Here is a 56,471-nt window from a genome sequence, read left to right on the forward strand (position 1 = left end):
ACCGGCCCCCGCCGAGGAGGCGCTCGCCGAGGTCGTACGGCACTACCTGCACGCGTACGGTCCCGCGACCTCACAGCAGTTCGCGCAGTGGCTGAGCGCGCCCCGCCGGTGGGCGGCAGAGCTGTTCACCTCGCTGGGGGACGAGCTGCGGCCGGTCGACGTCGAGGGCAGCCCGGCCTGGCAGCTCGCCGCGGACGCGGGGGTCGAGCAGCCCTACGTGGAGCACGAGTTGCGTCTGATGCCGTACTTCGATGCCTATGTCGTCGGCAGTCATCCCAGGGAACAGGTCTTCCCCGGCCCGGCCGGGGAACGAGCCCTCTCCAGCGGGCAGGCGGGGACGGTGCAGGTGATGACGATCGGCGGGACCGCCGCGGGGATCTGGCACCAGAAGCGTTCGGGGCGCAAGGTCGAGCTGCGGGTCGAGGCGTTCACCTCACTCGACAAGCGCCGACTGGACGAGCTGGAGGCCCAGGCGCAGCGGGTCGGCGAGATCCTGGAGGCGAAGCCGGTGCTGACGCTCGGGGCGGTGGAGGCGGGCAAGCACCTCTGAGGCGGGCGGGCCACCCGGTGTGACTGCGGTCAGGGAGCCCGTTGGTGGCCCGACCGGACCCGGAGCCCGGGACGCCAACGGGCTCCGGGTCCGGTCGGGCCCTCGTGCGAGTCGTGCCGACGGCCCGTCCGGGGCAGTTCGGGGACGTCGGGGCGCAGGTCGGGGACCGGTCGCGTACGGGCAGGGGGCAGGTGGTGGACGGGTCAGGGGGCAGGTGGCGGACGGGTCAGGGGCGAGTGGAGGCCCGCTCGGGAATCAGGCCGGGCTCCACCCCCGCTCCTGGCCACCGGACCATCGTGGGGCCATGACCTGTGAGACAGAGATTGTGGATTCTCCGGTGGCCGTCCCGCAGCCGCCGGCACCGGACCTCCTGGCACAGCGGCCCGCGTGGACCGTCGTGGAGAGCGCGGACGTCCCCGGCGGACGTCTGGAGCACGCCACCATCGAGGCCCCCCTCGACTACGCGCGCCCCGACGGCCCGCGCGTCACCCTCGCCCTGAGCCGGATCCGGGCCACGGCTCCCGCGCGCCGCCGGGGCATTCTGCTCTCCCTGAACGGCGGGCCGGGCGGGGACAACGGCACCGGCCGCGGGCTCCCTGCCCGGCTCGCCGCGGCGACCCCACTCGGCGAGGTGTACGACCTGATCGGGTTCGACCCGCGCGGCACGGGTGAGTCCACCCGGCTGGAGGGCGAGGACAGCCCGATGACGGTGCCCTTCGACTCCCGGCCGCCGGATTCCGTCTTCGAGGCGCTGGCCCACGACATGCGTGAGCGCGAGCAGGGCTGCCTGCGGGCCGGTGGCGAGCTCCGACCGCACGTCTCCACCCGGAACAACGCCCGCGACATGGACCTCGTCCGCGCCGTGCTCGGCGAGGAGAGACTGGCCTTCGTCGGCTGGGCGTACGGGACCCTGCTGGGTGCGGTGTACGGCACGATGTTCGGTGACCGGCTGGACCGCAGCGTCCTGGACTCCTCGGTGCACCCCGACTGGGACTGGCGCGCCCAGTTCAGGTCCCAGGCCGAGGCGAGCCGCGAGAACGTGGACGCCTGGGCCCGGTGGGCCGGCGAACGGCCGTCCGCCTTCCGTCTGGGCACGGGTGCGGACGCGGTGATCGGATCCGTGGAACGGGCCGCCGCCGCGCTGGCCGCACTGCCCGACGGCATCGCGCTGCGCACCTCCTTCGACACCCTCGTGGGAACGCTCGGCGCCGACCGCGCACGCTGGGACCGGCTCGGTCACCTGGTGGCGGAGCTGACGGACGCGGCCGGATCCGGTGACACCGCCAAGGCCGGCGAGCTGCTGTCCGGGCAGTCCGTGTGGCGTCCGGGCCGCCCCGCGGGGACCCGCCGCGAGGCCGTGCTGGAGGCGGTCACCTGTGAGACCGACTGGCCTGCGGACCCGGAGGAGTACCACGCCGGCATGCGGGACTTCCGGGACCGCTGCCCGTACGGCCTGGGCGTGATGCGGGCGCAGCCGTGGGTGGGCACCTTCCGTACGTTCACCCCGCCGGAGCCCGCCACCCGCATCCGGCACACCGGATATCCGGCAGGTCTCGTCGTGCAGGCGGACGGCGACCCGCTGGACCACCACGAGGGCGGCCGGGTGATGGCCCAGCGGCTCGGACACCGGCTGATCCGGGTTACCGACTCCGGCGCCCACGAGGTCTACGCCCTCGGGGGCAACAGCGCGGTGGACGAGCACGTCAACCGCTATCTCCTCGACGGAACCCTGCCCGCCGACAGCGAGACCCTGGTGCCCGGCGCGGCCCGCCCGGCCGTTCCCGCCGGCTGATCCGGGGCGGCCGGACCCCGGTACACCTGCCACGCGGCGCGTGTCGGACCACTGACGGGGCGCCCGGGACGGATTCCGTCCCGGGCGCCCCGTCAGTGGTCCGACCCGTGCGCCCGATCGCGGCCGAGGCCGGGCGGTCCGCCCGCGGTCGTACGGGCACGGCTGCGGTCTGTCGCGCGTACGTCCCCGGCGGCGGGTGGGAACAGCACTCCGCCCCCGGCGGGCCCGATGGCCGGGCCTGCCGGGGGCGCGGTTGCCGCGGCCCTGCCCGTATCGCGGAGGTGCACGACGGGCCGGGTACGGGTTGCCGTGGTCGCGGACCGGTTCAGCAGGATCCGGGGGCGGTGGCGACCCGCTTGACGGTGACGGTCGCGTTGGCGGACAGGAGGTAGGTGCCCTGCGCGTCGTAGATCTTGGAGACGCCCGAACTGCTGACGTTCGCCACGTTCTGCGTCGCCTTCTGGTTGACGTCGACGAATCCGGTCACCGGGCCTTCCGCTTCGCGCAGGACCTCCAGCACGCGGTAGGAGAACGTGTTGGTGCCGGTCGGCCACCACACGCCCATGCCCTGGCCGCCCCCGGTCGCGCTGTCACCCGAGCCCAGGCAGACCAGACCGCTGCTGTGGAAGGACAGGGTGATGTTGCCCGATCCGTTGGCGTGCTCGACCGTTCCCTGCCAGCGGCCCACGGGCGTGGAGGACGAGACGGCGGCCTTGGCGACGGGTGCGGCGTCGACGGTCCTCGCACCGGCGACGGCGGGCACGGCCAGGGCTACGGACGCGGCCAGGGCGGTGGCACAGAAGGCACGGCCCACCCGGTGTGCGATGCGCTTGTCCGCTCGCCTGTCTATTCGCGTGATCATGGAAGGTTCCTCTCAGAGATGGAGATGCCATGGGGACCGGCGTGCGGTGCGGTGCGGTCCGGTGCGCGGGTTCGGCCCGGCGCAGGATTGATCGGGGCGGTGCGCGGGACGGTCAGCGCAGTGCGCGGTTGAACAGCCTGAGTTCGCGGGCCAGTACCTCGGGCCGTTCCAGCGCCGGGAAGTGGCCGCCGTCCGGGAGGTCCTGCCAGTAGCGCAGGTCGGTGAACCGCTCGCGGGCCCAGGCCCGCGGCATCCAGGCGTCCTTGGGGAAGACTGAGCAGCCCGTCGGGACGTCCGTCGCCCGCATCGGCTCGTCCGCGAAGCTCTCCCAGAACAGTCGGCCCGACGAGGCACCGGTGTTGGTGAACCAGTACATGGAGACGATGTCCAGCAGCCGGTCACGGCCGATGGCCTTGTCGAGGTCGCCCTCGTGGTCGACCCACTCCCAGAACCGGTCGAGGATCCACGCCAGTTGACCGGCGGGCGAGTCCGCGAGCCCGTAGCCGAGGGCCTGCGGACGGGTGGACTGGATGGCGGCGTATCCCGAGCGGTTCTTGCCGAAGCTCTGCATCCGCGCCATGGCGGCCCGGTCGCGCTCGTCCAGTTCGACGGAGTGCTCCGGCGGCCGGGCCAGCGGCATCGTCAGGTGGATGCCCCGCAGATGCGCGGCATCGGTGCTGCCGAGCGCCGCGGAGACCCAGGAACCCCAGTCGCCACCGTGGGCCAGGTAGTCGTCGTAGCCGAGCCGTGCCATCAGCGCGGCCCACGCCTCGGCGGTCCGCTGTACGGTCCAGCCGGTTCCGGTCGGGCGCTCCCCGAAGCCGTGGCCCGGCAGGGACGGGCAGATCACATGGAAGGCATCGGCCGGATCCGGCGGGTCGGTGAGCAGCTGGATCAGGTCGAGGTACTCCACGATCGAGCTGGGCCAGCCGTGGGTCAGGAGCAGCGGCACGGCGTCCGGGTGGGGCGAGCGCACGTGCACGAAGTGGATCCGCAGCCCGTCGATCTCCGTGGTGAACTGCGGGAAGGCGTTCAGCCGGGCCTCGGTCGCCCGCCAGTCGTACCCGTCGGCCCAGTACCGGCACAGTTCCTGCACGGTCTCCAGCCGCGCCCCCTGGGACCAGTCGTCCACGGTCTCCCGGTCCGGCCAGCGTGTGCTGTTCAGCCGGGCGCGTAGGTCGTCGAGATCCGCCTGCGCGATTTCCGCCCGATAGGGCTCAATGACTGAACTCACCCCGTGTCCTCCCTACTGGCTCGATTCATTCGCTCCGACGCTAGGGACGGCCGCTACAGAACCGGTCGAGCGCGGGACAGCTCCCGAAGCGGCGTCCGCACGCCACCGGGACGGGCCGCCGGCGGGAGGACGTCCCCCGGCGCCGCGGCTGTTCGACCGTTACTCCAGTACGGGCTGCGACCGTGCACGGGCTTCACCCCGGCACATCCGCCCTTCCGGAAGGAATCGCTGTGATCACGTTCATCAACCGATTCGAAGTCACCGGGCCGATCGACGAGTTCGAGGCCGCGTTCGAGGAGACCTCGGCGTTCTTCGCCGCCCAGCCCGGCTTCGTCGCGCACCGCATGCTGAAGCACCTGAACGCCCCGGGCCGGTATGTGAACGTGGCCGACTGGGCGGACGAGGAGTCCTTCCGCCGCGCGCTCGGCCGGCCGGAATTCGCCGTCCACCGCACGGCCCTGCAGAAGCTCGGCAGCAGTGAGCCGAACCTCTACGCGCCGCTGCTCGAACGCGTCGCGCACTGAGCCCACCGCTGCACCCTCGGCGGCCAGGACCCGCGTGGACGGAAGTCCCCGCGGCCGAGGCCGCCGACAGTGCGTCCGGCGCCGGCCGGAGGCAACCGGGTCACCCGGTGCCGGGTCCGCGCGGCCGCGCCCGGGCCGCGATCGAGACCTCGACGGCGCGCAGAAGGCGTCCGTCGCTTCCGGTCACGACGGACAGCCCTTCGCTGGTGAACTCGTCGCCGTGCTGCACGGCTTGCTGGTCGACGGCCACCCAGGCGACACAGTCGCCGTGCTCGTCGAGGACGGGCTCGGAGATCCGGAAGGCGAAGGTGCCGGGGCCGGTGGCCGTCCAGGTACCGGCACCACCGGTGGCCATGAACGCCTGGCCGTCCGCCGTGAAGTGGAAGGTCTGCGCGAGGGTCCCCCGCGGCCGGGTGATCTGCGCCGACCATGCGCCCGCGGGTCCGCTCCGGTGCGTTGTCACTGACATGGCCGGACCATGCACGGTCCACCTCGCGTCCGGGTCGAGCAGGGAGCGTGGGCGCGTACGGCCGGCCGACCCGGCAACCCGGTGCGGGCCGGGCCCGGCCGGGGCCGTCCGGCGAAATCCGCTGGGCCGCACGCCCCCGCTGCGGGAGGATCGGTGGGCGTCAGCGGCAGGAGGCCTTCAGCTGGGCAGCCGCGTGGTGTGCGCCCACCAGCGCCGTGTCGCCCCAGTCCCTCCCCCGGTCGATCAGCTGCACGGCGAAGGTGTCGCCCTTGACCGGGTAGCTCTTCACATCGACCGGGGTGCCCCGGTGCTCGGGCTGGCGCACCGCGAAGCCCGTATAGGCGGAGTCCGCGTCGTTCGGGTCGGACAGCACGCGGTACACGGTGGGGCTGCCCGCGACGTCGCTGTCCCGGACACTGCTCGGCACGAAGACCGTCAGCGCGCACTCGCTGAAGCCGTCGCCGAGGTGCCACGTCCAGACGGCGCTGCTGCCCCGGTCCTCGTCCGGACTCCCGGACATCGGGACCGCGCTGAACCGTCCGTCGCACGAACGGTCCGTGAAACCACCGGTATCGACGGTGTACCAGCCCGCGTCGCCGTTCTCGAAGCGACCGCGCTCGACGTAGTCGCCCGTCGTGCAGCCGGGCCCCGCCCACACGGCGTAGCGGTAACGGGCGGTCTCCTCGGGGGGCTTCGTCGTCTCGCGCACCGGATCGTCCGGGCCCTGCGAGTCCGCGCCGCCGATCCGGGTCGGGGCCCCGCCGCCGATCGGCGCCGGCACGGCACCCGCCCGGCCGACGGCCTGCGGGCTCCCGCCTCCTCCGTCGCCCGTGGCGAGCAGCGACACGCCGGTCGCCAGACTCCCCACGGCGACGACGACTCCTGCCGCCAGCAGCGCCTTCCGTCGCCGGGGCAGGGTGGAGATCCGTCCCATCAGCGTCTCCTGGGCGACCCAGGAACCGCTCCCGCCGGCCGAGCGCGCCACGGAGCCGCACCGGGGGCAGACCATGCCCGGAAGCTGACCCACGTGTTCGCCGCCGCAATGTTGGCACCTCATGGCAGCACACCTTGCCAGTGCTGAGCGCCCGTCGGGAGAGTTCCCGCACTATTTGCTCAACGGGCAGCCGGCCTCGAGGGGCTCAGCGCAGCTCCTCCGGGCACGGTGTGCCCGGCTGCAGCTGGTACGGCGCGGCCAGCTGGTAGACCCCCGGCCGCGGTGCGAGCAGCTCGGTCCACTCGTCGCCGTCCGGGTCCTCGGCCACCTTGATCAGACAGCCGTGCGCGTTGATGAAGTCCTTGGGTGCGTCCTCGTCCTCCGCCGACCGCTTCTTGGAGGCCTCCGTCTCCTGCGGCCGCTCCACGCTCTCGCCCTCGTCGTCCACGACGGCGAGCCAGCGCGAGTACGGGATCCGGATCAGCACCCGGCCCGCCGACTGCACCCGGATCGTCAGCTTCTGTTCGCCGGCCCGCTCCACCGTCGCAGGCGGGTCGGCGAGCGGAACCGGGTCCAGGACCCGGAACAGCTGCCAGTTGTCGTCGCTCCAGACCGGCTTCAGATACGGCTGGCCGTCCTCGACGAGGGCCGCCTCCTGGACCGCCCCGCTGGAGTCGGGCTTGCCCTCGGGGAGCACCACGTAGTGCACCGCCCAGCGGTCGAGCCACTCGCGGTAGTTCACGGCGTTCAGGGTGTCGTCGTAGAAGAGCGGGTTGCGCTTCATGTCGGCCTGCCGGTTCCAGCCGCGGGCCAGATTCACGTATCCGGCGAGCGCCGAGGCCTCCCGGTGGCTGCTGGCGGGGACCACCTCGACCCGGCCCCGCTCCGCTCCGGCCTTCTGGAGCTGGTTGACGAGGGGGGCCAGTTCGCGGTTCCAGGAGGCGGTGGGAGCGGTACGGACGATGTCGTCGACGCCCTTGAAACCGATCCAGAAGTTCAGCCCGGCGAAGGCGATGACCAGCGCGTACCAGCGGCGGGTGCTCGGCTTCGTGTACGGGAGCGCGGCGAGCAGGACGACCCCGGCGAACAGCATCGCCATGCGCGACACGTTCGAGCCGATCTGCGAGTCGACCACGTACGTCAGCAGCGTCCCGACCCCGTACACCGCGGCGGCCGTGCGCACGGTGTACCAGTCCCGGGGCACGAGGAGGAACACGAGGACGGCGAACACGAACGGCAGGGACAGGGTGCCGAGCGACATCGGCTGCGTGCCCGAGAAGGGGAACATCCACGCGGACAGCACCACCACCACGACCGGGGGCAGGCCGATCGCGTACGCCCCGGGGCGTCGTTTGTTCAGGAAGAGCGCCGCGGCGACCACTCCGAGGAAGAGCCCGGCGACCGGGCTGCCCGCCGTCGCGAGCGCGGCGAACGGCGCGGCGACGACGGCCTTGGCCCACCGCCGGTACCGCCACCGGTGCGGCCAGCAGAAGACCGCGGCGACCGCCCCCAGCGCGAACATCATGCCGAGACCGAACGTCACCCGCCCGGACAGCGCGTTGCACAGGTACGCGAAGGCCCCGGCGAGCGCGCACGCGAGGGGGTTACGGACGGCGGGGACCCTGACCAGGATCAGCGCGGTGAGCGCCGACGACACCGTCCCGACGATCATCATCGTCGTACGGACGCCGAGCAGGGACATCAGATACGGCGACACCACGCTGTACGAGACGGGGTGCATGCCCCCGTACCAGGCCAGGTTGTACGCGGTGCCGGGGTGCCGGCCGACGAACTCGGCCCACGCGTCCTGGGCGGCGATGTCGCCGCCGCTGTTCGCGAGGAAGAAGAACCAGAGCAGGTGCGCGGCCGCGGCGACCGCGGTCGTCAGCACCACGGGATGGCGCCAGAGACTCCGCCCCGGGGGCGGGGCGGAACCGTCCCGGCCGCCGTCGGCCTGGGCCGGGATCCGGATGGGCACACTCGTGGACGACACACTGTCGTCCGCCCGTGTCGGCTCAGCGGTGGTCACTGCGACTCTCCCCGTCCTCGCCGAACCGTCGATGTACTGCACGGGCCTCATCCGTATGCGGGAGGACGCGTCCCGGCGGCCTTCCGTTGCTTTCGGACGCTAGCACGCACGTTTTTCTCGGCGCTGCCCCCCGGCGGCCGGTTCCGCGCCCCCGGTGCGGGGGCGCGGAACCGTACCGACCGGTGGGACGCGGCCGGGGCCCGGTCAGGTGATCCGGGTCAGCTTGTCGCCGAAGGCGGGTTCCGTCATCTCGCTCCGGAGGGCGACGGGGGCGGACACCTTTCCGGTGCCGGTGCCGACCGTCACCTCGCCGACGACCGTGCCGGCCTCGGCCGCCTGGGCGGGCGTCGTGCCGCCGTCGGTCATCTTGAGGTCGACCTCGAGACCGCCCCAGCCGACCGCCTTCAGGTCCTTGGTGGAGACCACCGGGGTCCGGCCGCCGAGCCCGTTGTCGACGTACCCGACGACCTGGCCCTTCTTGACGACGGTGGCGGATTCGACACCCTTCTGGGCGGCCTTGATCAACTTCAGGCTGTTCTGTATGGCGCGCTGCAGCTTGGCGTCCAGGGTGCCGTCCAGGTCGGCACCCATCACCGCGCCGATGATCCGGCGGTTCTTGCCGTCGATGACGGTGTCGGCCGTCCACACCAGGTTGCCGCCGGCCGGGGTGGAGGAGCCGGTCTTGATCCCGTTCACCCCGTCCTCCAGGAGGATCACGTTGTTGTTGTAGATCGTCTTGCCGATGCCGGGGATGTCCGCCTGGGGCATGTTCACGATCTCGCGGAAGACATCGTTCCGCGTGACGGCCTTGGCTAGTTTCAGCTGGTCGGCGGGCGTGGACCGGGTGGTGGCCTCGAGACCGCTCGGGTCCGTGTACACGGACTTCGTCATCCCGAGGTCCTTGGCCGCCGCGTTCATCTTCCCGACGAACGCGTCCACGGTCTTGGCGTCCCAACGGGCCAGCAGCCGGGCCACGTTGTTCCCCGAAGGGATCATCAGGAGCTGGAGCATCTGCCGCTGCGTGTACTTCTGGCCCTCCTTGATGGGGGCCGTCGACTCGTCCGGACGGTTGGCCTCCTCGCCCGCCGTCTCGTCGACGACGATCTCCTCACCGTCCTGCTTGCCGGTGATCGGGTGGCCCTGGAGGATCACGTACGCGGTCATGATCTTCGCGACGCTCGCGATCGGCGCGGACTTCTCCGTGCCGTACGAGCCGATGGTGCCGACGCCCTCGACCTCGACGGCGCCCTGCCCCTCGGCGGGCCACGGCATGTCGAGCTTCTCGCCGCCGAAGGTGTACGTCGGGTCGGCGGACAGCACCAGCGCGGGCTCGGGAAGCGGGCGCACCGCCTGTGCGATCGCGAAGACGACCACGAGGAGGAGGACCAGCGGCGTCCAGATCTTGACCCGCCGGAACACCGTGCGGACCGGGGTCTGCCGGGGCGGCGGAGTGTTCGTCAGCTCGGCGAGCAGGTCGAGCGGCGGCTTGGGCGGCATGGGCTGCTGCCTGGTCCGCTCGGCCTCGACCAGTCCGGCCGCGGGGGTCGCGGACGTCTTGGGCGCCCCCGGCTTCGCCGTGATGTCCGGGGTGACCGTCGGGCCGACCGGGGACGCGGACGCGCCGGCGGCCTCACCGGCCTTGGGGGCGGGCCGTATGTCGTCCGACCGCAGCGGTACGAACGTGCTGGTCCGCTCGGCGGGGGTCTCGGGGTCGGACTTCCGCTCGGGCTCCCGCGGGGGGAGCTTCAGCGCGGTGGTCGGCTGGTCGACCCTCTTCGGCGCGAGGGCCTTGAAGGCGGTGGTCGGCTGATCGACACCCCGCTTGTCGCCGGTGGGCTCCGAGTCCTCGGCGGCGGCCTCGGGCGCGGTTTCGGCCGTGGGTGTGGCGGCGACCTCGGCAGCCGGCTCGCCGGCAGAGGTCTCCGTGCGGGTCTTCGGGACCCGGGGCGCGTCGGAGGAGCCAACGGGCTTCCCGCCGGCGGGCCCGCCCGGCTTCGTGTCGGCGGCCTTCGTGTCGGCCGCCTTCGTGTCGGCCGCCTTCGTGTCGGCCGCCTTCGTGTCGGCCGCCTTCGCGCCGACCGGCTTCGCGACGGCCGGTTCGTCCGCCTTCGTTTCGGCCGCCTTGTCGTCTGCGGGCTCGGCGGTGGCCTTCGGACCGGTGGACTCCTCGACGTCGGAGGCCTTGGCGGCCTTCCCGTCGCCGGCCTTCCCGTCGTCGGTCTTCCCGCCGTCGGCCGTCTCGTCGTCCCCGGTCGCACCCCGGTCCACGTCGGTGGCACGCGCCAGGGCATCCCCGGAGCCTGCCGCGTCGGCGGTCTCGGCGCCCGGCTCGTCCTGGTCGTCGCGGTCGTCGTCGGACTCGGCCCGCGCACCGCCCTCGGCGTCGCCGTCCGTCTCCGGGGCGTCCGGCGCTTCGTCGGACTCGCCCTTCACGTTCGGGCCCGAGGCTGTCGCAGGACCGGATCCACCCTCGACTGCCGCGTCTGCATCCGAACCGGATGCGCCGCTCGGCCCCGCGGCAGCCACAGCGTCCGTCCCGGTGTCCGCATCGGCATCCGCATCAACCTCCGGATCGGCACCGGCACCGGCAGCCGGCGCGGCGTCCGCCGCGGGCTTCACCCCGGCCTCGCCCCTCGCCGCCTCGTCAGCCCCGGCAGTCCCCGCGGGACCTCCGGGCGCCCCACGGCCCGTAGAGCCCCCCTCAGGGGCCTCTGAGCCCTCCGTGGGGGCCTCGGGTCCCTCCGGGCCGCTGCCCGATGCGGTAGCCGTGTCGGCCCGGTCTGCGCCCGTTTCGCTCTCGGCGTCCACGGACCCTTCCCGGGAAACGTCCGCCGAGACGTCCTCGGACTCCTCGTCCGGGTCGCCGGCCGGGTCCGCGGAGAGCGGCGAGCGGAAGACCGCCGTCGCGGTGTCCGTCACGGTGCCCGTCGTCCTGCCCGTCGTACTCCCGGTGCCCGCCGCGGCGACCGGTTCGCGGAACACGGCGAAACGCGGATCGCGTTCCTCAGCCGTCCCCGACGACTTCCGCTGCTCCGACTTGTCGGGGGACTCGCCCGCCACCGATGCCTCCTTGTTGCGCCGCGGGGACATGCCCGCGCTGTCCGAACCATCTACCAGTGTCCTGTGTGAACCCTTGGCCAAGCCGCTAGACGAGAACGACATACCTAACGGTTCCCTCACAAAGCACCCAGGCACCCTCGACAGACCATTGTGAGAGGGGTCACCCTGTCACTCATCCACGCGGGGAGGCATGGATGGGCAGGAGCCGCAGAACAATTCCGGAGGAGCTTCTGCTGCTCGCTCTGGACCCGACCACGGGTACCACAGCGCAGCCGCAGTCGCTCGACCTCGGCCTGGCCGGGGCACAGCTAGTAGAGCTGGCTCTGGCAGGACGGATAGCCCCTGACGGGGATCGTATCGCCGTGGTGATGCCACGGCCGACAGGAGATCCGACTCTGGACTCCGCACTGGAACTGCTGCGCCGTCGCGGCAGCCCGGTTCGGGCCGTCCACTGGATCGGCGGACCCCGACTGGGACTTCGCCAGATCTACCTCGCTCATCTGGAGCGGTGCGGCATGGTGCATGCCGTGGCGGGCCAGATGTGCGGAGTGCTGCCGACGACTCGCTACCAGGCGACGGACACGGCAATCAGCCGGGACATCAAAGCCCGGCTGGACAGTGCGATCCGCACCGGCGTACCGCCGGACCCGCGGACCGCGGCGCTCGCCGCCCTGGCCCACGCGGTCGGACTCGGCAAGCACCTGTACCCCGGGAACGAGGGGCGCTCATCGCGCTCCCGGCTCCGGGACCTGATCAGACACGACCCGATGGGCGGTCTCGTGGCGCATGCCGTGATGGACGTCCAGAACGGTGCGGCGGTCCAGCCGCGCCGTAATCAGCAGACGGTGGGCGTGCCGTTGCAGCCGCAAGCCCAAGCGCGGAGCGGCAGCATGGCGCACACCTCCGTCCACTGACCGCACGACCGCGCGGACAGTTGCGCGGAGCACCGAATACCGCCGTACCGACGTCCCCATGACCCGGTCCGGGAGCCGCAACAGGCGCGGGGCAGCCGGATCCACCGGCTGCCCCGCGCTCCTGCGTGCGGTCATTGCGTGTGGCCGTTTCCCAGCGCGGCCGGGTCCCCGGGTGGCAATCTGCTGAGCAAGCAGACACGCACAGCTACAACAGCTGCATAGCCGGAGGTGCCTTTCCCTTGCCGACCAACGTCAATCCCACTGTCAGGCGACGCCGGCTGGGCCAGGAACTGCGCCGCCTCCGCGAGATCAAGGGCATGACGGCCGAAGAGGTCGCGGAGCGGCTGCTGGTCTCGCAGTCGAAGATCAGCCGCCTGGAGAACGGCCGCCGTTCCATCAGCCAGCGCGACGTACGCGATCTCTGCGGGGTCTACGAGGTCGAGGACCACCGGATCGTCGACTCGCTCATGCAAATGGCCAAGGACTCCCGCCAGCAGGGCTGGTGGCACGCCTTCGGCGACATCCCGTACAGCGTCTACATCGGGCTGGAGACGGACGCCGAATCGCTCCGGGTGTACGAACCCCAGATCGTCCCGGGCCTGCTGCAGACCCGCGGTTACGCGGAGGCCCTGATCAACGGGGCGCTTCCGGAGGCACCGTCCTCCGACATCGAGAAGCGGGTGAACGTGCGGGCCCGCCGCCAGGACCGGGTCAACGCCCCCGAACACCCGCTGCGCCTCTGGGCCGTGATCGACGAGTCCGCACTGCGCCGACTGGTCGGCGGCAAGCAGGTGATGCTCGAGCAGCTGGAGCACCTCGTCGAGCAGTCCCGGCTGCCCCATGTGACCGTCCAGGTACTGCCGTTCGAGATGGGCGCGCACCCGGGCATCAACGGGCAGTACGCCATTCTGGAATTCCCCGACGCCGCGGACTCCAGCGTCGTGTACATCGAAGGCGTCACCAGCGATCTCTATCTGGAGAAGGCGAATGACGTGCAGCGCTACAGCGTCATGTACGAGCACTTGCGGGCACAGGCGCTGAACGTGGAGCAGACCCGGCATTTCATCGGCGAGATCGCCAAGAGTTACACCCGCTGAACACCGGGAACACCTGGCGGAACCGGACACCGGACGAGACCGACGTACGAGACATACCGGGCGCAGGTGAGGTGGGGACGGGACGGTACACCGTCACCACCTCACGGCGGAAGACCCCTATGAAATATGCCATCCGGACGAGTGAACGGCTGCTCCACTCAGCCATGTTGGCCGGTAGCGTCGATCACGCCAACGGGAACGAGGTTGGCGCCACTCACACAACTCTCTGAACCGGAGTGAACATGGCTATTCTTCAGGGTGCAACGGAAAACTGGACGAAGTCGTCGTACTCCGGCGGCAATGGGGCGTGCGTCGAAGTGAAGTCGCCCGTCACGCAGGCCATCGCCGTGCGTGACTCGAAGGCCCCCGAAGGCCCCTCACTCACCTTCGTGCCCGGCGCGTGGAACGCCTTCGTGCTCGATGTCGCAGCGGGTACGGCCCACGCCTGATCCGCCGTGCGCGGTTCGCCCCGCGCGGTCACTCCGTAGCGCCACCAGGAGCCCTCTCGACCGGTCCGCCGTCCTGGCCGAGGGGGCTCGGCCCACCAACGGATTCAGCACCGCCGGTCAGCGAACCGCCCCTCAGCGCGTCAGCGCTCCAGACCTCGCTCGTCCAGTTCCCCTCCTGCTTCCGACCGCACGGGACCCGCATCCCGTGCGGTCGCTCTGCGTTCTCGGGCGTTCCTGACCTCTGTGTCGCTTCCGTCTCCGCACAGCCTGACGAAGTGCCCGCTCATCGTGTGGCAGTAGTCGCGTTCACGACAACGCTCCGCCGGGTCAAGAACCAGTAAAATGGTTCGCCTTGCTGATCTGTGTTCATATCCTTGACCGCGAACGTCTTGACCGAGGAGTCGAACAGACGGTTCAATCCCCGAAGTCCCCGTTCCCGCACGGGGGCACCGCTGAACGGCCGTACTGACGAAGAGCGTTCCCGTTCACATGGCGGACCCCTGGAGGGGGCACATGAACAGTCTCGACTGGGCCGTGCTCATCGGCTACTTCGGTGTGATGATCGCGATCGGACTCTGGTCGCACAAGCGCGTGGACAACGTCAGCGACTTCTTCACGGCCGGCGGCAAGATGCCGTGGTGGCTGTCGGGCATCTCGCACCACATGTCCGGTTACAGCGCGGTGATGTTCACCGGCTACGCCGGTATCGCGTATCAGTACGGCGTCACGTCCTTCGTGACCTGGTCGCTGCCGATCGCCATCGGCATCGGGATCGGCGCGAAGCTCTTCGCACCCCGGCTCAACCGGCTGCGCTCGCGCCTGCACGTCGCCTCGCCGCTCGAGTACCTGAAGGACCGCTACAACGTCCCGACCCAGCAGGCCCTGGCCTGGTCCGGACTGCTGTTGAAGATCGTGGACGTCGGCGCGAAGTGGGCGGCCATCGCCACGCTGCTGTCCGTCTTCACCGGCATCACCCTGACCCAGGGCATCTTCATCACCGGTGCCATCACGGCCGTCTACTGCACCGTCGGCGGGCTGTGGGCCGACGCGCTCACCGAGCTCGGGCAGTTCATCATCCAGCTGTTCGCCGGTCTCGCCATGCTGGTGATCGTCATGAGCAAGCTGGGCGGCTTCAGTTCGCTGTGGACGGTCTGGGACAAGCTGCCGGAGGGCCACACGGATCCGACGGCCGGCCCGTACACGGTGACCTTCCTGCTGGCGTATCTCTTCATCAAGACCTTCGAGTACAACGGCGGCATGTGGAACCAGGCCCAGCGCTACATGGCCACGGACTCCGCACGCTCCGCGACCCGTTCGGCCCGGCTGTCCGCCGCGCTGTGGCTGGTCTGGCCGGTCGTGCTCTTCTTCCCGATGTGGGTGGCCCCGCTGCTCGTCGAGGCCAAGAAGCCGGACGCCTCGGACAGCTACGCCCTGATGACCGAACAGCTGCTGCCGCACGGGCTGCTCGGCCTGGTGGTCGTCGGCTTCTTCTCGCACACGATGGCCATGTGCTCCTCCGACGCCAACGCCATCTCGGCGGTCTTCACCCGGGACATCGCGCCGGTCTTCTCCAAGGCCGCCCGCACCTGGAGCAACCGCAGCGGGCTCATGGCCGCGCGGTTGTCCACGCTCGCCTTCCTCGGCCTGTCCATGGCACTGGCGACCCAGATCAACTCGCCGACGTTCAAGGACATCATCTCGGTCGTCATCAAGTGGGTGGCCGGTCTGATGGGCCCGATCGCGATCCCGTTCATGCTGGGCCTGCTGCGCAGGTTCCGCAGGTCGGGGCCGACGGCGGCGCTCACCAGCTGGGCGGCGGGGCTGCTGGCGTTCTACCTCACCAACTACAACTTCGACGGTTCGGTGAAGACGGACGTCGCCCTGCAGTACCAGGTGGCGCTGCCGCTGGCGATCTCGCTGGTGCTGTACATCGTCATCGGGTTCATCAAGCCGGAGGACACACCGGAGCGCGACGCGCTCATCGCCCGGATCAACACGGACGACGAAGGCCCGGCGGGCGGAGCCACCGCGGCGGCCGTCCCCGCGCAGCAGACCGGCCCGGACGGCACGGTGGTGCCCGAGGGGGTGAAGGACTGACCCTCGCGTGCGGAGGGTCGGGCGGAGGGGGCGGGCGCGGCGGCGTCCGCCCCCTCCTGCCGTCCGGCTCCGTGCCGTCGCCCGGCTCATCCCCGCGGGTAGCGGGCCAGCCAGCCGGGAGCGACGGCGGTGGGACTGTGCAGGGCCGGTCCCTGGGTCATCTCCATGGCGAAGTCGTCGGAGAGCTGCAGGACCGTCGAGCGGCCCTCCAGTTCGGCCAGCCAGGCCGGGGGCAGCGCCGTCTCGCCGTGCAGCGCCCCGAGAAGGGCACCGCAGACCGCCCCGGTGGCCGCGGACGGCCCCGAGTGGTTCACGGCGAGGCGCAGCCCGTGCCGCACGTCCTCGCCGACCAGGGCGCAGTACAGGGCCACGGCGAGGACCTCCTCCGCTGAGTCGGTGTCGCCGAGCGCCTCGATGAGGGCGGGGCCGGGGATGCCCTGGCGGACCGAGCCGAGGGCCTGTCGCAGTGCCTCGGTGACCTGCTCGTTGCCCGGGCGTTCCGCGAGCAGGGAGAGAGTGTGCTGGACGGAGCCGTCCAGGGTCTCGCCGCGGGCCAGCCCGTGCACGATCACCGCGAGGGCCCCGGCGGCGAGCTGGGCGGTGGCATGGCCATGGGTGTGGGCGGCGCACTCGACGGCCAGTTGGAGGACGAGCTGCGGTTCCCAGCCGACGAGCAGCCCGAACGGCGCCGAGCGGGTGAGCGCGGCGGAGTCACGCGCCGCGGGGTTCTTGGGCACGGCGAGGGTGCCCATCGTGGCGTCACCGAAGCCGATGAGGCACTCCCTCGTGGGCGCGCGCCGGGCGTACAGCCACTCCTCCGCGGCCAGCCAGCCGTTGTCCTTACGGCGCTCGTCGGGTCCCCAGGCGCTCTGGGTGGCCGCCCAGCGCAGGTGGGCACGGTGCACGTCGGTGGGCGGGTGCCAGGCGCCGGTGTCGCGGCGGACCTGCGCCCGTATCAGCCCGTCGACGGTGAAGAGGGTGAGCTGGGTGACGGCGGTGACGGCGCCGCGCCTGCCGCGCACGGGGACGAAGTCGACCACGCCGTCCGTGCCGTGGGCGGCACGGATCGCCTCCAGGGTGAATCCGGCGACCCCCGCCCCGAGCGCGTCACCGATGGCACCTCCGAGCAGGGACCCACGCACCCGGCTGCGGAAGTCCTGCTGCTCGGCACGGCCCCAGACAGCCGTGGTCCCTGTGCTCACCGTGCCCCTTCCGTCCGTTCCGGCTTGCGACTGCGCAAGCACTGTAATCGAACAGGAAGAGCCGATTCAGGGGTGGAACGTTATGTACGGAGTCGCACTTCGGAGCACTTTTGAACGGCATTCCTCACGGTTTTCCCGGGCGGGTTTTCCCGGGCGGGTTTTCCCGGGCGGGTTTCCGGGACGGGTTTCTCGGGTGGATTACCGGTGGGGGATTCCGGAGGAGGTTTCGGGAAGGATTCGGGGAGGTGTTTCCGCGAGGGGATTCCCGTGGGCCCGTGGGGGTTTCCGGGACGGTCCTCTCCGCCCGGCCCGGCGAGAGGGCCTCACCGGAGTACAGCAGGCGGTACGGGCGGGGGTGCGGCCCGGACGGGCCGCACCCCCGCGCGGCCTCAGCTCGGCAGCACCGGCAGCAGTTCCGGCAGGTGGCCGTCCGACGCCGCGGCTGCCGCGACGCGCTCGGCCGGCACCTCGCCGTAGAGCGTCGTACGCGGCTTCGCCGGCCGTCCCGCGAGGTCGGCGATGGCGACGAGGTCCTGGACAGATCGGTAGGAGCCGTAACTCGAGCCCGCCATCCGGGAGATGGTCTCCTCCATCAGCGTCCCGCCGAGGTCGTTGGCCCCCGAGCGCAGCATCTCGGCCGCGCCCTCGGTGCCGAGCTTCACCCAGCTGGTCTGGATGTTGGTGATGTGCGGGTGGAGGAGCAGCCGGGCCATGGCCGTGACGGCCCGGTTGTCGCGGTCGGTGGGGCCGGGGCGGGCGATCCCGGCCAGGTAGACCGGGGCGTTGGTGTGGATGAAGGGCAGGGTGACGAACTCCGTGAAACCGCCGGTCTCCTGCTGGAGGCGGGCCAGCGTCCTGAGGTGGCCGAGCCAGTGGCGGGGCTGGTCGACGTGCCCGTACATCATCGTCGAGGAGGACCGCAGCCCCACCTCGTGCGCCGTCCTGATGACCTCCAGCCAGGTGGCGGTCGGCAGCTTGCCCTTGGTGAGGATCCAGCGGACCTCGTCGTCGAGGATCTCGGCGGCGGTGCCGGGGATCGAGCCGAGCCCTGCCTCCTTGGCCGCGGTCAGCCAGTCACGGATGGACATCCCCGTGCGGGTCGCACCGTTGACGACCTCCATCGGCGAGAACGCGTGGACGTGGATGCCGGGGACGCGCTCCCGCACGGCCCGCGCGATGTCGAAGTACGCGGTGCCCGGCAGGTCCGGGTGGATGCCGCCCTGCATGCAGACCTCGACCGCTCCGACGTCCCAGGCCTGTGCGGCACGGTCCGCGACCTGGTCCAGGGAGAGGGTGTACGCGTCGGCGTCCGTGCGGCGCTGGGCGAAGGCGCAGAAGCGGCAGCCGGTGTAGCAGACGTTGGTGAAGTTGATGTTCCTGGTGACGATGTAGGTGACGTCGTCGCCGACCACGTCCCGGCGCAGGGTGTCCGCGATCCGGCACAGCTCGTCCAGCGCCGGCCCGTCCGCGTGGAGCAGGGCGAGGGCCTGGTCGTCGGTGAGCTTCGTCGGATCGTCGGCGGCCCGGCTCAGCGCCTCGCGCACGTCGGCGTCGATGCGGGAAGGGACCATGCCGGGGGCCGCGGCCTCGCGGAGCGCCTCCCAGTCCCCGTACACCTCGTCGAAGTCGTTCCGCCGGTCGCCGGTGCGGCCCTCGGTGTCGATGGTGCGGTGCAGGTCGACGCGGCCGGAGGCGTTGAAACCCTCGTCGGGCTCCTGCCAGGGCAGCCCCACCGGAATGGCGCCCTCCTTCGCGAGGCCGGTCTCCGGGTCGGCGAGCGCCCGGACGTGCGGGAGGAGGCGCGGGTCGAGCCAGGGCTCGCCGCGCTGGATGAACTCCGGATAGATGGTCAGACGTTCGCGCAGCTGGAAGCCCGACTCGGCCGTTCGGGCGGCGAGTTCGCCGATGTGCGGCCAGGGCCGCTCCGGGTTCACATGGTCGGGCGTGAGCGGCGACACCCCGCCCCAGTCGTCGATGCCCGCGCCGATCAGCAGGGCGTACTCGGCGTCGACGAGATTCGGCGGGGCCTGGATGCGGGCCGAGGGGCCCAGGATGTGACGGGCCACGGCGATCGCGGCGGCCAGCTCCTCCAGCTCGGCGTCCGGCATCCCGCGCATCGCCGTGTCCGGCTTGGCGCGGAAGTTCTGGACGATGACCTCCTGGATGCCGTGATAGGCGCGGGCCGTCCTGCGCAGCTCGAACAGGGAGTCGGCGCGCTCCTCGTACGACTCGCCGATGCCGATCAGGATGCCGGTGGTGAACGGGACGTTGGACCGTCCGGCGTCCTCCAGCACCCGCAGCCGGACGGCGGGCTCCTTGTCGGGGGACCCGTGATGCGGGCCGCCCTTCTCGGACCAGAGCCGGGTCGCCGTCGTCTCCAGCATCATGCCCATCGACGGGGCCACGGGCTTCAGCCGCTGCAGATCGGTCCAGGTCATCACCCCGGGGTTGAGGTGGGGCAGCAGCCCGGTCTCCTCCAGCACCCTGATCGCCATGGCACGTACGTAGGCCAGGGTGTCGTCGTAACCCTCGGCCTCGAGCCACTCCCGCGCCTCGGGCCAGCGGTCCTCCGGGCGGTCACCGAGCGTGAACAGGGCTTCCTTGCAGCCCATTTCGGCGCCCTTGCGGGCGATGTCGAGGACCTCGTCCGGTGACAGGAACATCCCGTGGCCCGCGCGCCTCAGCTTCCCGGGCACGGTCACGAAGGTGCAGTAGTGGCAGGTGTCGCGGCAGAGCCGGGTCAGCGGGATGAAGACCTTGCGGGAGTACGTGATCACACCCGGACGGCCCGCCGCTTCGAGCCCGGCGTCGCGCACCCGGGCGGCGGACGAGGTCAGATCCGTCAGGTCGTCCCCCCTCGCCCGGAGCAGTACGGCGGCCTCGGCCACATCGAGGGTGACGCCGTCACGGGCCCGCCGGAGGGCGCGTCGCATGGCGTTGGTCGTGGGACGTCCGCGCTGAGGATCGGTCATGAACCGAGCATACGAGCGGCGCCCCCCACCCGGACCGGGGCCTCTGTCCGGCACAACCGGCCCCGTGCCCGCGGCTCACCACCTCTGCCGCCGCGGCCCACGAGGTCGGCCGACGACCACCCTGGTGGGCTTGCTGACGGCTGAACCGTTGCCGTGTCCGGTGCGCTTCGCGGTCACCCGCACCGTGATCTTCTTGCCCTTCCGGGCGGTCCTGAGCGTCAGTGACGTCTTCGTCGCCCCGGAGATCCTCTTGCCCCCGGCGTACCACTGGTAGGTGCACGAGGTCGGCGCGGGCGTCCACGTGCCCTTGGAGACCTTCAGCACCTTGCCCACCTTCGCCGTCCCGGAGATCGCGGGCGCCTTGGTGGCCCCGGGTGCGGACCCGGTGGCTGCCTCGACGGCCGAGGCGAGCGAACGGGACACCCGACGCGGCCGGGCCCCTGTCCGGCGGAACAACCCCGACCACCCGAGCGCCTTGTCCGCTATGCCCCTTCTTGCCCCGTAGGGTCGGGGAGGTGATGGAAACGATCGTCTTCGACATCGGCGAAACCCTCGTCCGCGACGACCGCCACTGGGCCGCCTGGGCCGACTGGCTCGGGGTGCCGCCGCACACCGTCAGCGCCCTCGTCGGCGCCGCGGTCGTCCAGGGCCGCGACAGTGCGGACGCGCTGCGCATCCTGCGCCCCGACATGGACGTCACCGAGGCCTACCACGCACGCGCGGCGGCCGGCCGTGGCGAACACCTGGACGAGAAGGACCTCTACCCCGACGTCCGGCCCGCCCTGGCGGAGCTGCGCGCGCTCGGCCTGCGGATCGTGATCGCGGGGAACCGGACAGCGCGGGCCGGGGAGTTGCTGCGGGCCCTGGACCTGCCGGCGGACCTGGTCGTCACGTCGGAGGAGTGGGGGGTGACGAAGCCGGACCCGCGGTTCTTCGAGCGGGTGCTGGAGGTCTCGGAGGCGGCTCCGCACGCCACCCTGTACGTGGGCGACCACCCGGCCGACGACCTGTTCCCGGCGAAGGCCTCGGGACTGCAGGCGGCCCATATCCGCCGCGGGGCGTACGGCCACTGGTGGGCGGACCACCCGGACGTGAGGGAGACGGCGGACTGGCGCATCAACGCCCTGACGGACCTGCCGGCCCTGCTGAACGAGGCGAACCGGCCCCGTCGCACCATCAGGTCGGTCCCGTCCGGCGCGTGAGCACGGGGCCCCGCCGGCACGGCCCCACCCGCGGGTGAGCCCCTCGGCGCGCAGCCCGGGGTGCGCGCCCACGCGGAGACCGCGAGGCCGGCCGTGCGGCCCCACCTCGCGGGAGCCCCACCCCACGCGGGAACCCGTCCGCGGGAACCCGTCCGCCTGGATCCCCACCCGGCGCGGCGCCCTACTCCTCGTCCCCCGCAGCGAGAGCCGCAACCGGTCGCGTCCGCGACGACTGGAAGAACGTCTTCGAGGACGACGAGCTCGACAAGGTCATCACACGGATGCTCAAGATCAAGGAGATCAGGCGCTGATCCGGTCCTGACACCGGTCCCACCGCCCGGTTCTCCCGCGAAAACGGGCCGGGCTCTCCACCAGGGGTGGAGAGCCCGGCCCGTGCGCGTGTCCGTCCGCGTCGCTACTTGCCCAGCACCGCCTGCATCACGCGCTTGGCGATCGGCGCGCCCAGGCCACCACCCGAGATGTCGGAGCGGGAGATGTCCATGGCCGTCGGGTCGATGAACACCGCGACCGCCACGGCCTGGCCGTCGGCCTTCTTGCCGTACGAGACGAACCAGCCGTACGGCACTTCCTTGGTCACGTCGTTGCCGCGCTGCGCCGTACCCGTCTTGCCGCCCACCGTGACACCGTCGATCAGCGCCTTCTGGGCGCTGCCCTCCTTGGCGGTGAACTCCATCATCTCCTGGACCTTCTTCGCCGTCTCCTCCGAGACCGCCTGGTTCTTCAGCTTCGGCTCGTGCTCCTCGAGGGTGGACAGATCCGGTCCCTGCAGCTTCTCGACGATGTAGGGCTGCATCATCTTGCCGCCGTTGGCGAGGGCCGCCGTCACCATCGCCATCTGCATCGGGGTGCTCGTGAGGCTGCCCTGGCCCATGCCGGTCAGGGCCGTGCCGGGCTTGTCGAGCTCCTCGGGGTAGAGGCTCTTCGTGGCGAGCATGTCGCCGAACTCCTCGGAGTAGATGTCCGCGTTGAAGCCGAACTTCTCGGCCGTCTCACGCATCTTGTCGACGCCGAGCTTGGACGCCGCGTCGAGGAAGACGTTGTTGCAGGAGTACTGCATGGCGGTCTTGAGCGAGGCCTTGTTGCAGACCGCGTCGCCCGCCTCGCTGCCGATCTTGTTGGAGGCGAGCGGCAGCGGGTACGGGGAGACCGCGTCGGTCGGCGCGTTGACGTCCGTCACGACGCCGTGCTCCAGGGCCGCCGCGGCGGTCACGATCTTGAAGGTGGAGCCGGGCGGGAAGGTCTCGCGCAGCGGGCGGTTGGCCAGCGGCTTGCTCTTCTTGTCGACCAGCGCCTGGAACTTGTCGCCCTCCTTGAAGGAGTTGCCGGCGAAGACCGAGGGGTCGTACGACGGCGTCGAGACGAGGGCCAGCACCTTGCCCGTCGCCGGGTCGAGCGCGACGACCGCACCCCGTGCGTCGAGGTCGGTCAGGCCCTTGTAGGCCGCCTCCTGCGCCTTCGGGTCGATGGTCGTGATCACGTCTCCGCCGCGCCGCGGCTCACCCGTGAGGATGTCCTTGGCGTGCCGGAAGGCGAACCGCTCGTCCTGGCCGCTGAGGATGCTGTCGTACGTCTTCTCCAGGAGCGACATGCCCTGCGCCTGGGAGGCGTAGCCGGTGACCGGCGCGTACATCGGGCCCTGCTTGAAGGTGCGCTGGTACTTGAAGTCGGTCCCCTCGACCGCCTTCGACCCCGTGATCGCCTTGCCGCCCACGATGATGTCACCGCGCGGGGTCGCGAACTGCGTGATCTTGACCCGTCGGTTGTGCTCGTGGGTGGACAGCTCCTCGCTCTGGGCGAACTGGAGCCAGTTGGTCCGTATCAGCAGAGCAAGCATCAGCAGCCCGCAGAAAATGGCTATGTGCCGCAACGGCCTGTTCATCGTGCTCCTGCTCCCCGGCAGCCGAGCACACACGCACACGGGCCGCACCATCGATGTCCGGAGGTGAAGGATGCAATTTTAGCCTTGATGGTTGCACCCGAGACCGCCGCCGGTCGATCTCGGCCACCACCCGGTCCTGCCGGGCCGCCCGGCTAGAGGTACGCCGCGTACGCGTCCAGGGCCCGCAGCACCTCCGCCTCCCCGGCCGGGGGCAGCTGCAGGACGACCTCGTCGACGCCCAGGTCCGCGTAGTGTGCCAGCTTTCCCGGACTGGGCAGGACCGCGTACGGCACCACCTGCAGATGCTTCGGATCGCGGCCGGCCGCGTCCCAGGCCGTGCGCAGCGCCGGTACGGACTCCGTCAGGCCGCGTCCGCCGATCGGCAGCCAGCCGTCCGCGGTCTCCGCGATCTGCGCGAACAGCTTCGGTCCCGCGGCCCCGCCGATCAGGGTCCGCGGCCCGTTCACCGGGCCGCGCGGCTCCTGTACCGGCTTGGGGTGGGCGTGGCTCGCGCGCACCGAGCCGAACCCGCCCTCGTACGCCGTCGGCTCGTCCGCCCACAGGGCACGCATCAGCGCCATCCGGTCGCGGACCAGTGCCCGCCGGTCCGGCCAGTGGACCCCGTGGTCGGCGGCCTCCTCCACATTCCAGCCGAAGCCGATGCCGAGTGTGAAGCGGCCGCCGGAGAGGTGGTCGAGCGTCGCGGCCTGCTTCGCCAGGTCGACCGGGTCGTGCTGGGCGACCAGCGTGATGCCGGTGCCGAGAGCGAGGCGCTCCGTTACCGCCGAGGCCTGCCCCAGGGCGACGAAGGGGTCGAGGGTCCGGCCGTACTCGCGCGGCAGCTCGCCGCCCGCGGGGTAGGGGGTCTCCCGGCTCACCGGGATGTGCGTGTGCTCGGGCAGGTACAGCCCGGCGAACCCCCGCTGCTCCAGCTCGCGGGCCAGCCGAACCGGCGTGATCGTCTCATCGGTGAGGAAGATCGTTGTGGCGATCCGCATGTGAGGACACCTCCGTCGTCGTCCGTGACGACACCAACGTATGCGGTGCGGCGCCCAAAGCGGAGCCCTCGGCCCGTCCGAGGGGGCGCGGGGCCTCGTTTCGGCCGTAACTCCCGCGGTGTTTCCCGGCAGTTCACCGCTGGGCACCAGAGTGCGCGTACGTCGCCCTTGTCACACACGACACCCCGGGGAGCCACTCGTATGACCGGATCGATCGCCAGGCGCGGCCTCCTTCTCACCACCGCAGCCACCGCACTGACGCTGGGACCCGTGAGCTTCGCCGACGCCGCTCCCGGGCGGGAGGACGAGGGCGGGGAGTACAGGGAGCGGACGGTACGCGGCACGCTGCCCGCGGGGTCGCCCGACTTCGTCCACCTGCCCGTCGAGATCCCGCGCGGTGTGCGGGAGATCACGGTCTCCTACGCGTACGCGAGGACGCCGGTTCCCGCGGGCACCCAGGGCAACGCCCTCGACATCGGCATCTTCGACGAGCGCGGTACGGAGCTCGGCGGCCGGGGCTTCCGCGGCTGGTCCGGCGGGGCGCGGACGAGCTTCTTCCTCCGTACCGACGAGGCGACGCCGGGCTACCTCCCCGGCCCCCTGGGTGCCGGGACCTGGCACATCGTGCTGGGTCCGTACACGGTGGCCCCCGACGGGCTGCCGTACGAGGTGACGGTGGCCCTGCGCTTCGGCGCGTCCGCCCCCGCGCCGGAGCTCGTGTACCCCCCGGAGCGGGCCGGGGGGCGGGGCCGGGCCTGGTACCGGGGCGACTGCCACCTGCACTCCGTCCACTCCGACGGCAGGCGCACCCCGGCGGAGATCGCCGCCGCCGCGCGCGCCGCCGGGCTCGACTTCATCAACAGCAGCGAGCACAACACCCACTCCGCGCACAGCGCCTGGCAGGGGCTGTGGGGCGACGACCTGCTGATCCTGACGGGTGAGGAGGTCACCACCCGCAACGGGCACGTCGTCGCGGTCGCCACCGATCCCGGCACCTTCGTCGACTGGCGCTACCGGGCCCGGGACAACCGCTTCGGGCACTTCGCGAAGGCCGTGCGGCGGGCCGGCGGGCTGGTCGTGCCCGCGCACCCGCACGCCACCTGCATCGGGTGCCACTGGAAGTTCGGCTACGGCGAGGCGGACGCGGTGGAGGTGTGGAACGGCCCGTACACGCCGGAGGACGAGGTCGCCCTGGCCGAGTGGGACAACTCCCTCGTGGCGGCCACCCGGACGTCGAAGCCGTGGATCCCGGCCATGGGCGGCAGCGACGCCCACCGCGAGCCCGACCGGGTGGGGCTGCCGCAGACCGTCGTCCTGGCCCGGGAGCTGTCCCGGGAGGCGATCACCGACGGCATCCGGGCGGGCCGCTCGTACATCGCCGAGTCGTCCGCGGTCTCGCTCGCCCTCGGCGCCACGGGCGGGCGCGGTCTGCACGCCGGCATCGGGGAGCGGCTCCCGGCGGGCCCGGACACGCCCGTCACCGTGCGGCTGGAGGTCACCGGGGCTCCCGGGTGCACCGCGCACTTCGTCACGGACCAGGGAACGCTGCACACGTCCGCACTGCCCGCGTCGGGGACGGGCACGGTGGAATGGCGGACCACTCCGGCGAACGCCGCCTACGTGCGGGCCGAGGTCCGGCACCCGGGGTCGGTGCCGGGGCTGCCGGGCGCCCCGGCGGCCCTCACCAACCCGCTGTTCCTGGGGAGTGGGAGCGCTGGCGCGGGAGGACGGGCCGGCTGAGGAAGGCGAGCCTGGCCCGCTTCTCGGGCTTGTCCACGACGGGCCCGAGGACGAAGCCCGCCCGGACCATGCGGGCGACCGCCTTCTCGTTGTCGGCGTCGGGCTCGGCGACGACGCGCAGGTGGCCCGGATCGCTGAAGACGAAGGTGACGAGGGCGGTGAGCAGCCCGGCCGTGAAGCCCGGCAGGGCGGTGTCGCCGGGGGCCATCAGCAGATGGACCCCGAAGTCGCCGGGCCGGACGTCGTAGCACTCCCCGATCGGGTCGGTGGCCGGGTCGTACGTCTGGAAGAGGGCGACGGGGACGCCGTCGCGGAGTGCCAGGTAGCCGTGGTGCGTGGTGAGCGAGTCCAGGTGGGCGTAGATCTCCCGGACCTCGTCCCGGCTCGCCCCGTGCATGCCCCAGAAGCGGGCGCGCTCCTCGCCGACCCAGCCGTGGATCAGGGCGGCGTCCGCCTCGGGGTCGATCGGGACGAGGCGGACGGTGCCGAAGCCGTCGACCTCCTGCTCGTGGACGGGGGTCCTCAGGGCGGGCATCGGTGTCGTCGTCTCCTCGGATCGGTGCAGCAGCGCCCAGTCGGTGACCACGGGGACGAGCTCGCCCCGTAGCCACAGGGGCAGCTGGTCGTGGTGGTGGGTGTCGGACGGGACGCCCGAGGCGCCGAACGGGACCACCCACAGGCTGTCCTCGCGCCGTGCAAGGTCCCAGACGAAGCGGGCGGCGGGGCCGCGGGCGCAGAGGTCGGTGACACCGGGGACGCCGGAGGTGGAGAGCACGCAGTCGTGGTCACCGGCCAGGCCCGGCCGGACCTCCCCGGTGTCCGGCAGCGCCCGCCAGGGCGCGAGGCGGTGCACCTCGCCCCAGGGGCGGGGCGGATCCCCGGCGTACCGCGGGGCGACGGTGGCGACGGCCCCGGCCACGGCCGCCAGCCGGTCCTCGTACGGCAGGAAGGCGCCGGTGAGCAGGTGCTCCAGCGCGTAGCCGATCCTGGGCACGGCGGCCAGCCAGGGCGCGAACAGCGCCGGGTGGGCGGGGGACCGTGCCGGGTCGGCCGCACCGGTCAGCGGGGCCAGGGCGGGGTGGGCCGCGAGCCGGTGGACGACCTCGGTGCGCAGCGCGGAGTAGAGCGTGGCGTCGGTGCTGTCGGCCGCCATGTGCCGGTCCCAGTGGAGCAGCCGGTCGCGGAGCCGTACGGCGTCGGGGGCGTCGGGCCGGACCTCCGCCAGGAGGTCCATGAGCGGGCCGGCGGAGGCGAGCCGGGTGTCGGTGTGGATGTCTGCCATGCCCTTGACCGTCCAGTCCTCGCCCCGGTCCAGGAGCTCCCGTATCCGCTCCGCCCGGTGCGGGGGCGCGAATTCGACGCCGAGCGGGGCGGCGAGGCCCCGGGCATTGGCCATCACGGCGGTTCCGTCGACGACGGCACGCGGCATGGGCGCGGGCCGGTCCCTCCAGGCGTACGCCGGGTCGTGGGCGGGTACGACGCGCAGGCTGTTGGTCCGCGGGCGCGACGGCACGTGCCCGGCGACCCGGTGCAGGGTGGCGCCCGTGGTGTCGGCGGCGAGCACGACGTTGACGGGTTCAACCCACCGGTCGAGCGCGGTGTCGAGGTCGGCGACGGTCCGGGCCCGGAGCAGCGCGGGCAGGGCGTCGAAGCCGAGGTCGCCGGTGACGCGGGGCGGATGGCGGAGGCTGATCGCCCCCTCGTAGGGCCCGATCGCCCCCTCGTAGGGCCCGATCGCCCCCTCGTAGGGCCCGATCGCCCCCTCGTAGGGCCCGATCGCCTCCTCGTGGGGCTCGGGGGAACCGGGGTCCGGACCGCCGATGATCACCGGGCCGCGGGCCGTCTCGACGGTCTCGACCGTCACCGGATCGCCGCCCGCGACCTCGATCGTCACGGTGCGGACGTCGGCGCGCTCCCAGCCGCCGGGGCCGAGCGCCTCGACGCCCTCCCCGTCCGCGGTGCGCCGCAGCCGCTCCCGGTAGAGGTCCTGGTAGTCCGCCATGGCGTTGGTGATCGCCCAGGCCACGCCGCCCGTGTGGCCGAAGTGGGCCAGGCCCGGGACGCCGGGGACGGCGAGCCCGACCACGTCGAACTCGGGGCAGGCGAGGCGGATCTGCTGGTAGACGCCCGGGTCCTCGATGAAGCGGTGCGGGTCGCCCGCGACCAGGGCGGCGCCCGTGCGGGTGCGGTCGGCGGTGAGCAGCCAGCCGTTGCTCCCGGAGGTGCCGGGGCCGTCGGTGGCGAAGAGGGTGACCGCGTCGTCGCCGAGCCTGCGGGCGACCTCCTCGCGCCAGAGCTTGGTGGGGAAGCCTGCGAACAGGATGTGGACGGAGAGCCAGACGCCGAGCGGGGTCCAGGGTTCCCAGACCCCCGGGGTCAGGCCGGCCGTGGTGAATTCCGGTGCGCGGCGGGCCCCTTCGGCGAGCCCGGCGTTGACTCCGCCGACGTACGAGGTGACCCAGGCGGCGGTCTCCGGTTCGAGGCGGGCGAAGCACCGCCGGGCCGTGTCGGCGAGCCGGGCCTGTCGGGCGAAGCGGTCCCAGCCGAGGGCCTCCGGGCCCAGGAACGCGGCCGTGGTGCCCTGCACCCGGTGGCGCTCCACCTCGATCTGCCACGCGCGGTCCCCGGCCGCGGCGAAACCCTGCGCGTGGGCGAGCGCGTCGGCGCTGCCCGCCCGCAGATGAGGGATCCCCCAGTCGTCCCTGAAGACGTCGAAGCCGGGCCCTGCGGCCATCGTTCCCCACTCCCGAACCGTTGTTTTCCAGCCACCCCCATGACTCAGGAATTTAGGTTAGCCTAACCTCAATAATCTCTAGGGTCGGGGGAGGCACAGTTATGGGTCACGGCTGGGAGGGCGTTGTCCTCAAGCTCATGCGGGGACGGGACTTCACGTTCACCGTGACCGGGGTCGAGCAGGTCACCGAGGACTTCCGGCGGGTGCGGGTGACCGACGGCGGGCTCCTCGCCGCGACCGGCGGCGCGCATCCGACGATGTGGGTCAGGATCTGGTTCGAGCAGGCCGGCAAGCCCCACCAGCGCGCCTATACCCTGGTCGACCCCGACCCGGCCACCGGGGCGTTCTGTCTGGAATTCGCCCTCCATGACGGGGCGGCGAGCGACTGGGCCCGCACGGCGCAGCCCGGCGACACGATCGACGCGACGCTCCAGGGAACCGGCTTCACGCTGCCCGAACCCGCACCCGGGCGGCTCTTCGTGATCGGTGACCCGGCCTCGCTGCCCGCGATCAACTCCCTGCTGGACGCGGTCCCCGGGGTCCCTGCGACGATCTGGTTCGAGACGGCGCACGCCTCGGACGAGGACCTCCCGTTCCGCCTGGACCCGGCGCACCACACGCTGCACAAGGTCCCGCGCCGGGACGGGGGCGCGCATCTGGTCGCCGAGGTGAAGGCCGCCCTGCCGGAGCTGCTCGGGGCCGGCGCCCCGGACGCGTACGTCTGGATCGCCTGCGACACGGCGACGACCCGGACCCTGGGCACGTACGCCCGCAAGGAGCTGGCCGTCCCCAAGGACCGGGTGAACGCACTGGGCTACTGGCGCGCGGGCTGACGGCCCCCGCGGAGAGCCGGCGGGGCCCCGCCCGAGAGTGCCGCAGATCGCGCCTCACCAGGAGACCCGCGGAACAGCGGGGCGGCCCGGCCGGGCCGCCCCCGCTCGTCGCCGCCGCTACTTGCGGTAGATCTCCTCGATCGCGGCGTCGAAGTCCCGCGCGATCGCGTCCCGCTTCAGCTTCAGGGAGGGGGTCAGATGCCCGCTCTCCTCGGTGAACTCCACCGGCAGGACGGTGAACTTGCGGATGGACTCGGCGCGCGAGACCAGCCGGTTGGCCTCGTCGACCGCGCGCTGCAGTGCCGTACGGAGCTCCTCGTCGTCGACGAGCTCACGCAGCGGCACGTTCTCCTTCTTCCGCATCCGGCGCCAGTGCGCGAGGCCGTCCGGCTCCAGGGTGATCAGGGCGCTGACGAACGAGCGGTTGTCGCCGACCACCATGCACTGGCCGACCAGCGGGTGGGCCCGCAGCCAGTCCTCCAGCGGCGCCGGGGTGACGTTCTTGCCGCCGGACGTGATGATGATGTCCTTCTTGCGGCCGGTGATCGTGAGGTAGCCGTCCTCGTCCAGCGCGCCGAGGTCTCCGGTGGGGAACCAGCGGTCCTCCTCCAGGTACGGGACGGCCTTGCCGTGCTCGGTGTCCCAGTACCCCTGGAAGACCTGCCCCCCGCCGAGCAGGACCTCCCCGTCGTCGGCGATCCGCACGGAGGTGCCCGGCAGGGGCCAGCCCACCGTGCCCAGGCGGGGCTTGAGGGGCGGGGTGACCGTGGCGGCGGCCGTGGTCTCCGTCAGCCCGTAGCCCTCGAAGATCTGGATGCCCGCGCCCGCGTAGAAGGCGGCGAGCCGGTGCCCCAGCGGCGAGCCGCCGCAGATCGCGTACCGGACGCGCCCGCCCAGCGCGGCCCGGATGCGCCGGTAGACCAGCGGGTCGTAGAGGGCACGGGCGGCGCGCAGCCCGAGGCCGGGACCGGGTCCGGTGCCGTGCTGCTCCGCCTCGACCGCCTCGCCGTAGCGCTGCGCGATCCGGGCCGCCCGGTCGAAGGACGAGGCGCGGCCCAGGTTCTCGGCGGTGGCCCGGCCGGTGTTGTAGACCTTCTCCAGGACGTACGGGATCGCCAGCAGGAACGACGGCCTGAAGCCCGCCAGGTCCGCCAGCAGGTCCTCCGTCCGGATGGACGGCGCGTGCCCGAGCCTCACCCGGGCCCGCATGCAGCCGATCGCGACCATCCGGCCGAAGACGTGCGACAGGGGGAGGAAGAGCAGCGTGGACGCGGGGTACGTGGAGACCGACTTGAAGACCGGGTGGAGCAGCTCGATGGCGTTGTCGACCTCGGCGAAGAAGTTCCCGTGGCTCAGGACGCAGCCCTTGGGGCGGCCTGTGGTGCCCGAGGTGTAGATGAGGGTCGCGGGGCTGTGCGGCTCCAGAGTGGCTCGGCGGGCGGCGACGACCGCGTCGGGCACCTGCCGGCCCAGCTTCTTCAGCCGGCCGACGGCACCGGTGTCGAACTGCCAGAGGTGGGTGAGGTCGCCGAGCTGCTGGCGCTCCTGGCTGATCAGCCGGCCCTGCTCCGTCGTCTCCACGGCGCAGGCGACGGCCCCCGAGTCCTGGAGGATCCAGCGGGCCTGGAAGGCCGACGAGGTCGGGTAGATCGGTACGGTCACCAGCCCGGCCGCCCAGGAGGCGAAGTCGAGCAGCGTCCACTCGTAGGTCGTACGGGCCATGATCGCGACCCGGTCACCGGTCTGGAGGCCTTCCGCGATCAGGCCCTTGGCGACGGCCCGGACCTCGTCGGCGAAGTCGGCCGCGGTCACGTCCTGCCAGCTGCCGTCGGCCTGCTTGCGGCTGAGGACGGCCTCCTCCGGGGCCTCGGCGGCGTTGTCGAAGGGGATCTCGGCGAGTGATCCGCGCCGGACCGTCGGCGCGAACAGGGGTACGGAGACCTCCCGTACCGTGCCGTCGGCCGCCCTGACCTTGGTCGGCTCGACCAGGACGGGCAGGGTGGGCGTGGCGGGTACGGCGGCAGAGGCGGGCGTGGACACGAGCGGCTCCTCGACTCGGGGGCCGGCGCCGGGACCGTCCCTGGGGTCCGGCGCCGCTAAGGGCTTCTGGGTGCGGGGGGTCGTACACGTGCGTTCTTCGGGGTGTCTCGGGGTCAGGGGCGCTCCAGGACGGCCGTGACCCCCTGGCCGCCCGCGGCACAGACCGAGATCAGCCCCCGGCCGGGGGCGCCCCTCTCCGCGAGGAGCCCGGCCAGGGTCGCCACGATCCGGGCTCCGGTCGCGGCGAACGGATGGCCCGTGGCGAGCGACGATCCGGCCACGTTCAGCTTGTCCCGGTCGACGGGGGCCAGGCCCTGCTCCTCCCAGGAGGCCAGCGTGGCGAGCACCTGGGAGGCGAAGGCCTCGTGGATCTCGAAGAGGTCGAAGTCCTCGATGGTGAGCCCGGCACGCTCCAGCATGCGCGGGACGGCGTACGCGGGCGCCATCAGCAGGCCGTCCCCGCCGTCCACGTAGTCCACGGCCGCCGTCTCGTACAGCGACAGGTAGGCGAGCGGCTCCAGGCCGTGCGCGCGTGCCCACTCCTCACTCGCCAGCAGCACGGTGGCCGCTCCGTCGGTCAGCGGGGTCGAATTGCCCGCCGTCATCGTCGCGTCGGGGTGGCCGGCGCCGAACACCGGCTTCAGGGTGGCGAGTTTCTCCACCGTGGAGCCGGGGCGCAGATTCTGGTCGCGGTCCAGGCCGAGGTAGGGGACGACGAGATCGTCCAGGAAGCCCCGCTCGTAGGCGGCGGCGAGCCGCTGGTGACTGGTGGCCGCCAGCAGGTCCTGGTCCGCGCGGGAGACGCCCCACTTCCGGGCGGTGACCGCGGCGTGCTCGCCCATCGAGAGGCCGGTGCGGGGCTCGGAGTTGCGCGGGATGTCCGGGACGAGGTGGCGGGGGCGCACACCCGCCAGCGCCTTGAGCCGGCCGCCCGCGGACTTCGCGCGGCGTGCGTCGAGCAGGATCCTGCGCAGCTGGTCGTTGACGCCGAGCGGCGCGTCGCTGGTGGTGTCCGCGCCGCCCGCGATCGCCGAGTCGACGGCGCCGAGCATGATCTTGTTGGCGGCTGCGACGACGGCCTGCAGTCCGGTGCCGCACGCCTGCTGGATGTCGTACGCCGGGGTGCGCGGGTCGAGGGCGGAGCCAAGGACGGTCTCGCGGGCGAGGTTGAAGTCCCGGCTGTGCTTGAGGACCGCGCCGGCGACGAACTCGCCCACCTGCCGGCCGCCCAGGCCGAACCGCTCGACGAGCCCGTCCAGCGCGGCGGTGAGCATCTCCTGGTTGGAGGCCCGGGCGTACGGGCCGTCGGACCGCGCGAACGGGATGCGGCTGCCGCCCAGGACGGCGACGCGCCGGGGCTGCGGTAGTCCGAGGGGGATCAACTCGACCAACTCATCTCGACCAGCTCCTGACTCTTGAGTAACCTTACTCAAGAGTAAATCTACGATGAGCAGGGAGTCAGGACAATGGCCGACCGCTATCTGCACCTCACCGGCACAGCACCCGGCCGCTTTCTGACCCGCAGGCTCGGGCTGCCGCAGCCCGTGCGACTGCGCCGCTGGACGGTGGGCACACCTACCCTCGAAGGGCCGTTGCTGCACCTCACGGCAGGTCGGTCGGCCCTGGGGGGCACGCTCGCCCCGGTCCTCGCGGCGACCGGCCTGAAGGTCACCGAGCACGCCGAACGCCCTGCGGGCATCGTCGTGGATGCGACCGGAATCACCACGGCCGCCGGCCTGGGCGACGTGCACGCCGCGCTCCACCCCGTCGTGCGGTCCCTGTCGACCGGCGGCCGGGTCGTCGTCCTCGGCACACCGCCGTCCCCCGACGACCACCACCAGGCGGCCGCCCAGCAGGCACTCGAAGGATTCGTACGCTCGCTCGGCAAGGAGATCGGCAGGGGCGCCACCGTGCAACTGCTGCGCATCGCCCCGGGTGCCGCCGCCTCGGCCGAGTCCACTCTCCGCTTCCTGCTGTCGCCCCGGTCCGCGTACGTCAGCGGCCAGGTCATCGAGCTCACCGCCGCCGCCCCCGGTCCGGTGGACGACTGGGTGGTACCGCTGGCCGGGCGCACCGCGCTGGTCACGGGTGCGGCACGCGGCATCGGCGCGTCCGTCGCCTCCGTACTGGCGCGGGACGGGGCCCGCGTGATCTGTCTGGACGTCCCGCAGGCCGAGGAGGAGCTGATCCGCACCGCCGACCGGCTCGGCGCCACCGCGCTGCCGCTGGACATCACCGCCCCCGACGCCGCCGCCCGGATCGCCGGGGCCGCCCCCGAGGGCCTCGACGTCCTCGTCCACAACGCGGGCATCACCCGGGACCGGCGCCTCGCCAACATGCCCGCCGAGCGCTGGGCATCGGTCGTCGAGGTCAACCTGGACAGCGTCCTGCGCACCACGGACGCGCTCCTCGACGCGGGCACCGTCAACCGCGGGGGCCGGATCGTCGCCACCGCGTCCATCGCGGGGATCGCCGGCAACAACGGCCAGACCAACTACGCGGCCAGCAAGGCGGGCATCATCGGCCTGGTCCGCTCGCTCGCCCCGCGCGCCGCCGCCGAGCACGACGTCACCGTCAACGCGGTCGCGCCCGGCTTCATCGAGACGAAGATGACCGCCGCCGTACCGCTCCTCATCCGGGAGGCCGGCCGCCGCATGAACTCGCTGTCCCAGGGCGGACTCCCGATCGATGTGGCCGAGACCACCGCCTGGTTCGCCCAGCCCGCGTCGAGTGCCGTCAACGGCCAGGTCGTGCGGGTCTGCGGCCAGAGCCTGCTGGGGGCCTGAAGCCATGACCGGACTGAGCACGTCCCTCGTACGCGGAGCCGTCACCTCGCCGTTCAAGCGTCCGGGGCGCTCCCGCGCGACGCTGCCCGGCACGCGCGAGGTGCTCCCACCCGCGCGCGTCGCTCCCGGCCCTCTCGCCGCGTACAGCAGGATCTGCGGTTTCGCGGAGTCGGGCGCACTGCCGCTGACCTACCCGCACGTGCTGGGCTTCCCGCCGGCCATGCGGCTGATGACGGCCCGCGACTTCCCGCTGCCGGTACTGGGCCTGGTCCACACCTGGATCGAGATCACCGCGCACCGCGCCCTGTACCCCGCGCACGCGCTCGAACTCACCGTGTACGCCGCCGAGCTGACACCCCATCGCCGGGGTACCTCGGTCACCGTGGTGACCGAGGCGCGGCTGGCCGGGGAGCTGGTCTGGGAGTCCCGCAGCGGCTACCTGTCCCGCCACGCGACCGCCGGGGCACCGTCAACCACCCCTCCCGGCCCGGTGGCTCCGGCGGACCTCCCCGCCGTCGCGGAGTGGCGGCTGCCGGGCGACCTCGGGCGGCGGTACGGGGCCGCTTCGGGCGACCGGAACCCCATCCACCTGCACCCCCTGGCCGCCCGGCTGTTCGGCTTCCCCCGGCACATCGCCCACGGCATGTGGACCGTCGCCCGCTGCCTCGCGGAAGCCGAAGCGAGAGGCCGAGCCGGGGCAACGGGAGGGTCCGGCGGCCGGATCCGGTCCGTCCGGGCCGACTTCCGGGCCCCCGTCCTGCTGCCGGCCACCGTCACGTACGCCGCGGCGGGATCCGCGTTCGAGGTGCGCGGCACCGGCCGCGTCCACCTCACCGGCAGCGTGACCCGGGAGGCGGACTGACACCGGCCACGCCCTCCTCGGGACACTGCCCGCAGCCCGGGCCCCCGGCCGGGTCACTCCCCCCGGGACTGCCAGCTACGGCCGTGCATGAGGTTCTCCAGGCCCGCCCAGGAGAAGTTCATCAAGGTGCCCGCCGCCTCCTTGGCCGAGACGCCCGGAGTGACGTTGGCCCACCCGGCGAGCGCCTCCGCGGCACCCACGAGCGCCTGCGCGAGCCCGGCCACATCCCGGTCGGGCAGCGCGGGGTCGTGGTGCGCCTCACGTGCCGCCGCCCCGATCAGACCCGTCACGAAAGCAACGATCTCCTCCCGCAGCACCGCGACCTCGCTGACGAACGGCTCCCCCTGGGAGGGCGCCTGCTGGTGCAGCACAGCCCACCCGTCCGGATTCTCCGCGGTGTGCGTGAAGAACGCCCGCAGCCCGGCCCACAGTTGCCGGTCGGCCGGCAGCCCCGGCTCCACCGCTGCCTGCACCGCCTCCACCAGGGACTTCGCCTCACGGCGGATGCACGCGGTGAAGAGTTCTTCCTTGGAATTCAGATACAGATAGACCAACGGCTTGGAGACCCCGGCCGACTCGGCGATCTCGTCCATCGAAGCGGCGCGGTACCCGCGCTGCCCGAAGGTCCGTACCGCCGCGTCCATCATCTGCTGCTCGCGCACCGCACGCGGCATCCGTTTGCTCTTCACTGCACTCATGTCGGACTCCCCTCCCGCCCCCACTGCCCTGCTCCCCGGCAAGAGTACGGCGCGGGTTCCGCCCCCACCGTACGGAAGGGGCGCGGCCCGGCCACGATGACCGGTAGTCGTCCACCGGTCCTCACCCGAGGGCGCCCTGTCCACCTCAGGTCCCCCACGGGATCACACCTGGGTCCGATGCCTCCGCCCGATTCCCCCGCCTAGTGTCCCGGGTATGACGATCAGACTCCGCACACGAACGGCCGTCATCACCCTCACCACCCTGACCCTGCTGGCCACGCCCACCGTCACCGCCCACGCCCTGCCCGGTCCCCCGGCCACCCCCGCCGCCGCGCTCGAACTGCCCCGCCCGACCGGCCCGTACGCGGTCGGGGCCGAGGTCCTGCACCTCACCGACCACACCCGCACCGATCCCTGGGTCCCCGCCTCCGGGGACCGCGAGCTGATGGTCTCGATGCACTACCCGGCCCGGCCCGGCGGCGGAAGCGGCCCCGCCCCGTACATGAGCGCCGAGGAGGCCCGGCTGTTACTGGCGCACCGGGGGCTGGACGGCATCGTGCCGGCCGGCGTCGTCAGCTCCACATCCACCCACGCCCGTACGGACGCCCACGCCGCCCGGGGCCGGTTCCCGCTGGTGCTGCTCTCCCCCGGCTTCGGCACCCCCCGCACCACGCTGACCTCCCTCGCGGAGGACCTCGCGAGCCGCGGCTTCGTCGTGGCGAGCGTCGATCACGCCTACGAGTCCACCGGGACCGCCTTCCCCGGCGGGCGGATGCTCACGTGCGCGGCCTGTGACGCCGCCGAGGCGGCACCGGACGAGGCGGCCGAGCGGGACGTGCTGAAGGCCGTCTCCACCGGACGGGCCGACGACCTCACCTTCGTGCTCGACCGGCTGACCGGCCCCCGCCCCGCCTGGGAGAGGTCCCGCATGATCGACCGGCGCCGGGTCGCCGCCGCGGGCCATTCGATCGGCGGCAGCGCTGCGGCCTCCACGATGCTCGCCGACTCGCGCGTCGACGCGGGGATCAACATGGACGGCACCTTCTTCGATCCCGTTCCCCGCTCGGGCATCGGCGCCCGCCCGTTCCTGATGCTCGGCACCGACGCGGGCCACAGCCCCGGAAGCGCGGACGGCTCCTGGGACGAGGGCTGGCAGCACCTGGACGGCTGGAAGCGCTGGCTGACCGTCAAGGACTCCGGCCACTTCACCTTCACGGACATCCCGGAACTCGGTGAACAGCTCGGCCTGCCGGTCGATCCCGCGGCCACGCTCTCCGGCGACCGCTCGACGCGGATCACCCGGGACTATGTGGCGGCCTTCCTCGACCTGCACCTGCGGGGCCGGGAGCAGCCACTCCTCGACGGCCCGGCGCCGAACCACCCCGAGGTCGTCCTCCAGCACCGCTGACCGCCCGGCGGACACAGGAGTGTCCCGGCACCGTGCGGCGCCGGGACGCCTCCGAGCAGAACCGGAGGCAGCGGGTACGCCCCTCAGAGCTTGCGCAGGGGCGCGTACCGCAGGAGCAGTCGTTTCCGTCCGGCCTCGTCGAAGTCGACGGTCGCCTTCGCCGACTCCCCGCTCCCCGACACCGAACTCACCGTGCCCCTTCCGAAACTCTCGTGGTCGACCTCGTCCCCGACCGCGACCTTCACCACGCGCATGAGGATCTCCTCCTTCCTTCCTGCTACGGGAGGAATCCTCCACCACCGCCGTACGCAACGTGCCCCGCACCCCGGACGGGGTGCGGGGCACGTTGCGTACGGCCTGGTGACGTCACACGGCGACGGGCACGCGCGACGGCTTCGCGTCCTCGACCTCGACCTCGGCCGAGTCGACCGGGGAGGACGACGCCGAGTTGTAGGCGTCGTGGTCGAGGATCTTCTCGCGGGCCGCGACGATCACCGGGACGAGGGCCTGTCCCGCAACGTTCGTGGCGGTGCGCATCATGTCCAGGATCGGGTCGATGGCGAGGAGCAGGCCCACGCCCTCCAGCGGGAGGCCCAGCGTCGAGAGGGTGAGGGTCAGCATGACCGTGGCGCCGGTGAGACCGGCGGTGGCCGCCGAACCGATCACCGAGACGAAGGCGATCAGGATGTAGTCACCGATGCCCAGCTGGACGTCGAAGATCTGCGCGATGAAGATCGCCGCCAGCGCCGGGTAGATCGCGGCGCAGCCGTCCATCTTCGTCGTGGCGCCGAACGGCACGGCGAACGAGGCGTACTCCTTCGGAACGCCGAGGCGCTCGGTGACCTTCTGGGTGACCGGCATTGTGCCGACCGAGGAGCGGGAGACGAAGGCGAGCTGAATCGCGGGCCAGGCGCCCTTGAAGAACTGCAGCGGGCTGACCTTCGCGACGGTGGCGAGCAGCAGCGGGTAGACGCCGAACATCACCAGGGCGCAGCCGATGTAGACGTCGGCGGTGAAGGTGGCGTACTTGCCGATCAGGTCCCAGCCGTACGAGGCGATCGCGTAGCCGATGAGACCGACGGTGCCGAGCGGGGCGAGGCGGATGACCCACCACAGGGCCTTCTGGAGGAGCTCCAGGATCGACTCGCTGAGTGCGAGGATCGGCTTGGCCTTCTCACCGAGCTGGAGCGCGGCGATACCGGCGACGGCCGCCATGAAGACGATCTGCAGGACGTTCAGCTCGGTGAACGGTGTGATGACGTCCGTCGGGATGATGCCGGTGAGGAAGTCGATCCAGGAGCCGGCGTTCTCGGGCTTGGCGCCGTCCTTCGGCGTGAGGCCGGTGCCTGCGCCCGGGTTGGTGAGCAGACCGATCGTGAGGCCGATGGCCACGGCGATCAGCGAGGTGATCATGAACCAGAGCAAGGTGCGGGTGGCCAGCCTGGCGGCGTTGTTGACCTTGCGCAGGTTGGTGATCGACACCAGGATCGCGAAGAAGACGAGGGGCGCGACGGCCAGCTTGAGCAGCTGGACGAAGATGCTGCCGACCTTGTCGAGCGTGGTGACGAGCCAGCTGACGTCCTGACTGCGGGCGAGCCAGCCGAGCAGGACACCGAGGACCAGACCGGCGACGATCTGGATCCAGAACGGAACGCTGGGTATGCGGAAACCGGAGCCGGACGGCTTACCGGCGTCGGTCGCGGTGGGGGGCGCGGAATTCGCGGACACGGACACACTCCAGATGTGACGCATCGGGACGTACGAGAACAGACGTACGGACGTGCGGTCGAACGGGGACGGGGGTGCGGCGCCCGCGTCAGGGGCGGCGCCGCTGCATGATGCCGGTTCAGACGTTGCGGCAACAGACCGCGGACATACAGCGGCAGAGATCGACATGCAGGCGCGCCACGAGCGGGACGCTCATGGTGTGGCGGGGGCGCACTGCTGCGTTCATGTCGAACACGTTAACACTTGAACTTTGAGAACCTCAAAGCTCCGCTTTGATCGACGGGCGGCCGGAGACGGTCGCAGGACATTCTGCGGGGAGCCCGGAAACGCCGAAACCCCGGTACGGGAGCGATGCTCCGGCCCGGGGTCTTCGTGCGTACGGGGTACGGGGTGTGAGGAACCTTACGTGGCCCCTACGGGGCAACGCTGTCCTCACGGGTGCGGTTCGCGTCGAGCCGGGCCTTGGTCCGGTCGACCGAGGAGATGAGCTGCTCGGACATCTCGTCGCGCTGCTTGCGCAGCAGGATGAAGCTGAGCGGCGCGGAGAGCAGCAGGCCGAGCAGGATGACCCAGACGGCGTTGGAGCCACCGACCCCGGAGGGCAGGACACCGAAGTGGACCGCGACGCCGGCGACGAAGAAGCAGCCGACGAAAATCAGCAGGCGCATCGCGGTGTACCGGATCGTTGCGCTGGGCTTGGCAGCGGACACGGCTGGCCTTCTCTCTACGTCCGGCGTTCCTGCGGTCGTTGTTCCTGCGGTCGTTCGGTCTGCGGTACTGCCCGACCAGTGAAGCATGCCCCGAAATCCGATCAGATCGCAGGGTTCCCCCGGGGCGTCGTGTCGCTTTCGGGACGGTCCTGGCGGAAGAGCGGGAGCAGCATGATGATGTCGTCGCGGTAGTCGTCCTCGGCGACCCGGATGGCGTTCGGGATGCGTCCGACCTCCTTGTATCCGCAGGAGGCGTAGAAGCGGTCGGCCCCGGTGCCGCCGCGGCAGGTGAGCCGCACGGCGTCGATGCCGTCGATCGCGCGGGCCGCGTCCGCGGCGGCCCCCATCAGCTCGCGCCCGTATCCCTTGCCCTGGTGACGCGGGTGGACCATCACGGTGTAGAGACCGATCCAGTGGCGCATCAACCGGTGGGCGTTGTGGGTGAGGAAGGCGGTGGCGGCCACCGTGCCGTGCTCGTCACGGCCGACGACCAGCCGGGTGCGGCCGTCGACCATCGCGGAGAGGTGTTTGACCAGCTCCGGCCGGACGTCCCCGGCGGTGACCGGCGCCACGAAACCGACGGCTCCGCCGGCGTTGGTGACATCGACCCAGAGTGCGGTGATGCCGTCCCGCAGTGCGCGGTCGAAAGCGGGATCCACCTCGAATGTAAGTGCCATGAGCGCAGATTAACCATTACCCGCCGTGCACTCAATCCGCGTCCAGAACGCGAGAAGGCCCCGGCCGTGAGCGACTGGCCGGGGCTTTCGCGCGGTGTCGGACGGGCGCCTCAGACGCGCATCGGCTGCGGCGACTCCCGCCGGTCCGCGTCCGGCCCCGGGTACTCGCGCAGGATCTCGTACCGGGTGTTGCGCTCCACGGGGCGGAAGCCCGCGTCCCGGATCAGGTCCAGCAGGTCCTCACGGCCGAGCTTGTTCGGCGTGCCGTAGTCGTCCGCGTCGTGCGTGATCTTGTACTCGACGACCGAGCCGTCCATGTCGTCCGCACCGTGCTGGAGCGCGAGCTGGGCGGTCTGCACGCCGTGCATCACCCAGAACACCTTGACGTGCGGGACGTTGTCGAAGAGGAGCCGCGAGACCGCGAAGGTCTTCAGCGCCTCCGCACCGGTCGCCATCGTCGTCCGCGCCTGGAGCGTGTTGCGGACCTTGCCGTCCTTCATGTCCACGAAGTCGTGCTGGTAGCGCAGCGGGATGAAGACCTGGAAACCGCCGGTCTCGTCCTGCATCTCCCGCAGTCGCAGCACGTGGTCGACGCGGTGACGGGGCTCCTCGATGTGCCCGTACAGCATCGTCGCCGGGGTCTTGAGCCCCTTCTCGTGCGCGAGGCGGTGGATGCGCGACCAGTCCTCCCAGTGGGTGTTGTGGTCGACGATGTGCTGGCGGACCTCCCAGTCGAAGATCTCCGCGCCGCCGCCGGTCAGGGACTCCAGACCGGCCTCGATCAGCTCGTCGAGGATCTCCGAGGCCGAGAGCCCCGAGATCGTCTCGAAGTGGTGGATCTCCGTCGCCGTGAACGCCTTGAGCGCCACCTCGGGCAGCGCCTCCTTGAGCGCGCTGAGCGAGCGGGGGTAGTAACGCCACGGGAGGGTGGGGTGCAGCCCGTTGACGATGTGCAGCTCGGTGAGGTTCTCGCCCTGCATCGCCTTGGCGAGGCGGACGGCCTCCTCGATGCGCATCGTGTACGCGTCCTTCTCGCCCGGCTTGCGCTGGAACGAGCAGTAGGCGCAGGACGCCGTGCACACGTTGGTCATGTTGAGGTGGCGGTTGACGTTGAAGTGGACGACGTCGCCGTTCTTCCTCGTACGCACCTCGTGGGCCAGCCCACCGAGCCAGGCCAGGTCGTCGGACTCGTAGAGCGCGATCCCGTCCTCGCGGGTCAGCCGCTCACCGGCCCGGACCTTCTCCTCCAGCTCGCGCTTGAGTCCCGCGTCCACCAGTGCCCCTCCCATATCTCTACGTAACAGACTCCGGCAGCCAACCGTACGCCTATGCCTCGTCGGGAAGTTCCCCGACCCGGTTCTCCCACTTCGTGGAGAGCACGACCGTGGTGCGGGTGCGGGAGACCCCCTTCGTGCCGCTGAGCCTGCGGATCGTCTTCTCCAGACCGTCCACGTCACCGACCCGGACCTTGAGCATGAACGAGTCGTCGCCCGCGATGAACCAGCAGTCCTCGATCTCGGCCAGGTCCTTCAGCCGGTGCGCGACGTCCTCGTGGTCGGCCGCGTCGGAGAGCGAGATGCCGATCAGGGCGGTCACGCCGAGCCCCAGGGACGCGGCGTCGACGGTCGCCCGGTACCCCGTGATGACACCGGCGGTTTCCAGCCGGTTGATGCGGTCGGTGACGCTGGGCCCGGAGAGCCCGACGAGCCTGCCGAGCTCGGCGTACGAGGCCCTGCCGTTCTCTCTGAGGGCCTGGATGAGCTGCCTGTCCACCGCGTCCATATGACTGAAACCTTCCATTGTTTAGCAGTACCGCGAGTCTACGTGTAGAATCTAAGGCGTAACAGGGTTTACACCCTGCGAATCTTCCAGATCATCCAAGAAACGCTTTCGAATCTTCAGGAGTGAACTTCACCGTGTACACGATCGAGATGGCCTACGCCCGGATGCGCGAGCTGCAGGACCTGGCCAACCGCTCGCGTGCCCACCAGCCCGCAGCCGCGCGCCGCGCCGACCGGACCCGCACCCCGCGCGCGGCCAAGAAGCGCTGACCGGCCGGACCCCTCATTCACGGGAGCCGCCACCGAGCTCCCCTTCCCACCGGCGGTACAGCTGGTGCGGCACCCCTGCCGCGTCCAGCACCCGCCCGGCGACGAAGTCCACCAGATCCTGGATGTGCGTCGCCCCCGCGTAGAACGCCGGAGAGGCGGGCAGCACCACGGCGCCCGCCTCGTCGAGCGCCACCATCTGCTTCAGCGTCTGGCCGCTCAACGGCGTCTCCCGCACGGCGACGACCAGCTTCCGCCGCTCCTTGAGCGTCACGCTCGCGGCCCGCTGCAGCAGGTCCTTGGAGAGCCCGAGCGCCACCCCGGCCACACAGGCCGTCGACGCCGGGACGATCAGCATCCCCTTCGCCGGGTACGAACCCGAGGACGGCCCGGCCGCCAGATCGCCCGCCGCCCAGTGCCGCACCCGGCCGAGCGCGTCGTCGCTCAGGGCGAAGGTGCCGGGCTTCCCGTCCGCTCCACGCTCCAGCCACACGCGCAGGTCCTCGCGCCAGTGCGCGTCGCGGAAGGCGATCCCCGTCTCGTCCAGCAGGGTCAGCCGCGAGGCGCGGCTCACCACCAGGTCGACGCTCTCGCCCGCAGCGAGCAGCCCTCGCAGGACCGAGGCCGCGAACGGGGTACCTGATGCGCCCGACACCCCGACAATCCAAGGCCTGCGCTGCTCTTGACTCACTGAAGTCCCGGATTCCACACCACCGAGCCTATCCGGGAGCGTCCTCGAGGAACCGAGCCAGGGGCTCCGTTCGTTGCGACGGAACAGGGAACAGCCATCAACAGGGGGTGATCATGCGCACGCGTGCCACTACGACCGCCACCGCACGAGCCGTCACGGCCGGCGCGGTCATGCTGGCCTGGGTCGGGCTCCTGTGGCTGCTGGAGGGCATCGACACGATGACCGGCCACTCCCTGGACACCTACGGCATCAGCCCGCGCGAGCCCTCCGAGCTGCTCGACGTCGTGCCGGCCGCGTTCCTGCACAGCGGGTGGGAGCACGTGGCCTCCAACAGCGTCCCGCTGCTGGTCCTCGGCTTCATCGCCGCCCTCGCCGGGATACGCAGGTTCGCCGCCGTGGTCCTCGTGGTGATCGTGACGGGCGGCCTCGGTGTCTGGCTGACCGCGCCGCCGAACACGGTCACGCTCGGCGCGTCCGGTGTGGTCTTCGGCCTGTTCGGCTATCTGCTGGTCCGCGGGTTCGTGGACCGGCGCCCGCTCGACATCGTGGTCGGTCTGATCATCGCCGCCGTCTACGGCTCACTGCTCTGGGGCGTACTGCCGACCGACTCCGGCATCAGCTGGCAGGGCCACCTCTTCGGCCTCGTGGGCGGGGTGGCGGCGGCCTTCGTCCTCCGCCGCCCCCGCCGCCCGGCCGGTGCCGTCACGGTGTGAGACCGCGCACCAGCAGGTCGAGCAGCGCGCAGGCGAACAGCGCGATCCCGATGAAGCCGTTGACCGAGAAGAACGCCCGGTTCAGCCGCGACAGGTCGTGCGGTCGCACGACCCGGTGCTCGTAGACGAAGGCCACGGCGACGATCACCATGCCGATCCAGTAGAAGAGCCCCGCCTCCGTCGCCAGGCCGAACCAGACCAGCAGTCCGGTCGTCACGAGGTGGCAGACCCGCGCGCCCCACAGCGCCGCCGGGATGCCGAAGCGCGCCGGGAAGGAGAGCACCCCGTGGGCCCGGTCGGCCCGCACGTCCTGGCAGGCGAAGATCAGGTCGAAGCCACCGATCCAGATCCCGACGGCCAGCCCCAGGATCACCGCGTCCCACGACCAGCTGCCGGTGACCGCCAGCCAGGCCCCGATCGGCCCGATCGCCTGGGCGATGCCGAGGATCGCGTGCGGGAAGTTCGTGAACCGCTTGCCGTACGGGTAGACCACCATCGGTACGACGGCGACCGGCGCCAGCACCAGGCAGAGCGGGTTCAGCAGGGCGGCGGCCCCCAGGAACACGACGAGGGCGACGGCCGCGCCGGTCCACGCCGACTTCACCGACACCGCCCCGGTGACCAGCTCCCGTCCCGCCGTACGCGGGTTACGGGCGTCGATCTCCCGGTCGATGATGCGGTTGGCGGCCATCGCGAACGTCCGCAGCCCGACCATGGCGACGGTCACCAGCAGCAGCGTGCCCCAGTGGATGTCCTTGTCCAGCTGGAACATCGCGGTCAGCGCGGCGATGTATGCGAAGGGCAGCGCGAAGACCGAGTGCTCGATCATCACCAGCCGCAGGAAGGCGCGGGGCTTGCTGCGCGGCTGAGGCACCGCGGCGGCGGAGGCACTCACAGGCCGTACTCCTTCCAACGGCGGTCGACCTTCGCCGCCGTGTCCGGGTCGGACTCGACCATCTCGGGCCAGCCCCCGTCCCGCGTGTAGCCCTCCTCGGGCAGCTTGCGCGTCGCGTCGATGCCCGCCTTGCCACCCCAGAACTGCTGGTAGGAAGCGTGGTCGAGATGGTCGACCGGCCCTTCGGTGAGCAGCAGGTCCCGGGCGTAGTCGGTGTTGCCGAGCGCCCGCCACGCGACCTCGTGCAGGTCGTGGACGTCGCAGTCGGCGTCCACGACCACGATCAGCTTGGTCAGCGACATCATGTGGGCGCCCCAGACGGCGCTCATGACCTTCTGGGCGTGCTTGGGGTACTTCTTGTCGATCGAGATGATCGCGCAGTTGTGGAAGCCGCCCGCCTCGGGCAGGTGGTAGTCCACGATGTCCGGGATGATGATCTTGAGCAGCGGCAGGAAGAACCGCTCCGTGGCCCGGCCCAGCGGGCCGTCCTCGGTCGGCGGCCGGCCCACCACGATCGACTGCAGCAGCGGCCGCTTGCGCATGGTCACACAGTCGATCGTCAGCGCGGGGAACGGTTCCTGCGGCGTGTAGAAGCCCGTGTGGTCACCGAACGGGCCCTCGGGCAGCATCTCGCCCGGTTCCAGCCATCCCTCGATGACGACCTCGGCCTGCGCCGGGACCTGGAGCGGGACGGTCTTGCAGTCGACCATCTCGATCCGCTTGCCCTGGACGAAGCCGGCGAAGAGGTACTCGTCGATGTCTCCGGGCAGCGGGGCCGTGGAGGCGTACGTCACCGCGGGCGGCGCCCCGAACGCGATGGCGACGGGCAGCCGCTCGCCGCGCCTGGCCGCGACCTGGTAGTGGTTCCGGCTGTCCTTGTGGATCTGCCAGTGCATGCCGATGGTGCGCTTGTCGTGGCGCTGGAGGCGGTAGAGCCCCAGATTGCGGATGCCGGTCTCGGGGTCCTTGGTGTGCGTGAGGCCCAGGTTGAAGAAGGAGCCGCCGTCCTCCGGCCAGGTGAAGAGTGCGGGCAGCTGCTCCAGGTCCACGTCGTCGCCGGTCAGGACGACCTCCTGGACGGGCGCGCTGTCGCTCTTCACCTTCTTCGGCGGCAGGTGCGTCACCGCGCCGAGCTTCCCGAACGCCTCGCGGATCCCGACGAAGCCCTGCGGCAGTTCCGGCTTGAGGAGCCCGCCGATCTTGTCGCTGATCTCGGCGTAGGACTTCAGCCCGAGCGCCTTGAGCAGCCGTCTGTCCGTCCCGAAGACGTTCATGGCCAGGGGCATGGACGCCCCCTTGACGTTCTCGAAGAGCAGAGCGGGCCCGCCCGCCTTGTTCACCCGGTCGACGATCTCGCCGACCTCCAGGTACGGGTCGACCTCGGCCTTGATGCGCTTGAGATCGCCCTCGCGCTCCAGAGCACGGAGCAGGGAGCGAAGATCGTCGTAAGCCATGCCGTCCAGTATCGGCCACCCGCTACCCTTGGCCCGTCACCGGGGCGGGACAGTGCGCCCCCTCACCTCTTCTCGGGGGGACCTTCCACCATGCTCAGGGCCCTGATGTACCTCCTGCCGCTGGCGCTGACGATCTACGCGTTCATCGACTGCCTGAACACCCCGGAGGACGAGGTCAAGCACCTGCCGAAGGTGGCCTGGGTCTTCATCATCCTGCTGTTCTGGATCGTCGGTCCGATCGTCTGGCTCGCCGCGGGCAGGAAGCGGGCTTCCTCCGGGGGCCGTGCGCCCTCCGAGTGGCACCGGGGCCGCCGCTCCACGTGGGTGGCGCCCGACGACAATCCCGACTTCCTCAAGTCCCTGAAGGACGAGAAGACCGACGCGGGGAAGTCCGACGCGAGGAAGCCCGAGGCAGGGAAGACCGACGCCGCCAAGGACGAGTCGGCCCTCAAGGACTGGGAGGCGGACCTGCGCCGCCGCGAGGAGGAGATCGAGCGCCGCGAGGGCGGGGCGGGATCCGGGGACGCCTCGTCATGAGGACTGGGGCCGGACCGGCCGGCTCATGACGACAGCAGCTGTCCCAGCCGGTTGAGCAGGGGCAGCAGCGCCGTGCGCTCCCGCGGGGTGAGCGCCTCCAGTGCGCCGTGCACGACGCGCATCTCGGCGCGGATGCGGTGCGCCAGATCGGTGCCCTCCGCCGTGCGGGCGGCGACCTTCGAGCGGCGGTCCTCCGGCGACGGGGTGCGGGTGACCAGGCCCCGGGCCTCCATGCGGCCGATGAGGCCGGTGGCGTTGGACGCGTCGCACACCAGGTGATGGGCCAGCGCGCTCATGGGCATGGGCTCGTTGAGGGCGATCAGCGCCCGCGCCTGCGAGGTGCTGAGGCCGTGGCGGGCGGCGACGGCGGTGAGGTCGTCGTGGTGGCCGCGGACGACGACCGCGAGGGGTTCCAGCAGTTCGTCCGGAGTAGGGACGGCGCGGGGTGCCGGTTCCGTCGTCATGGTTCGGTCATCCTTCGATCGGTACGCGTGGCCCGGAGGCCCGGAACAGTATCCGCCACGCACCCGCATTAATTTGACATGCTCAACTTTTGGCAGTTACATGAATGTAATGCTTGATGATATCAAGCTTGCTCACCACCAGCACCTCGTCTCGTAGGGAGCACCCCCCATGCCCTCCGTACTCTTCGTCCTCACCGGTGCCGACCACTGGACCCTGAACGACGGCACCACCCACCCGACCGGCTTCTGGGCCGAGGAGCTCGCCGCCCCGCACCGCGTCTTCACCCAGGCCGGATTCGACATCACCGTCGCCACCCCGGGCGGTGTGGCCCCCACCGTGGACACCGCCAGCCTCGCCGCCGAGGCCAACGGGGGCCAGGAACAGGCCGACGCCGTCGCCTCGTACCTCGCGGCGATCGACGAGACGCTCCGCATCCCCGCGCGGCTGGAGGACGTCGTCCCCACCTCGTACGACGTCGTCTTCTACCCGGGCGGCCACGGCCCCATGGAGGACCTGGCCGTCAGCGAGGCGTCCGGCCGGCTGCTCACCGCCGCCCTGGACTCCGGCACGCACCTGGGCGTCCTGTGCCACGCCCCCGCCGCGCTGCTCGCCGCCCGCCGCGAGGACGGCAGCTGGCCCTTCACCGGCTACCGGCTGACCGGCTTCAGCAACATGGAGGAGACCCAGGCCGGCCTGGCCGACAAGGCCCCCTGGCTGCTGGAGAACCGCCTCGTGGAGCTCGGCGCGGACTACTCCGCCGGGGATCCCTGGGGGCCGTACACCGTGCACGACCGCACCCTGCACACCGGTCAGAACCCGGCCTCCTCGGAGCAGCTGGCGCGCGAGATCCTGGCGGCCCTGTGAGCGCCGCCAGGACCGCGGAGACCGACCAGGCCGCGGAGACCGCGGCCGAGGTCGTCGCCCGCCTCCGTGCCACCTTCCGTACCGGACGCACCAGGGACCTCGCCTGGCGCACCGGTCAGCTGACGCGCCTGCGCGCCCTGCTCACCGAGGCCGGTGACGAGCTCGCCGAGGCCCTGCGCGCCGATCTCGGCAAGAGCCGCAAGGAGGCCTACCGGACCGAGATCGACTTCACGGTCCGCGAGATCGACCACACCCTGGAGCGGCTGGAGGACTGGCTGCGTCCCGAGCCCGCCCCCGTGCCGGAGGCCCTCGCCGGGGCGTCCGCACACACCGTGCAGGACCCGCTCGGGGTCGTCCTCGTCATCGCGCCGTGGAACTATCCGGTGCAGCTGCTGCTCGCGCCCGTCGTCGGCGCGCTGGCCGCGGGCAACGCCGTGGTCGCCAAGCCCAGCGAGCTGGCGCCCGCGACCTCGGCCGCCGTGGCCCGGCTGCTGCCGCGCTATCTCGACACGGACGCGGTCGCCGTGGTGGAGGGGGCGGTCCCGGAGACGACCGCACTGCTCGCCGAGCGCTTCGACCACATCTTCTACACGGGCAACGGCACGGTCGGCCGGATCGTCATGACCGCCGCGGCCCGCCACCTCACCCCGGTCACCCTCGAACTGGGCGGCAAGTCACCGGCGTTCGTCGACCGCGACACGGATCTGGGCACGGTGGCCGCCCGGCTCGCCGCGGGGAAGTTCCTCAACGCCGGCCAGACGTGCGTCGCCCCCGACTACGTCCTGACCGACCCGGAGACCGCGCCCGCCCTGGCCGACGCCCTCGCGGCGGCGGTCGAGGGGCTGTACGGGCAGGACCCCTCCGCCCACCCGGAGTACGGGCGGATCGTGAACGAGCGCCACTTCGACCGGCTGGTCGGGCTCCTGGACTCCGGCCGCACCGTGACGGGCGGCGCCCACGACCGGGCCGGCAAGTACATCGCACCGACCGTGCTGGCCGATGTGGCACCGGACGCCCCCGTGATGCGCGAGGAGATCTTCGGCCCCGTGCTGCCCATCGTGACGGTCGACGGACTGGACGGGGCCATCGGCTTCATCAACGACCGGGACAAGCCGCTGGCGCTGTACGCCTTCACGCAGTCCCCCGCCGTGCGGGAGCGGCTGCTGGCCGAGACCTCGTCGGGCGGGGTGGGCATCGGTCTGCCGCTGGCCCATCTGACCGTCTCCGACCTGCCGTTCGGCGGGGTCGGCGAGAGCGGCATGGGCAACTACCACGGCCGGTACTCACTGGAGACGTTCAGCCACCGCAAGGCGGTCCTGGACACCCCGCTGACCCGGTGACCCCCGACAACGGCGGGGAATGACGAAGGGCGCGGTCCGCGGAAGCGGATCGCGCCCTTCGTCCGTGCGGTGCTTAGACGTCGGCGTAGGAGTGCTTGCCGGTGACGAAGATGTTCACGCCGTAGTAGTTGAACAGCCAGCAGCCGAAGGCGATCAGCGCCAGGTAGGCGGCCTTGCGGCCCTTCCAGCCGGCCGTCGCGCGGGCGTGCAGGTAGCAGGCGTACGCGACCCAGGTGATGAAGGACCAGACCTCCTTGGGGTCCCAGCCCCAGTAGCGGCCCCAGGCGTCGCCCGCCCAGATCGCGCCCGCGATGATCGTGAACGTCCACAGCGGGAAGACGGCCGCGTTGATGCGGTAGGAGAACTTGTCGAGGGTCGAGGCGGCCGGCAGCCGCTCCAGGACCGACCGGGCGAAGGCGCCCGGGTTCCCGCCGTTGGCCAGCTTGTTCTCGTAGCTGTCGCGGAACAGGTAGAGCAGGGTCCCGACCGCGCCGAGGTAGAAGACGGCACCGCAGAAGATGGCGGTGGAGACGTGGATCCACAGCCAGTACGAGTGCAGTGCGGGCACCAGCTGGGCGCTGTCGGTGTAGAGCCAGGTGGTGGCGATGCCCAGGTCCAGCAGGACCGTGGTGACCAGCAGCAGACCGATCCAGCGGACGTTCTTCTTCAGCGCCAGGAGGACGAGGTAGGCGCCGACGGCCACCGTGGAGAAGGTGATCGAGAACTCGTACATGTTGCCCCAGGGGGCGCGCTGCACCGACAGGGCGCGGGCGACGACCCCGCCCGCCTCGACGGCGAAGGCCAGGACGGTCAGGGAGACCGCGATCCGGCCCCACAGGTCGCCCTTGACGGTGCCGCCCGCGGCACCGGGGCCGTCCGGGACGTCCCGGGTCCCGGTGGCGGACCGGGTGACGACCTTCGGGCGGTCCAGGACCGCGGTGCCGCCGCCCTGCTGCACGACCTTCACCCCGGAAGCGGCGGCGCCCGCTCCGGTCAGCGCGGCGGCGGTCCGGCCGACCTTGCTGCGGCTGCCGAACACCCACTCCGCGATGTGCGCGAAGAAGGCCAGCATGTAGACGGCCATCGACGAGTAGATGAGCGTGTTGCTGATGCTCGCCAGATTCTCGTTGGTTGCGGCGGCGAGATTCACTTCTCAGCCCCTTCGGCAGGTTCTTCGGAGAGTTGCTCGGATGCGGGCGGGGGTGCGGTGGGCGTCACGGTGTGGACCGCTTCCGCGAGGTCGCCCAGCTCCTCGGGGAGCCTCGTGGACTCGCTGCGGCCGAGGCCCGCCATCTCGACGACGGTCACGCCGTCCGCGCCCCGCACGGCCCGGACCCACACCCGGCGGCGCTGGATGAAGAGCGATCCGGCGAGTCCGAAGACGGCGGCGACGGCGCCGGTGAGCGCCCAGCCGCTGGCGGGCTGGCGCGTGATCTGGAAGCTGGCCCACTCCTCGACGCCCTCGAAGGTGACCGAGCCCGCGCCGTCCGGGAGCTTCATGGTCTCGCCCGGGCGCATGCGCTGCTTCAGCTTGTCCCCGTTGGCGTCCTTGAATTCCTTCATCTTGGCCGTGTCCAGCTGGTACACGTTCTGCGGCAGTCCCGAGTCGACGCCGAGGCTGCCGTGGTAGCCGTTGAGCGCCAGCACCGGGTAGTCGGCGCCCGGGAACTGCGAGAACATCGTGCCCTGGCCGCTGCCGGCGAACGTCGGGACGAAGAAGGCCTGGAAGCCGAGCTGCGTCTTCTTGCCGTCGACACCCTTGTAGCCGTCCATCACCTTGATGGCGCCGGTGGAGGTGACGTTGCTGTCGATGGGCAGCAGAGGCACCGCGGACCGGTAGACCTCCTTGCCCCGGCCGTCCTTGACGGAGATGACGGGGGCGTAGCCGTGTGCGTTGAGGTAGACCTTCGTACCGTCGACGACGAGCGGGTCGTTGACCCTGATGATCCTCTTCTGCGGTGCCCCGTCCGCGCCCTCGGAGTACGTCACCCGGGCCTCGTAGGTCCGGGGGGTGCCGCGCTGGGGGCCGCTGCGCTCGTACGTGCCCTTGAAGTCGTCCAGGGTGAAGCTGAACGGCGCGAGGTCGTCGGTGTCGAACAGGGAGCCGGACTTGAAGTCGTCGTACTGGGTGAGGGTGTTGGCGAAGCCGTCGCCCTCGACGATCAGCTTGCCGCCCTCGGACTTGAAGAGCTGTCCGCCGGCGAAGGACACCAGCATGACGATCAGCGCGATGTGGAACATCAGGTTGCCGGCCTCGCGAAGATAGCCCTTCTCGGCGGCCACCGCGTCGTCCACCGCGTGCGAGCGGAAGCGCCGCTTGCGCAGGACGGCGAGCGCGGCCTCACGGACCTGCTCGGGCTCGGCGTCGGTGCGCCAGGTGGTGTACGCCGGCAGCCGGGTCAGCTTCTTCGGGGCACCGGGCGGACGGCCGCGCAGCTGGCCGATGAACTGGCCGGTGCGCGGGACGATGCACCCGATCAGGGACACGAACAGCAGGATGTAGATCGCGGAGAACCACACCGAGCTGTAGACGTCGAAGAACTGCAGCTTCTCGTAGATCGGTGTGACGGTGGTGTGGGCCTCCTTGAAGGTCTGCACCTTCAGTTCGTCCACACTGTTCTGCGGGATCAGCGAGCCGGGGACGGCGCCGAGCGACAGCAGGAAGAGCAGGATCAGGGCGACCCGCATCGAGGTGAGCTGCCGCCAGAACCAGCGGGCCCATCCGATGACGCCCATCGCGGGTACGGAGGAGGACGCGGGCTCCTCGCGCGGGGCGGTGGAGAGCTGTGCTCCGGCCTCGCCGAGGTCACGCTCGTCCGTGGTGTTCGTGTTGCTCATGGACTCAGATCCCCACAGTGAAGCCGTTGGACCAGACCTGCATCTCCTGGATGAGCACGTCCCAGGCGCCCGTCAGCAGGAGTATCCCGGTCACGATCATCATGCCGCCGCCGATCCGCATGACCCATGCGTAGTGGCGCTTGACCCAGCCGAACGCGCCGAGCGCCCGGCGGAAGGCGACCGCCGCCAGCACGAAGGGGACGCCGAGCCCGAGACAGTACGCCACGGACAGGATCGCCCCGCGGCCGGCGGTCGCCTGGTCGAACGCGAGCGCGTTGACGGAGGCGAGCGTCGGACCCAGGCACGGGGTCCAGCCGATCCCGAAGAGGGCGCCCAGCAGCGGTGCTCCCGCCAGTCCGGTCACCGGTCTCTTGTGGATGCGGAACTCGCGCTGCGTCATCCAGGGCATCAGCCCCATGAAGAAGATCCCCATGAGGATCATCAGCACACCGAGGATCTTGGAGAGCGTCCCGCTGTAGTCCTGGAGCGTCTGGCCGAAGAAGCCGAAGAGGGCGCCGCCGGAGACGAACACGGCTGTGAAGCCGAGCACGAACAGCGAGGCGCCGGCGACGGTCCTGCCCCGCCGGGCATCGGCGAGATCGCTGCCGCTGACCCCGGTGACGTAGCTGAGGTAACCGGGCACGAGCGGCAGGACGCACGGTGAGAAGAAGGAGACGAGTCCGCCGAGCAGCGCGATGGGCAGCGCCACGAGCAGGGCGCCGCCGATGACCGTGTCGTTGTAACCGGATTCCGCGGCCAGCTGGAGCACGGGGCTCACTTCTCCGCGATCAGCGGGTCGATCATCTCGCGGAGCTTCGTCTCGTCGAGTGCGGCGAGCGAACGGGCGGCGAGCTTCCCCTCCCGGTCGACGACCACGGTCGACGGGATGGCCTTCGGGTTCAGCGTGCCCTTCGGGAAGCGCAGGAGCAGCCGCCCGGTCGGGTCGTAGAGGCTCGGGTAGGTGACCCCGAAGTCCTCCTCGAAGCTGACCGCGAGGGACTTCTGGGGGTCTCGGGTGTTGACACCGACGAACTCGACGCCCTGGTCCTTCGTCTCCTCGGAGACCTTGACGAAGTGCTTGGCCTCGGCGCGGCAGGGGCCGCACCACGATCCCCAGAAGTTCAGGACGACGACCTTGCCCTTGTAGTCGGCGACGTCGAGCGCCTTGCCGTCCAGGGTCGTGCCGTCGAGCTTCGGCGCGTCCGTACGTTCGCCCTTGGCCACGGTGGAGGCACCGCCGCTGCCGGTGACGAAGTTCGTGTTGCCGCCGCCGCCGGCCCTGCTGCCGTCACCACTGCACGCGGACAGGGTCAGGGCACCGGCCACTGCTGTGGCGGCGAGCAGGGTGAAGCGGCGTCGGGGTGCGCGGCCAGAGCTCATGTGAAAAGTTTCGCATGGCAGTTCCAGGGATCTCCCGCACCCCCCTCGATGCCCGTAAAGCCCCTTGTCAGGCTTGTTTAAAGAAGGCGTTCCAGCCGCCGGCCGGGGACTGCCCGACCTCCAGGGTCCGAAGCTTCGCGAGCACCGCCGGATCCTGCACGTCGAGCCAGTCGACGAACTGCCGGAAGGAGACGAGGCGCACATCCGGCTTGCCGGCGATCTTTTTGATCACTTCCTCGACCGCGTCCATATAGATGCCGCCGTTCCACTCCTCGAAGTGGTTGCCGATGTGGAAAGGCGCGCGATTCGTCTCGTAGGCGCGCTCGAAACCCGCGACATAGGCACCGGTGGCCTGGGCGCGCCAGCCGGGATAGCGCGAGGGCATGCCCCTGGTCGAATTCTGCGACTGGTTGGCGAGGATGTTGTAGTCCATGGAGAGGACCTCGAAGGAGTGGCCGGGAAACGGCACGCCCTGGAGCGGGAGGTCCCAGATCCCTTGGCGCTTCTCCGGCCACGTCTGCCGGCCGCCGGGTGAGCTCGCGTCGTAGCGCCAGCCCAGCTGCTTCGCGGCCGGCAGGAGATCGTCCTGGCCGAGCAGACAGGGGGTGCGTGCGCCGACGAGTTCCTTCCGGTAGTCGAACGGCAGCGGATCGAGGTCGTTCCAGCCGGTGTTCGTCCGCCATTCGGTGACGAAGGAGATCGCCTGGTCGATTTCGCTCCGCCATTGCGCGGGCGTCCAGTTGCCGACGGATCCCGAACCGCCGCAGAAATGCCCGTTGAAGTGCGTACCGATCTCGTGCCCGTCGAGCCATGCCTCGCGGACGTACTTCAGGGTCTGCTTGACGTGGTCGTCGGTGAGGTAGCCGATGTCGGAGGCACCCCTGGGGTTGCCCGGCGGGCGGTACAGGGATTTCTTCGACTCGGGCAACACGTACAGCCCGGAGAGGAAGAAGGTCATCGCCGCGTCGTGTTCCCGGGCGAGTTCGAGAAAGCGCGGGAAGAGGCCGTTGCCGACCTCGCCGGCACCGTCCCAGGAAAAGATCACGAACTGCGGCGGCGTCTGGCCGGGTTCGAGCGGAACGGGGGCGGCGGGCTGATTCGGCTGCTTTCCGGTGTCCGCGGTGGAACCGTCACCGATGAGCCTGACGTTCTTCTCGGGAGTGCCGCCGCCGTGCCCGTGCGCCCCCTTGTCGCCCTTGGGCTTCTCGGGACCGGACCGCCCTCCGTCCGACGAGCCGAAGGGGCCGCAGCCGGTCATCGAGAGTGCGGCTGCGGCCCCGAGTCCCGCCCCGAGCAGACCCCTTCGGTTGATATCGCGCATAGCATCCCCATCTACGGTCGTTTTACCTCATTGCCATACAAACTGGCGATGGCTTAGATGAGGAAAGCAACACGACGGTTCCGCCGATAATCACAAAAGTTGGTGCGTCACCAGACCCTCACAGGGGCTGCACACGAGGTGGCCGCACGGGGCGGTGCGGGGTGGCCCTTATGCGCCGAACGCCTTGGACTGCCCCTTGACCGGCTTCGCCCCCGCCAGCAGATGCGCCGGCACGAGGTCCCGGGCCGGCTCGCTGTATCCGACGGACACGATCTTGTCGCCCTGGTAGGTGAAGCTGGTCAGCGAGGCCAGCGTGCACTGCCGCTTGCGCGGGTCGTGCCACAGCCTCCGCCGCTCCACGAAACTCCGCACGATCCAGATCGGCAGCTGGTGGCTGACACAGACCGCCTCGTGCCCCCGGGCGGCGTCGCGGGCCGCGTCCAGGGCGCTCATCATCCGCACGACCTGCTCGATGTAGGGCTCGCCCCAGGACGGCTTGAACGGATTGGTGAGGTGCTTCCAGTTCTCCGGCCTGCGCAGCGCACCGTCACCGACCCCGAAGGTCTTGCCCTCGAAGACGTTCGCGGCCTCGATGAGCCGGGCGTCGGTGGCCAGCTCCAGGCCGTGCGACGTGGCGATCGGCACGGCCGTCTCCTGGGCACGCTCCAGCGGGGAGGCCACGACGTACGTGATGTCGCGCTTCTCCAGGTGCTCGGAGACCCGGTCGGCCATCCGCCTGCCCAGCTCGGAGAGGCTGTAGCCGGAACGCCGCCCGTAGAGCACGCCGTCCGGGTTGTGGACCTCGCCGTGGCGCATCAGGTGGACGACGGTGATGTCCTTGGCGCCGCCCCCGTTCGTCCCGCTCATGCGGTGGCCTCCGATGCGGCACGGGCGGCGGCCGGCAGCGCCGCGGCGATCCGCTCGACCGCGCGCGCGTCATGGGCCGTCGAGACGAACCAGGACTCGAACGCGGACGGCGGCAGGTAGACGCCCTGGGACAGCATCGAGTGGAAGAAGGCGGTGAAGCGGAAAGCTTCCTGCTTCTTCGCGTCCTCGTAGTCGCGCACCGGCTCGTCGGTGAAGAACACGGAGAACATGTTGCTCGCCGCCGACACCGTGTGCGCGACGCCCTCCTTGCTGAACGCGTCGCCCACCAGGGTCCGCAGCTCGGCGGACACCGCGTCGACCTTCGCGTACGCGGCGTCGTCCAGCAGCCGGAGCTGCGCGAGCCCTGCGGCGGTGGCGACCGGGTTACCGGAGAGGGTGCCCGCCTGGTAGACGGGACCGGCGGGGGCCAGGTGCGCCATCACGTCGGCACGGCCGCCGAAGGCCGCGGCCGGGAAGCCGCCGCCCATCACCTTGCCGAAGGTCATCAGGTCGGGGCGCACCCCGTCGATGCCGTACCAGCCGGCCCTGGACGTACG

General features: G+C 71.3%; 50 protein-coding genes and 1 pseudogene (2 of these 51 cut by a window edge). 19 read left to right on the plus strand and 32 right to left on the minus strand.

Going from position 1 to position 56,471, the window contains the following annotated elements:
- Nucleotides 1–550: the 3' end of a winged helix DNA-binding domain-containing protein gene (locus OG927_RS14005; protein ID WP_330320248.1), read on the plus strand. The gene continues 611 nt to the left of window position 1, outside the view; 550 of the gene's 1,161 nt are visible here — the last part of the coding sequence; its start codon lies beyond the left edge, outside the window; its stop codon occupies nt 548–550.
- Between the two features lie 304 nt (nt 551–854).
- Entirely contained in the window at nt 855–2,342 is a 1,488-nt protein-coding gene (locus tag OG927_RS14010; RefSeq protein ID WP_330320249.1) for an alpha/beta fold hydrolase, read from the plus strand.
- 325 nt (nt 2,343–2,667) lie between these two features.
- Here the strand turns inward: OG927_RS14010 and OG927_RS14015 are convergent, their stop codons facing one another.
- Both OG927_RS14015 and OG927_RS14020 read right to left on the minus strand, forming a co-directional pair.
- Complete coding sequence (locus tag OG927_RS14015; protein ID WP_056799390.1) at nt 2,668–3,204, minus strand: hypothetical protein; 537 nt, start codon at nt 3,202–3,204, stop codon at nt 2,668–2,670.
- A 112-nt stretch (nt 3,205–3,316) separates the two neighbouring features.
- Nucleotides 3,317–4,438 carry an epoxide hydrolase family protein gene (locus OG927_RS14020; protein WP_056799393.1) on the minus strand — a complete coding sequence of 374 codons (1,122 nt, stop codon included), beginning with the start codon at nt 4,436–4,438 and terminating at the stop codon, nt 3,317–3,319.
- A 230-nt stretch (nt 4,439–4,668) separates the two neighbouring features.
- On the opposite strand from OG927_RS14020, the gene OG927_RS14025 reads away from it, so the two are divergent.
- Nucleotides 4,669–4,962 carry an antibiotic biosynthesis monooxygenase family protein gene (locus tag OG927_RS14025; protein ID WP_056799396.1) on the plus strand — a complete coding sequence of 98 codons (294 nt, stop codon included), beginning with the start codon at nt 4,669–4,671 and terminating at the stop codon, nt 4,960–4,962.
- 100 nt (nt 4,963–5,062) lie between these two features.
- On the opposite strand, the gene OG927_RS14030 is transcribed toward OG927_RS14025, so the two are convergent.
- From OG927_RS14030 to OG927_RS14045, 4 genes are all read right to left on the minus strand, one after another.
- Nucleotides 5,063–5,431: a hypothetical protein gene (locus tag OG927_RS14030; RefSeq protein ID WP_124282051.1), complete on the minus strand. Its 369-nt coding sequence runs from the start codon at nt 5,429–5,431 to the stop codon at nt 5,063–5,065.
- 160 nt (nt 5,432–5,591) lie between these two features.
- Entirely contained in the window at nt 5,592–6,488 is an 897-nt protein-coding gene (locus OG927_RS14035; protein ID WP_242413079.1) for an adhesin, read from the minus strand.
- Nucleotides 6,489–6,570: 82 nt separating this feature from the next.
- Nucleotides 6,571–8,394: an MFS transporter gene (locus OG927_RS14040; RefSeq protein ID WP_124282050.1), complete on the minus strand. Its 1,824-nt coding sequence runs from the start codon at nt 8,392–8,394 to the stop codon at nt 6,571–6,573.
- A gap of 204 nt (nt 8,395–8,598) precedes the next feature.
- Nucleotides 8,599–11,484 carry a D-alanyl-D-alanine carboxypeptidase gene (locus OG927_RS14045; protein ID WP_330320250.1) on the minus strand — a complete coding sequence of 962 codons (2,886 nt, stop codon included), beginning with the start codon at nt 11,482–11,484 and terminating at the stop codon, nt 8,599–8,601.
- Nucleotides 11,485–11,648: 164 nt separating this feature from the next.
- Here OG927_RS14045 and OG927_RS14050 point away from each other — a divergent pair, with 164 nt between their 5' ends.
- The 4 genes from OG927_RS14050 to OG927_RS14065 all read left to right on the plus strand — a co-directional run bounded on the left by OG927_RS14050 (nt 11,649) and on the right by OG927_RS14065 (nt 16,011).
- Nucleotides 11,649–12,368 (plus strand): GOLPH3/VPS74 family protein, encoded by a 720-nt coding sequence (locus tag OG927_RS14050; RefSeq protein ID WP_056799409.1) that lies wholly within the window; start codon nt 11,649–11,651, stop codon nt 12,366–12,368.
- A gap of 239 nt (nt 12,369–12,607) precedes the next feature.
- The gene (locus tag OG927_RS14055; protein ID WP_056799413.1) at nt 12,608–13,465 is read left to right on the plus strand and encodes a helix-turn-helix domain-containing protein; all 858 of its coding nucleotides are present in this window, start codon (nt 12,608–12,610) and stop codon (nt 13,463–13,465) included.
- Nucleotides 13,466–13,707: 242 nt separating this feature from the next.
- Nucleotides 13,708–13,914, plus strand: a complete 207-nt coding sequence (locus OG927_RS14060) for a DUF397 domain-containing protein (protein WP_056799416.1) — start codon at nt 13,708–13,710, stop codon at nt 13,912–13,914.
- A gap of 513 nt (nt 13,915–14,427) precedes the next feature.
- On the plus strand, nt 14,428–16,011 hold the full coding sequence (locus OG927_RS14065) for a sodium:solute symporter family protein (RefSeq protein ID WP_124282048.1): 1,584 nt from the start codon (nt 14,428–14,430) through the stop codon (nt 16,009–16,011).
- Nucleotides 16,012–16,097: 86 nt separating this feature from the next.
- On the opposite strand, the gene OG927_RS14070 is transcribed toward OG927_RS14065, so the two are convergent.
- The 3 genes from OG927_RS14070 to OG927_RS14080 all read right to left on the minus strand — a co-directional run bounded on the left by OG927_RS14070 (nt 16,098) and on the right by OG927_RS14080 (nt 20,608).
- Entirely contained in the window at nt 16,098–17,213 is a 1,116-nt protein-coding gene (locus OG927_RS14070; RefSeq protein WP_330320251.1) for an ADP-ribosylglycohydrolase family protein, read from the minus strand.
- A 389-nt stretch (nt 17,214–17,602) separates the two neighbouring features.
- Nucleotides 17,603–20,185: a bifunctional FO biosynthesis protein CofGH gene (locus OG927_RS14075; RefSeq protein ID WP_330320252.1), complete on the minus strand. Its 2,583-nt coding sequence runs from the start codon at nt 20,183–20,185 to the stop codon at nt 17,603–17,605.
- A 75-nt stretch (nt 20,186–20,260) separates the two neighbouring features.
- Nucleotides 20,261–20,608, minus strand: a complete 348-nt coding sequence (locus tag OG927_RS14080) for a hypothetical protein (protein WP_330320253.1) — start codon at nt 20,606–20,608, stop codon at nt 20,261–20,263.
- Between the two features lie 95 nt (nt 20,609–20,703).
- Here OG927_RS14080 and OG927_RS14085 point away from each other — a divergent pair, with 95 nt between their 5' ends.
- Complete coding sequence (locus tag OG927_RS14085; RefSeq protein ID WP_056799435.1) at nt 20,704–21,387, plus strand: HAD family hydrolase; 684 nt, start codon at nt 20,704–20,706, stop codon at nt 21,385–21,387.
- A gap of 215 nt (nt 21,388–21,602) precedes the next feature.
- A pseudogene (locus tag OG927_RS14090) lies at nt 21,603–21,698 on the plus strand (phosphogluconate dehydrogenase C-terminal domain-containing protein); the annotation flags it as partial.
- 104 nt (nt 21,699–21,802) lie between these two features.
- Here the strand turns inward: OG927_RS14090 and OG927_RS14095 are convergent.
- The gene (locus OG927_RS14095; RefSeq protein ID WP_056799441.1) at nt 21,803–23,287 is read right to left on the minus strand and encodes a peptidoglycan D,D-transpeptidase FtsI family protein; all 1,485 of its coding nucleotides are present in this window, start codon (nt 23,285–23,287) and stop codon (nt 21,803–21,805) included.
- Between the two features lie 152 nt (nt 23,288–23,439).
- Entirely contained in the window at nt 23,440–24,285 is an 846-nt protein-coding gene (locus tag OG927_RS14100; protein ID WP_209470296.1) for an LLM class F420-dependent oxidoreductase, read from the minus strand.
- Between the two features lie 201 nt (nt 24,286–24,486).
- On the opposite strand from OG927_RS14100, the gene OG927_RS14105 reads away from it, so the two are divergent.
- The gene (locus OG927_RS14105; protein ID WP_330320254.1) at nt 24,487–26,025 is read left to right on the plus strand and encodes a CehA/McbA family metallohydrolase; all 1,539 of its coding nucleotides are present in this window, start codon (nt 24,487–24,489) and stop codon (nt 26,023–26,025) included.
- On the opposite strand, the gene OG927_RS14110 is transcribed toward OG927_RS14105, so the two are convergent.
- Nucleotides 25,967–28,759 (minus strand): GNAT family N-acetyltransferase, encoded by a 2,793-nt coding sequence (locus OG927_RS14110; protein ID WP_330320255.1) that lies wholly within the window; start codon nt 28,757–28,759, stop codon nt 25,967–25,969. The genes OG927_RS14105 and OG927_RS14110 overlap by 59 nt on opposite strands.
- A 101-nt stretch (nt 28,760–28,860) precedes the next feature.
- Here OG927_RS14110 and OG927_RS14115 point away from each other — a divergent pair, with 101 nt between their 5' ends.
- Nucleotides 28,861–29,592 carry a siderophore-interacting protein gene (locus OG927_RS14115; protein ID WP_056799453.1) on the plus strand — a complete coding sequence of 244 codons (732 nt, stop codon included), beginning with the start codon at nt 28,861–28,863 and terminating at the stop codon, nt 29,590–29,592.
- A gap of 117 nt (nt 29,593–29,709) precedes the next feature.
- Here the strand turns inward: OG927_RS14115 and OG927_RS14120 are convergent, their stop codons facing one another.
- Nucleotides 29,710–31,632 carry an AMP-dependent synthetase/ligase gene (locus OG927_RS14120; protein WP_330320256.1) on the minus strand — a complete coding sequence of 641 codons (1,923 nt, stop codon included), beginning with the start codon at nt 31,630–31,632 and terminating at the stop codon, nt 29,710–29,712.
- Nucleotides 31,633–31,745: 113 nt separating this feature from the next.
- Nucleotides 31,746–33,023 (minus strand): acetyl-CoA C-acetyltransferase, encoded by a 1,278-nt coding sequence (locus OG927_RS14125; RefSeq protein ID WP_056799458.1) that lies wholly within the window; start codon nt 33,021–33,023, stop codon nt 31,746–31,748.
- Nucleotides 33,024–33,098: 75 nt separating this feature from the next.
- Here OG927_RS14125 and OG927_RS14130 point away from each other — a divergent pair, with 75 nt between their 5' ends.
- Together OG927_RS14130 and OG927_RS14135 are read left to right on the plus strand one after the other, a co-directional pair.
- A complete protein-coding gene (locus tag OG927_RS14130) occupies nt 33,099–34,418 on the plus strand; it encodes a 3-oxoacyl-ACP reductase (protein WP_330320257.1) in 1,320 nt (439 codons plus the stop codon).
- A gap of 4 nt (nt 34,419–34,422) precedes the next feature.
- On the plus strand, nt 34,423–35,280 hold the full coding sequence (locus OG927_RS14135; protein WP_330320258.1) for a MaoC family dehydratase: 858 nt from the start codon (nt 34,423–34,425) through the stop codon (nt 35,278–35,280).
- 53 nt (nt 35,281–35,333) lie between these two features.
- Here OG927_RS14135 and OG927_RS14140 read toward each other — a convergent pair whose 3' ends face one another.
- Entirely contained in the window at nt 35,334–35,978 is a 645-nt protein-coding gene (locus tag OG927_RS14140) for a TetR/AcrR family transcriptional regulator (protein WP_199862731.1), read from the minus strand.
- Between the two features lie 214 nt (nt 35,979–36,192).
- Here OG927_RS14140 and OG927_RS14145 point away from each other — a divergent pair, with 214 nt between their 5' ends.
- On the plus strand, nt 36,193–37,386 hold the full coding sequence (locus tag OG927_RS14145; RefSeq protein ID WP_330320259.1) for an alpha/beta hydrolase family protein: 1,194 nt from the start codon (nt 36,193–36,195) through the stop codon (nt 37,384–37,386).
- A gap of 83 nt (nt 37,387–37,469) precedes the next feature.
- Here OG927_RS14145 and OG927_RS14150 read toward each other — a convergent pair whose 3' ends face one another.
- The 6 genes from OG927_RS14150 to OG927_RS14175 all read right to left on the minus strand — a co-directional run bounded on the left by OG927_RS14150 (nt 37,470) and on the right by OG927_RS14175 (nt 42,283).
- A complete protein-coding gene (locus tag OG927_RS14150) occupies nt 37,470–37,640 on the minus strand; it encodes a hypothetical protein (protein ID WP_157862860.1) in 171 nt (56 codons plus the stop codon).
- Nucleotides 37,641–37,752: 112 nt separating this feature from the next.
- Nucleotides 37,753–39,114, minus strand: coding sequence for a dicarboxylate/amino acid:cation symporter (locus tag OG927_RS14155; protein ID WP_056799467.1), 1,362 nt, complete (start codon nt 39,112–39,114; stop codon nt 37,753–37,755).
- A 413-nt stretch (nt 39,115–39,527) separates the two neighbouring features.
- Nucleotides 39,528–39,824, minus strand: a complete 297-nt coding sequence (locus OG927_RS14160; RefSeq protein ID WP_056799470.1) for a DUF4229 domain-containing protein — start codon at nt 39,822–39,824, stop codon at nt 39,528–39,530.
- Between the two features lie 101 nt (nt 39,825–39,925).
- Nucleotides 39,926–40,501, minus strand: a complete 576-nt coding sequence (locus tag OG927_RS14165; protein ID WP_124282038.1) for a GNAT family N-acetyltransferase — start codon at nt 40,499–40,501, stop codon at nt 39,926–39,928.
- Between the two features lie 110 nt (nt 40,502–40,611).
- A complete protein-coding gene (gene mqnE, locus OG927_RS14170; protein WP_056799645.1) occupies nt 40,612–41,775 on the minus strand; it encodes an aminofutalosine synthase MqnE in 1,164 nt (387 codons plus the stop codon).
- Between the two features lie 52 nt (nt 41,776–41,827).
- Complete coding sequence (locus tag OG927_RS14175) at nt 41,828–42,283, minus strand: Lrp/AsnC family transcriptional regulator (RefSeq protein WP_056799476.1); 456 nt, start codon at nt 42,281–42,283, stop codon at nt 41,828–41,830.
- Nucleotides 42,284–42,405: 122 nt separating this feature from the next.
- Between OG927_RS14175 and OG927_RS14180 the strand changes: the two genes are divergently transcribed.
- Nucleotides 42,406–42,552, plus strand: coding sequence for a hypothetical protein (locus OG927_RS14180; RefSeq protein WP_157862862.1), 147 nt, complete (start codon nt 42,406–42,408; stop codon nt 42,550–42,552).
- A 13-nt stretch (nt 42,553–42,565) separates the two neighbouring features.
- Here the strand turns inward: OG927_RS14180 and OG927_RS14185 are convergent, their stop codons facing one another.
- A complete protein-coding gene (locus OG927_RS14185; RefSeq protein WP_056799481.1) occupies nt 42,566–43,240 on the minus strand; it encodes a UbiX family flavin prenyltransferase in 675 nt (224 codons plus the stop codon).
- 113 nt (nt 43,241–43,353) lie between these two features.
- Here OG927_RS14185 and OG927_RS14190 point away from each other — a divergent pair, with 113 nt between their 5' ends.
- Complete coding sequence (locus tag OG927_RS14190; RefSeq protein WP_056799647.1) at nt 43,354–43,953, plus strand: rhomboid family intramembrane serine protease; 600 nt, start codon at nt 43,354–43,356, stop codon at nt 43,951–43,953.
- On the opposite strand, the gene mqnP is transcribed toward OG927_RS14190, so the two are convergent.
- The gene (gene mqnP, locus OG927_RS14195) at nt 43,943–44,848 is read right to left on the minus strand and encodes a menaquinone biosynthesis prenyltransferase MqnP (RefSeq protein WP_056799486.1); all 906 of its coding nucleotides are present in this window, start codon (nt 44,846–44,848) and stop codon (nt 43,943–43,945) included. The genes OG927_RS14190 and mqnP overlap by 11 nt on opposite strands.
- A complete protein-coding gene (locus tag OG927_RS14200; protein WP_056799491.1) occupies nt 44,845–46,302 on the minus strand; it encodes a menaquinone biosynthesis decarboxylase in 1,458 nt (485 codons plus the stop codon). Before OG927_RS14200 ends, mqnP begins: the two co-directional genes overlap by 4 nt.
- 90 nt (nt 46,303–46,392) lie before the next feature.
- Here OG927_RS14200 and OG927_RS14205 point away from each other — a divergent pair, with 90 nt between their 5' ends.
- Nucleotides 46,393–46,839 carry a PLD nuclease N-terminal domain-containing protein gene (locus tag OG927_RS14205; protein WP_330320260.1) on the plus strand — a complete coding sequence of 149 codons (447 nt, stop codon included), beginning with the start codon at nt 46,393–46,395 and terminating at the stop codon, nt 46,837–46,839.
- Nucleotides 46,840–46,862: 23 nt separating this feature from the next.
- Here OG927_RS14205 and OG927_RS14210 read toward each other — a convergent pair whose 3' ends face one another.
- Nucleotides 46,863–47,303 carry a MarR family winged helix-turn-helix transcriptional regulator gene (locus tag OG927_RS14210; protein WP_056799498.1) on the minus strand — a complete coding sequence of 147 codons (441 nt, stop codon included), beginning with the start codon at nt 47,301–47,303 and terminating at the stop codon, nt 46,863–46,865.
- Between the two features lie 169 nt (nt 47,304–47,472).
- Between OG927_RS14210 and OG927_RS14215 the strand changes: the two genes are divergently transcribed.
- Together OG927_RS14215 and OG927_RS14220 are read left to right on the plus strand one after the other, a co-directional pair.
- Nucleotides 47,473–48,168: a type 1 glutamine amidotransferase domain-containing protein gene (locus OG927_RS14215; RefSeq protein ID WP_056799501.1), complete on the plus strand. Its 696-nt coding sequence runs from the start codon at nt 47,473–47,475 to the stop codon at nt 48,166–48,168.
- Complete coding sequence (locus OG927_RS14220) at nt 48,165–49,508, plus strand: aldehyde dehydrogenase family protein (protein WP_124282036.1); 1,344 nt, start codon at nt 48,165–48,167, stop codon at nt 49,506–49,508. Before OG927_RS14215 ends, OG927_RS14220 begins: the two co-directional genes overlap by 4 nt.
- A gap of 73 nt (nt 49,509–49,581) precedes the next feature.
- On the opposite strand, the gene ccsB is transcribed toward OG927_RS14220, so the two are convergent.
- The 7 genes from ccsB to hemL all read right to left on the minus strand — a co-directional run.
- Nucleotides 49,582–50,658, minus strand: a complete 1,077-nt coding sequence (ccsB, locus tag OG927_RS14225; protein ID WP_056799506.1) for a c-type cytochrome biogenesis protein CcsB — start codon at nt 50,656–50,658, stop codon at nt 49,582–49,584.
- Nucleotides 50,655–52,346, minus strand: coding sequence for a cytochrome c biogenesis protein ResB (gene resB / locus OG927_RS14230; RefSeq protein ID WP_330320261.1), 1,692 nt, complete (start codon nt 52,344–52,346; stop codon nt 50,655–50,657). Before resB ends, ccsB begins: the two co-directional genes overlap by 4 nt.
- A 4-nt stretch (nt 52,347–52,350) precedes the next feature.
- Entirely contained in the window at nt 52,351–53,124 is a 774-nt protein-coding gene (locus OG927_RS14235; protein ID WP_056799512.1) for a cytochrome c biogenesis CcdA family protein, read from the minus strand.
- A complete protein-coding gene (locus OG927_RS14240) occupies nt 53,121–53,726 on the minus strand; it encodes a TlpA family protein disulfide reductase (protein ID WP_056799514.1) in 606 nt (201 codons plus the stop codon). The genes OG927_RS14235 and OG927_RS14240 overlap by 4 nt, the downstream gene beginning before the upstream one ends.
- A 67-nt stretch (nt 53,727–53,793) precedes the next feature.
- On the minus strand, nt 53,794–55,047 hold the full coding sequence (locus tag OG927_RS14245; RefSeq protein WP_056799517.1) for a polysaccharide deacetylase family protein: 1,254 nt from the start codon (nt 55,045–55,047) through the stop codon (nt 53,794–53,796).
- A gap of 168 nt (nt 55,048–55,215) precedes the next feature.
- A complete protein-coding gene (locus tag OG927_RS14250) occupies nt 55,216–55,914 on the minus strand; it encodes a histidine phosphatase family protein (RefSeq protein ID WP_056799520.1) in 699 nt (232 codons plus the stop codon).
- A protein-coding gene (gene hemL, locus OG927_RS14255) for a glutamate-1-semialdehyde 2,1-aminomutase (RefSeq protein WP_079099337.1) crosses the window boundary here: on the minus strand, nt 55,911–56,471 show its 3' end. Its footprint extends 747 nt past the window's final position; 561 of the gene's 1,308 nt are visible here — the last part of the coding sequence; its start codon lies off the right edge, out of view; the stop codon is at nt 55,911–55,913. Before hemL ends, OG927_RS14250 begins: the two co-directional genes overlap by 4 nt.

Source organism: Streptomyces clavifer, assembly GCF_036345975.1.
GTDB classification, from domain to species: Bacteria; Actinomycetota; Actinomycetes; order Streptomycetales; family Streptomycetaceae; genus Streptomyces; species Streptomyces clavifer.

What these genes read in the sequence shown, in the direction of transcription:
- OG927_RS14045 (WP_330320250.1), bottom strand. Translation starts at nt 11,484, where the DNA reads ATGTCCCCGCGGCGCAACAAGGAGGCATCGGTGGCGGGCGAGTCCCCC.
- OG927_RS14030 (WP_124282051.1), bottom strand. Translation starts at nt 5,431, where the DNA reads ATGTCAGTGACAACGCACCGGAGCGGACCCGCGGGCGCATGGTCGGCG.
- OG927_RS14130 (WP_330320257.1), top strand. Translation starts at nt 33,099, where the DNA reads ATGGCCGACCGCTATCTGCACCTCACCGGCACAGCACCCGGCCGCTTT.
- OG927_RS14240 (WP_056799514.1), bottom strand. Translation starts at nt 53,726, where the DNA reads ATGAGCTCTGGCCGCGCACCCCGACGCCGCTTCACCCTGCTCGCCGCC.
- OG927_RS14140 (WP_199862731.1), bottom strand. Translation starts at nt 35,978, where the DNA reads ATGAGTGCAGTGAAGAGCAAACGGATGCCGCGTGCGGTGCGCGAGCAG.
- OG927_RS14105 (WP_330320254.1), top strand. Translation starts at nt 24,487, where the DNA reads ATGACCGGATCGATCGCCAGGCGCGGCCTCCTTCTCACCACCGCAGCC.
- OG927_RS14190 (WP_056799647.1), top strand. Translation starts at nt 43,354, where the DNA reads ATGCGCACGCGTGCCACTACGACCGCCACCGCACGAGCCGTCACGGCC.
- OG927_RS14250 (WP_056799520.1), bottom strand. Translation starts at nt 55,914, where the DNA reads ATGAGCGGGACGAACGGGGGCGGCGCCAAGGACATCACCGTCGTCCAC.
- OG927_RS14165 (WP_124282038.1), bottom strand. Translation starts at nt 40,501, where the DNA reads ATGGCACTTACATTCGAGGTGGATCCCGCTTTCGACCGCGCACTGCGG.
- OG927_RS14245 (WP_056799517.1), bottom strand. Translation starts at nt 55,047, where the DNA reads ATGCGCGATATCAACCGAAGGGGTCTGCTCGGGGCGGGACTCGGGGCC.
- OG927_RS14110 (WP_330320255.1), bottom strand. Translation starts at nt 28,759, where the DNA reads ATGGCCGCAGGGCCCGGCTTCGACGTCTTCAGGGACGACTGGGGGATC.
- OG927_RS14015 (WP_056799390.1), bottom strand. Translation starts at nt 3,204, where the DNA reads ATGATCACGCGAATAGACAGGCGAGCGGACAAGCGCATCGCACACCGG.
- OG927_RS14135 (WP_330320258.1), top strand. Translation starts at nt 34,423, where the DNA reads ATGACCGGACTGAGCACGTCCCTCGTACGCGGAGCCGTCACCTCGCCG.
- OG927_RS14065 (WP_124282048.1), top strand. Translation starts at nt 14,428, where the DNA reads ATGAACAGTCTCGACTGGGCCGTGCTCATCGGCTACTTCGGTGTGATG.
- OG927_RS14050 (WP_056799409.1), top strand. Translation starts at nt 11,649, where the DNA reads ATGGGCAGGAGCCGCAGAACAATTCCGGAGGAGCTTCTGCTGCTCGCT.
- OG927_RS14150 (WP_157862860.1), bottom strand. Translation starts at nt 37,640, where the DNA reads ATGCGCGTGGTGAAGGTCGCGGTCGGGGACGAGGTCGACCACGAGAGT.
- OG927_RS14100 (WP_209470296.1), bottom strand. Translation starts at nt 24,285, where the DNA reads ATGCGGATCGCCACAACGATCTTCCTCACCGATGAGACGATCACGCCG.
- OG927_RS14205 (WP_330320260.1), top strand. Translation starts at nt 46,393, where the DNA reads ATGCTCAGGGCCCTGATGTACCTCCTGCCGCTGGCGCTGACGATCTAC.
- OG927_RS14060 (WP_056799416.1), top strand. Translation starts at nt 13,708, where the DNA reads ATGGCTATTCTTCAGGGTGCAACGGAAAACTGGACGAAGTCGTCGTAC.
- OG927_RS14200 (WP_056799491.1), bottom strand. Translation starts at nt 46,302, where the DNA reads ATGGCTTACGACGATCTTCGCTCCCTGCTCCGTGCTCTGGAGCGCGAG.
- OG927_RS14175 (WP_056799476.1), bottom strand. Translation starts at nt 42,283, where the DNA reads ATGGACGCGGTGGACAGGCAGCTCATCCAGGCCCTCAGAGAGAACGGC.
- resB (WP_330320261.1), bottom strand. Translation starts at nt 52,346, where the DNA reads ATGAGCAACACGAACACCACGGACGAGCGTGACCTCGGCGAGGCCGGA.
- OG927_RS14075 (WP_330320252.1), bottom strand. Translation starts at nt 20,185, where the DNA reads ATGACCGATCCTCAGCGCGGACGTCCCACGACCAACGCCATGCGACGC.
- OG927_RS14210 (WP_056799498.1), bottom strand. Translation starts at nt 47,303, where the DNA reads ATGACGACGGAACCGGCACCCCGCGCCGTCCCTACTCCGGACGAACTG.
- OG927_RS14085 (WP_056799435.1), top strand. Translation starts at nt 20,704, where the DNA reads ATGGAAACGATCGTCTTCGACATCGGCGAAACCCTCGTCCGCGACGAC.
- OG927_RS14145 (WP_330320259.1), top strand. Translation starts at nt 36,193, where the DNA reads ATGACGATCAGACTCCGCACACGAACGGCCGTCATCACCCTCACCACC.
- OG927_RS14115 (WP_056799453.1), top strand. Translation starts at nt 28,861, where the DNA reads ATGGGTCACGGCTGGGAGGGCGTTGTCCTCAAGCTCATGCGGGGACGG.
- OG927_RS14010 (WP_330320249.1), top strand. Translation starts at nt 855, where the DNA reads ATGACCTGTGAGACAGAGATTGTGGATTCTCCGGTGGCCGTCCCGCAG.
- OG927_RS14035 (WP_242413079.1), bottom strand. Translation starts at nt 6,488, where the DNA reads ATGAGGTGCCAACATTGCGGCGGCGAACACGTGGGTCAGCTTCCGGGC.
- OG927_RS14095 (WP_056799441.1), bottom strand. Translation starts at nt 23,287, where the DNA reads ATGAACAGGCCGTTGCGGCACATAGCCATTTTCTGCGGGCTGCTGATG.
- OG927_RS14215 (WP_056799501.1), top strand. Translation starts at nt 47,473, where the DNA reads ATGCCCTCCGTACTCTTCGTCCTCACCGGTGCCGACCACTGGACCCTG.